Origin of the sequence: Mizugakiibacter sp. (assembly GCF_039680435.1) — a bacterium.
In the GTDB taxonomy this organism is placed as follows: Bacteria; Pseudomonadota; Gammaproteobacteria; order Xanthomonadales; family Rhodanobacteraceae; genus Mizugakiibacter.
This window is the reverse complement of sequence record NZ_JBDKSX010000045.1, coordinates 1-40909: the sequence shown is the minus strand read 5'-3', so window position 1 is coordinate 40909 and position 40909 is coordinate 1. Positions and strand designations below refer to the sequence as shown.

40 protein-coding genes are annotated in these 40909 nt (G+C 72.6%); 15 read left to right on the top strand and 25 right to left on the bottom strand.

Going from position 1 to position 40909, the window contains the following annotated elements; translation table 11 throughout:
* The 4 genes from ABFC67_RS05335 to ABFC67_RS05320 form a co-directional block, all read right to left on the bottom strand.
* A partial coding sequence (locus ABFC67_RS05335; RefSeq protein WP_346737012.1) for a tetratricopeptide repeat protein occupies window positions 1-1060 on the bottom strand: 1060 nt, incomplete at its 3' end.
* A 52-nt stretch (window positions 1061-1112) separates the two neighbouring features.
* Window positions 1113-2105, bottom strand: a complete 993-nt coding sequence (locus tag ABFC67_RS05330; RefSeq protein ID WP_346737011.1) for an alpha/beta fold hydrolase — start codon at window positions 2103-2105, stop codon at window positions 1113-1115.
* Window positions 2106-2109: 4 nt separating this feature from the next.
* On the bottom strand, window positions 2110-2910 hold the full coding sequence (locus ABFC67_RS05325; protein WP_346737010.1) for a lysophospholipid acyltransferase family protein: 801 nt from the start codon (window positions 2908-2910) through the stop codon (window positions 2110-2112).
* A 42-nt stretch (window positions 2911-2952) separates the two neighbouring features.
* Window positions 2953-3438, bottom strand: a complete 486-nt coding sequence (locus ABFC67_RS05320; protein WP_346737009.1) for an Lrp/AsnC family transcriptional regulator — start codon at window positions 3436-3438, stop codon at window positions 2953-2955.
* A gap of 142 nt (window positions 3439-3580) precedes the next feature.
* Between ABFC67_RS05320 and phhA the strand changes: the two genes are divergently transcribed.
* Window positions 3581-4468 carry a phenylalanine 4-monooxygenase gene (gene phhA / locus ABFC67_RS05315; RefSeq protein ID WP_346737008.1) on the top strand — a complete coding sequence of 296 codons (888 nt, stop codon included), beginning with the start codon at window positions 3581-3583 and terminating at the stop codon, window positions 4466-4468.
* A 287-nt stretch (window positions 4469-4755) separates the two neighbouring features.
* A complete protein-coding gene (locus tag ABFC67_RS05310) occupies window positions 4756-5400 on the top strand; it encodes a hypothetical protein (RefSeq protein WP_346737007.1) in 645 nt (214 codons plus the stop codon).
* 70 nt (window positions 5401-5470) lie between these two features.
* Here the strand turns inward: ABFC67_RS05310 and ABFC67_RS05305 are convergent, their stop codons facing one another.
* The 5 genes from ABFC67_RS05305 to ABFC67_RS05285 all read right to left on the bottom strand — a co-directional run bounded on the left by ABFC67_RS05305 (window position 5471) and on the right by ABFC67_RS05285 (window position 12359).
* The gene (locus ABFC67_RS05305; protein ID WP_346737006.1) at window positions 5471-7249 is read right to left on the bottom strand and encodes a DUF885 family protein; all 1779 of its coding nucleotides are present in this window, start codon (window positions 7247-7249) and stop codon (window positions 5471-5473) included.
* 64 nt (window positions 7250-7313) lie between these two features.
* A complete protein-coding gene (locus tag ABFC67_RS05300) occupies window positions 7314-9377 on the bottom strand; it encodes a M13 family metallopeptidase (protein ID WP_346737005.1) in 2064 nt (687 codons plus the stop codon).
* Window positions 9378-9468: 91 nt separating this feature from the next.
* Entirely contained in the window at window positions 9469-10602 is a 1134-nt protein-coding gene (tyrA, locus tag ABFC67_RS05295; protein ID WP_346737004.1) for a bifunctional chorismate mutase/prephenate dehydrogenase, read from the bottom strand.
* A 178-nt stretch (window positions 10603-10780) separates the two neighbouring features.
* Complete coding sequence (locus ABFC67_RS05290) at window positions 10781-11152, bottom strand: HU family DNA-binding protein (RefSeq protein ID WP_346737003.1); 372 nt, start codon at window positions 11150-11152, stop codon at window positions 10781-10783.
* 241 nt (window positions 11153-11393) lie between these two features.
* Window positions 11394-12359: a YafY family protein gene (locus ABFC67_RS05285; protein WP_346737002.1), complete on the bottom strand. Its 966-nt coding sequence runs from the start codon at window positions 12357-12359 to the stop codon at window positions 11394-11396.
* 183 nt (window positions 12360-12542) lie between these two features.
* Here ABFC67_RS05285 and ABFC67_RS05280 point away from each other — a divergent pair, with 183 nt between their 5' ends.
* Window positions 12543-13295 carry an NIPSNAP family protein gene (locus tag ABFC67_RS05280; protein WP_346737001.1) on the top strand — a complete coding sequence of 251 codons (753 nt, stop codon included), beginning with the start codon at window positions 12543-12545 and terminating at the stop codon, window positions 13293-13295.
* A complete protein-coding gene (locus ABFC67_RS05275; RefSeq protein ID WP_346737000.1) occupies window positions 13292-13480 on the top strand; it encodes a hypothetical protein in 189 nt (62 codons plus the stop codon). The genes ABFC67_RS05280 and ABFC67_RS05275 overlap by 4 nt, the downstream gene beginning before the upstream one ends.
* A gap of 12 nt (window positions 13481-13492) precedes the next feature.
* Here the strand turns inward: ABFC67_RS05275 and ABFC67_RS05270 are convergent, their stop codons facing one another.
* From ABFC67_RS05270 to ABFC67_RS05260, 3 genes are read right to left on the bottom strand one after another with little or no spacing between them, the layout of a single operon-like run.
* The gene (locus ABFC67_RS05270; protein WP_346736999.1) at window positions 13493-14185 is read right to left on the bottom strand and encodes a YafY family protein; all 693 of its coding nucleotides are present in this window, start codon (window positions 14183-14185) and stop codon (window positions 13493-13495) included.
* A 43-nt stretch (window positions 14186-14228) separates the two neighbouring features.
* Window positions 14229-14438, bottom strand: a complete 210-nt coding sequence (locus ABFC67_RS05265; RefSeq protein ID WP_346736998.1) for a hypothetical protein — start codon at window positions 14436-14438, stop codon at window positions 14229-14231.
* The gene (locus ABFC67_RS05260; protein ID WP_346736997.1) at window positions 14435-15058 is read right to left on the bottom strand and encodes a DJ-1/PfpI family protein; all 624 of its coding nucleotides are present in this window, start codon (window positions 15056-15058) and stop codon (window positions 14435-14437) included. Before ABFC67_RS05260 ends, ABFC67_RS05265 begins: the two co-directional genes overlap by 4 nt.
* A 161-nt stretch (window positions 15059-15219) precedes the next feature.
* Between ABFC67_RS05260 and ABFC67_RS05255 the strand changes: the two genes are divergently transcribed.
* Entirely contained in the window at window positions 15220-16233 is a 1014-nt protein-coding gene (locus ABFC67_RS05255; protein ID WP_346736996.1) for a class 1 fructose-bisphosphatase, read from the top strand.
* Between the two features lie 7 nt (window positions 16234-16240).
* Here the strand turns inward: ABFC67_RS05255 and ABFC67_RS05250 are convergent, their stop codons facing one another.
* From ABFC67_RS05250 to ABFC67_RS05230, 5 genes are all read right to left on the bottom strand, one after another.
* Entirely contained in the window at window positions 16241-16720 is a 480-nt protein-coding gene (locus ABFC67_RS05250) for an isoprenylcysteine carboxylmethyltransferase family protein (protein WP_346736995.1), read from the bottom strand.
* 32 nt (window positions 16721-16752) lie between these two features.
* Complete coding sequence (locus ABFC67_RS05245; RefSeq protein ID WP_346736994.1) at window positions 16753-17385, bottom strand: ParA family protein; 633 nt, start codon at window positions 17383-17385, stop codon at window positions 16753-16755.
* Between the two features lie 84 nt (window positions 17386-17469).
* Window positions 17470-18492: a hypothetical protein gene (locus ABFC67_RS05240; protein ID WP_346736993.1), complete on the bottom strand. Its 1023-nt coding sequence runs from the start codon at window positions 18490-18492 to the stop codon at window positions 17470-17472.
* Window positions 18493-18508: 16 nt separating this feature from the next.
* Window positions 18509-19516 (bottom strand): hypothetical protein, encoded by a 1008-nt coding sequence (locus tag ABFC67_RS05235; RefSeq protein WP_346736992.1) that lies wholly within the window; start codon window positions 19514-19516, stop codon window positions 18509-18511.
* Window positions 19517-19574: 58 nt separating this feature from the next.
* On the bottom strand, window positions 19575-20489 hold the full coding sequence (locus tag ABFC67_RS05230; RefSeq protein ID WP_346736991.1) for an AEC family transporter: 915 nt from the start codon (window positions 20487-20489) through the stop codon (window positions 19575-19577).
* Between the two features lie 142 nt (window positions 20490-20631).
* Between ABFC67_RS05230 and ABFC67_RS05225 the strand changes: the two genes are divergently transcribed.
* Entirely contained in the window at window positions 20632-20829 is a 198-nt protein-coding gene (locus tag ABFC67_RS05225) for an antitermination protein NusB (RefSeq protein WP_346736990.1), read from the top strand.
* A gap of 14 nt (window positions 20830-20843) precedes the next feature.
* Here ABFC67_RS05225 and speE read toward each other — a convergent pair whose 3' ends face one another.
* Window positions 20844-21695, bottom strand: coding sequence for a polyamine aminopropyltransferase (gene speE / locus ABFC67_RS05220; RefSeq protein WP_346736989.1), 852 nt, complete (start codon window positions 21693-21695; stop codon window positions 20844-20846).
* A 285-nt stretch (window positions 21696-21980) separates the two neighbouring features.
* Here speE and speA point away from each other — a divergent pair, with 285 nt between their 5' ends.
* Window positions 21981-23870: an arginine decarboxylase gene (gene speA / locus ABFC67_RS05215; RefSeq protein WP_346736988.1), complete on the top strand. Its 1890-nt coding sequence runs from the start codon at window positions 21981-21983 to the stop codon at window positions 23868-23870.
* 16 nt (window positions 23871-23886) lie between these two features.
* Window positions 23887-24753, top strand: a complete 867-nt coding sequence (locus ABFC67_RS05210) for an NAD(P)-dependent oxidoreductase (RefSeq protein WP_346736987.1) — start codon at window positions 23887-23889, stop codon at window positions 24751-24753.
* Between the two features lie 140 nt (window positions 24754-24893).
* Here the strand turns inward: ABFC67_RS05210 and ABFC67_RS05205 are convergent, their stop codons facing one another.
* From ABFC67_RS05205 to radC, 3 genes are all read right to left on the bottom strand, one after another.
* Entirely contained in the window at window positions 24894-25502 is a 609-nt protein-coding gene (locus ABFC67_RS05205; protein WP_346736986.1) for an SPOR domain-containing protein, read from the bottom strand.
* Complete coding sequence (gene argS / locus ABFC67_RS05200; RefSeq protein ID WP_346736985.1) at window positions 25502-27187, bottom strand: arginine--tRNA ligase; 1686 nt, start codon at window positions 27185-27187, stop codon at window positions 25502-25504. Before argS ends, ABFC67_RS05205 begins: the two co-directional genes overlap by 1 nt.
* Window positions 27188-27762: 575 nt before the next feature.
* Window positions 27763-28431, bottom strand: coding sequence for a DNA repair protein RadC (gene radC / locus ABFC67_RS05195; protein ID WP_346736984.1), 669 nt, complete (start codon window positions 28429-28431; stop codon window positions 27763-27765).
* 124 nt (window positions 28432-28555) lie between these two features.
* Here radC and coaBC point away from each other — a divergent pair, with 124 nt between their 5' ends.
* From coaBC to ABFC67_RS05180, 3 genes are read left to right on the top strand one after another with little or no spacing between them, the layout of a single operon-like run.
* Complete coding sequence (gene coaBC, locus ABFC67_RS05190; protein WP_346736983.1) at window positions 28556-29779, top strand: bifunctional phosphopantothenoylcysteine decarboxylase/phosphopantothenate--cysteine ligase CoaBC; 1224 nt, start codon at window positions 28556-28558, stop codon at window positions 29777-29779.
* On the top strand, window positions 29776-30231 hold the full coding sequence (dut, locus tag ABFC67_RS05185) for a dUTP diphosphatase (RefSeq protein ID WP_346736982.1): 456 nt from the start codon (window positions 29776-29778) through the stop codon (window positions 30229-30231). The genes coaBC and dut overlap by 4 nt, the downstream gene beginning before the upstream one ends.
* 18 nt (window positions 30232-30249) lie before the next feature.
* Window positions 30250-32610, top strand: coding sequence for a phosphomannomutase/phosphoglucomutase (locus ABFC67_RS05180; protein ID WP_346736981.1), 2361 nt, complete (start codon window positions 30250-30252; stop codon window positions 32608-32610).
* Window positions 32611-32656: 46 nt separating this feature from the next.
* Here the strand turns inward: ABFC67_RS05180 and ABFC67_RS05175 are convergent, their stop codons facing one another.
* Both ABFC67_RS05175 and pyrE read right to left on the bottom strand, forming a co-directional pair.
* Complete coding sequence (locus tag ABFC67_RS05175; RefSeq protein WP_346736980.1) at window positions 32657-33310, bottom strand: DUF4124 domain-containing protein; 654 nt, start codon at window positions 33308-33310, stop codon at window positions 32657-32659.
* A 61-nt stretch (window positions 33311-33371) separates the two neighbouring features.
* Entirely contained in the window at window positions 33372-34025 is a 654-nt protein-coding gene (gene pyrE, locus ABFC67_RS05170) for an orotate phosphoribosyltransferase (protein WP_346736979.1), read from the bottom strand.
* A 141-nt stretch (window positions 34026-34166) separates the two neighbouring features.
* Here pyrE and ABFC67_RS05165 point away from each other — a divergent pair, with 141 nt between their 5' ends.
* From ABFC67_RS05165 to ABFC67_RS05155, 3 genes are all read left to right on the top strand, one after another.
* The gene (locus tag ABFC67_RS05165; RefSeq protein ID WP_346736978.1) at window positions 34167-34937 is read left to right on the top strand and encodes an exodeoxyribonuclease III; all 771 of its coding nucleotides are present in this window, start codon (window positions 34167-34169) and stop codon (window positions 34935-34937) included.
* Window positions 34934-36244 (top strand): MFS transporter, encoded by a 1311-nt coding sequence (locus tag ABFC67_RS05160; protein ID WP_346736977.1) that lies wholly within the window; start codon window positions 34934-34936, stop codon window positions 36242-36244. The genes ABFC67_RS05165 and ABFC67_RS05160 overlap by 4 nt, the downstream gene beginning before the upstream one ends.
* Before the next feature lie 80 nt (window positions 36245-36324).
* On the top strand, window positions 36325-36651 hold the full coding sequence (locus ABFC67_RS05155; protein WP_346736976.1) for a hypothetical protein: 327 nt from the start codon (window positions 36325-36327) through the stop codon (window positions 36649-36651).
* A 6-nt stretch (window positions 36652-36657) separates the two neighbouring features.
* Here ABFC67_RS05155 and ABFC67_RS05150 read toward each other — a convergent pair whose 3' ends face one another.
* Both ABFC67_RS05150 and ABFC67_RS05145 read right to left on the bottom strand, forming a co-directional pair.
* Window positions 36658-37770 carry an anhydro-N-acetylmuramic acid kinase gene (locus tag ABFC67_RS05150; RefSeq protein ID WP_346736975.1) on the bottom strand — a complete coding sequence of 371 codons (1113 nt, stop codon included), beginning with the start codon at window positions 37768-37770 and terminating at the stop codon, window positions 36658-36660.
* A 12-nt stretch (window positions 37771-37782) separates the two neighbouring features.
* Window positions 37783-39234 carry a peptidoglycan DD-metalloendopeptidase family protein gene (locus ABFC67_RS05145; RefSeq protein ID WP_346736974.1) on the bottom strand — a complete coding sequence of 484 codons (1452 nt, stop codon included), beginning with the start codon at window positions 39232-39234 and terminating at the stop codon, window positions 37783-37785.
* Between the two features lie 184 nt (window positions 39235-39418).
* On the opposite strand from ABFC67_RS05145, the gene tyrS reads away from it, so the two are divergent.
* Window positions 39419-40633: a tyrosine--tRNA ligase gene (tyrS, locus tag ABFC67_RS05140; protein ID WP_346736973.1), complete on the top strand. Its 1215-nt coding sequence runs from the start codon at window positions 39419-39421 to the stop codon at window positions 40631-40633.
* Window positions 40634-40909 lie beyond the last annotated feature (276 nt).

The window sequence follows — 40909 nt, the reverse complement described above, 5'->3', positions numbered from 1 at the left end:
CCGTGCCGGCGCGCTCCATCAGCAGCGCCAGCGCGGCGCGCGCGCGTGCGTCGTCGGGGGCCTGCGTGAGCCGCGCGCTCCACAGCGCCTGCGACGCCTCGCGCTTGCCTTCCGCTTCCAGCAGCTCGGCCCAGGTGCGGCGCACGATGTGCGCATCGGGGCGCTGCGCCAGCCAGTCCTGCGCGGCGGCGTAGGCGCGCGCGCGGCCGCTGACGTTGGCCAGGCACCAGACGTACGCCGCGGCGGCGTTGTCGAACGCAGGATCCAGCGCCAGCGCGCGTTCGTAGGCGGGAATCGCCAGGTCGTGGCGACCGCGCGCGCGCGCGACGTCGCCGAGGCCGGCGTGCGCGGCGGCGTGGTCCGGTGCGTGCGCCAGCACGCCGCGATAGGCGGCCTCGGCGTTGTCGAAGCGCTTGCGCCGCAGCTCGACCGCGCCCAGCATCATGCCGGCGGGCGCGTAGTCGGGCTTGAGGCGCAGCGCGTTGGCGAATGCCTGCACGGCGAAGTCGTCGACGCCCTGCGCGCTCAAGGCGCGGCCGAGGTTCATCTGCAGCAGCGCATCCTCGGGACGCCGCTCGGCGGCGCGGGTGAGGAAGCGCACCGCCATCGCGAAGTCGCCGCGCTCGGCGTGCAGGTGGCCGAGGCCGGCCAGCGCCTCGTCGTCGCCGTCGTTGGCGCGGTGTGCGGTCCAGAAGTGCGCCTCGGCCGCGGCGTGGTCGCCCTGCAGCAGGGCGAGCTTGCCCAGCCCGCTGTGCGCGCCGGCCAGGTTGGGGTTCAGTTCGCGCGCGCGCTCGAAGCTCTGCGCGGCGGCGCCCAGCGCGCCGCCGGCGGCGGCGAGGCGGCCCAGGGTGAGGTGGTAGAGCGCGTTGTCCGGCGCCAGCGCCAGCGCGCGCTCGAGCAGCGCGTGCGCCTCGACGGCGTCGCCCTGCTGGCGGCGCACGATCGCCAGCAGGTGCAGCACCTCGGCGTCGTCGGCGTTGGCGGCCAGGCGCTCGCGGCAGCGCGCTTCCGCCTCGTCCAGGCGGCCGGCGTGCAGCGGTTGCAGGATGTCTTCGAACATGACGCGGGCGCTCGCAAAAGCGCGATGATGCCACAGCCGCCGCGCGGCTTCTTCAGGCTTCGGCCGCGCGCGCCAGGCGTGCGGCGACGTAGTCCTCGGCGTAGCTGGTCAGGCGCAGGTCGCGCAGGAAGCCGCAGTGGCCGCCGCGCGGCGCGATGTCCAGCTCGGCCGTGTCCGGCAGCGACAGCCGGCGGAAATCGGCGACCGGGATCACCGGGTCATCCTGCGCGGTCAGGATCGAGACCGGCACGGCCAGCGCGGCGAGGCGGTCGCCGGCGATCGAATAGCCGTCCAGGTAGTGTTCCAGGCTGCCGAACGCGGTGTGCCGCTCGACCAGCGTGCGGGTCAGCCCGCGCATGTCCTGGCCGAGTTCGCGCGGCTCGAAGTAGCGCTGCTGCGGGAACAGCGCCTGCTTGCGCCTCAGCGACTGCCGCCACTTCAGCATGAAGTAGTCGTGGTAGAAGCGCGGCCCGCGCTCCAGCGCGGCCAGCCCGGCGTGCGGGTCGACCACCGGGCACACCGCCACCGCGCAGCGCAGCGGGATGCCGGCGGCGGGCGCGCGCAGCGCCACGCGCAGCGCGAAATTGCCGCCCAGCGAGAAGCCGGCCAGCACCAGCGCCGGCGACGGAAAGCGCCGCGCCAGCTCCGCCACCGCGCCGACCACCTCGTCGATGCGGCAGGAATGGAACAGCTCGCGGTTGAGGTGGTGGGTGTCGCCGTGGTCGCGGAAATTGAGGCGGAACACGTCCCAGCCTTCCGCCAGCAGGCGCGCCCCGGTCTGCAGGATGTAGTTCGAGCGCGCGCTGCCTTCCCAGCCGTGCAGCAGCACGGCCAGCCCGCGCGCCCGCGGCAGCGCGTCCTGCGTGGTGCGGTAGCCGGCCAGGCGCACGCCGGCGCCGGCGTCGAGGATCACCGCCTGCGTGTGCCGCTCCAGTCGCCGCGCGTGGTACAGCTTCAGGCCGAGGCGCAGCGGGCTCGAGGCCAGCACCGACTGCACGTGCGCGTTGCGCAGCAGCGGATGCGGCGCGAAGTCCGCGGCGCGCATGGCTTCACCCCGCCTGCCGCAGCGCGGCGATGATGGCCTCGCGCGCCGCCTCCGCCATGCGCCTGCGGCCGTCGCCGCCGTACGCCACCGGGGCGAGGAAGTGCACTTCGGCGTCCAGCGACGGCTCGCCGAGCAGGCGGAAGAAGTTGGCGAGGAAGCTCTCGCCGGGCTGGAACGTCACGCCCTGCCAGGCGTGGCCGTCGCGGCTATAGCGCAGCGCCACCGGCTGCACCGCCGTTTCGGCGTCCAGCGCGGCCTGCAGGATGCGCGCGTGGAAGGTGCGCACGTGCAGCACCGAGCCGGTGTGGTCGATGCCGCCTTCCGGGAACACCGCCACCGAACGCCGCGCGTGCAGGCGCTCGACCATCGTCTGCATCACCGCCGTCAGCGAATGCGGGCTGCCGCGGTGGTGGTAGATGGTGCCGGCGCGCGCGGCCAGCCAGCCGACCAGCGGCCAGCCGGCGATCTCCGCCTTGGCGACGAAGCACGCCGCGCGCTGGCTGTGCAGCAGGGTGATGTCCAGCCACGAGACGTGGTTGGCGACGAACAGCACCGGATCGGCCAGCGCCTCGCCGCGGCGGCGCGCGCGGAAGCCGAAGATGCGCAGCAGCGCGGTCGACCACCAGCGCACCAGGCGATGGGCGAACGGCTCGCGCACGGCCGTCGCCGGGCGCGACGGCAGCAGCGCGACGGTCAGCGCCAGCGGGATCGCGGCCACGATGTGCAGCGCCAGCAGCGGCACGCGCACGGCATAGCGCAGCGGGCGGCGCCGGTCGCGGGGCTGGGCGGGAGCGGAAACGTCCATGGGGGCACGCACTTTAGCCGGGCGGCGAGGGCGTCGCCAGCCTCATCCGCCGGCCAGTTGCGCCAGCGGCAGCGCGCCGGCGTGCTTGACCGTGCGCAGCACGAAGCTCGAGTTGACGTCGGCGACCCCGGCCGCGTTCAGCAGCTTGTCGAGCAGGAAACGCGAGAAGTGATCGAGGTCGGCCACCACCACGTGCAGCAGGTAGTCCATGTCGCCGGTCAGGGCGTAGCAGTCCACCACCTCGCCCCAGGCGTTCACCTGCTGCACGAACGTCTCGACGGTGGCGCTGTCATGTTTCTGCAACTGCACGCGCACGAACGCCTGCAGGCCGAGGCCGACCGCCTTGGGATCGACCTGCGCGGCGTAGCCGGCGATCACCCCGGCCGCCTCCAGCCGCTGCAGCCGGCGCAGGCACGGCGAGGGCGACAGGTTCACCCGCGCGGCCAGCTCGGCGTTGGTGATGCGGCCCTCGCGCTGCAGCACGTCGAGCATGCGCAGGTCGGTGCGGTCGAGGGGGATATCGGCCATGTCGAGCCCCGGGTGCGCTGGCGTGCGCAATATTCGTGCGCATTTCACGCCGTACCGGGCATGAAAGCAAGCAAGTTGCGCCGTGGCGCGGCTAGACTCTCGTCGAGCACCGACACAGCGCCCGCGAGGGCGGGAGGCTTCCATGGACACGCCGCGCCGCGTGGAACACCAGCAGACCGACCGCGGCTACATCCCGGTCTACGCCACCGGCGTGGTCGAGCAGCCGTGGTCGGACTATTCCGCCACCGACCACGCCGTGTGGGCGCAACTGTTCCGCCGCCAGCGCGCCATCCTGCCCGGTCGCGCCTGCCGCGAGTTCATGGAGAACGTCGAGCGCATCGGCATGAGCGCCGACGCCATCCCGAAGTTCGACGACCTCAACCGCGTGCTGCGCCAGGCGACCGGCTGGGAGCTGGTCGGCGTGGAGGGCCTGCTGCCCGACCACGTGTTCTTCGACCACCTGGCGCATCGCCGCTTCCCGGTGACCTGGTGGATCCGCAAGCCCGAGCAGCTCGACTACATCGCCGAGCCGGACCTGTTCCACGACCTGTTCGGCCACGCGCCGCTGCTGATGAACCCGGTGTTCGCCGACTACATGCAGGCCTACGGTCGCGGCGGCATGAAGGCGCACGGCATCGGCGCCGACGCGCTGATGAACCTGACGCGCCTGTACTGGTACACGGTCGAGTTCGGCCTGATCCGCACCGACGAGGGCCTGCGCATCTACGGCGCCGGCATCGTCAGCTCCAAGGGCGAGTCGATCCACAGCCTCGAATCCGCCGCGCCCAACCGGCTCGGCTTCGACCTCGAGCGCGTGATGCGCACGCGCTACAAGATCGACACCTACCAGCAGACCTACTTCGTGATCGACGGCTTCGAGCAGTTGTTCGAGGCCACCCGGCCGGACTTCGCGCCGCTGTACGCGAAGCTCAAGCCGCTGTCCGCCTATCCCGCCGGCGAAGTGCTGCCGACCGACAAGGTCTACCAGCGCGGCAGCGGTGAAGGCTGGGTGCGCAGCGGCGACGTCTGAGCGACGCCGTCCGCACGCGAAGGTTCGGCTACGCCGCCCCTTCCTTTGCCTGGCGTGCGCACGGCGCACGCTACCGCGCCTGGGCCGCCTCGACGCGGGCAGGGGTGCCGTTCGTCGATCAGTGCGTCGATGCGTGCGCTGCACACACGATGCGGAGCGTACGCGTGTGGCGCGCGCCGGGCGCTGCATCGCAAGCGGGGCGACGGTTGCGCGCGGTTACGATCGGCCGCGTCGTCTCGCCGCGACGCCATTCCGAGTCCGCTCGAACCGCCGCAAGGAGCCCCGCCATGCCCGCCGCCGGCTGCCACCCGCACGCGCCCCACGAGAAGCTGCGCATCCCCGACTGGTACGTCTCCAGCCTGATGCTGGACCGCGCGCTTGACGCGATCCTGCGCCGCGTGAAGAAGCTCGACCGCCGCCACGACGTGCCCTATCTCGCCGGCTACAGCCAGGACGGCAAGACCATCTACATCGACCGCCACTTGCCGACGCACTTCACCTGGCGCGGGCGCAGCGTCGAGGTGGCGCGCTACCTGATCCTGCACGAGGAGGTCGAGAAGACGCTGATCGACCAGCTCGGCCTGCACTACCTGCACGCGCACCAGATCGCCACGCGCGCGGAGGAAGCCGCGGTGCGCGCCGACCGCGTCTCCTGGCGCGCCTACGACCGTTTCATGCAGCGCTACGTCAAGCACATCGGCGACGAGCGCCTGCGGAAGGTGCCGGCCGACCTCGACCTGAAGCCGTACCGCGACTACCACGACTACGACCTGATGCGACGCATGGAAGCCGCGCTCGACGCCGGCCGCTTCGGCACGCGGCCCAGCGCACGCCTGCGCCGCGAGGTGGCCGCCTACAACGCCGCGTTCCGCGCCGAGCGGCGCGTGCAGCGGATGCTGCCCGTCGCGCCGGCCCAACGCGCACCGCGCTGAACCCGCGCATCGGGTGGGAGGTGGCCCGCACGCGGCGGCCGCAGGGGCCGACGGCGTGCGACGCGGTTCGTCAGTGCGCGCAATCGCACGGCCGCGCCGGCGGCTTGCCGCCGTCGGCGATGAAGCGGTCGATGCGCTGCTCCAGCAGCGGCAGCGGAACCGAGCCCATCGACAGCACGGTGTCGTGGAAGGCGCGCAGGTCGAACTTCGGCCCCAGCGCGGCCTCCGCCTTCTTGCGCAGCTCGACGATCTTCAGCTCGCCGAGCTTGTAGCTCAGCGCCTGGCCGGGCCAGCTGATGTAGCGGTCGACCTCGGTCTCGATCTCGTGCTGGCTGAGCGCGGTGTTGTCGCGCAGGAAGGCGATCGCCCGCTCGCGCGTCCAGCCGAGGTGGTGCACGCCGGTGTCGACCACCAGCCGGCAGGCGCGCCACATCGCGTAGGTGAGGTAGCCGAAGCGCTCGTAGGGCGTGGTGTAGATGCCCATCTCGTTGCCGAGATCCTCCGAGTACAGCGCCCAGCCTTCGCCGAACGCGGAGATGTAGCCGTAGCGGCGGAACGCCGGCTGCTCGCGCTGCTCCTCGGCCAGCGCGATCTGCAGCGAATGGCCGGGCGCGGATTCGTGCAGGGTCAGCGCCGGCAGGTTGTACAGCGGCCGCGACTTCAGGTCGTAGGTGTTGACCCAGTAGGTGTCGGGGCCGCCGCGGCCGGAGGTCCAGAACGGCGCGATGTCGGCCGGTACCGGCTCGATGTCGAAGCGCCGCCGCGGCAGCAGGCCGAAGAACTTGCCGAGCTGGCCGTCGACGCGCTTGGCGATCCACGCCGCGCGCATCAGCAGCTCGTCAGGGGTTTTGGCGTAGAACTGCGGGTCGCTGCGCAGGAAGGCGAGGAACTCCGGGAACGTGCCCGTGAAGCCGGCCTCGCGCATCGTCCGCAGCATCTCCGCGTGGATGCGCGCCACCTCGTCGAGGCCGATCCTGTGGATGGCGTCGGGGCTCAGGTCCAGCGTGGTGTACTCGCGGATCTGCTGGCGGTAGTAGGCCTTGCCGTCGGGCAGCGCTTCGGCGGCGAGGGTCTTGCGCGCGTGCGGCACATAGTCCTCGCGGAAGAAGCGCAGCAGTTTCGCGTAGGCCGGGATCACCGCCTCGCGGATCGCCTGCGCGCCCTCCGCGCGCAGCGCGGCCTGCTCGGCGGCGGGGATGCGCGCCGGCATCTTCTTGAACGGCGCGTAGAAGGTGCTGTCTTCCAGCTGCTTCAGCTCGGCGACGTTGGCGATCGAGACGTCGCGCCCGTCCAGCACCGCGCGCGGCACCGTGAAGCCGCGCGCCAGGCCGGCGCGCATGTTGGCGGTCGCCTCGTCGAAGTACTTCGGCACCGCGCGCAGGCGGGCGATGTAGGCGCGGTAGTCGGCGGCATCCTCCAGCTTCTGGTCGCGCGGCATGAAGCCGAGGTCGGACCAGAACGCGCTGTCGCTGTTGAACGGCATCTCGTACTGGCGGAAGCGCTGGTCGGCATCGAGGTTCTCGATCTGCGCGCGGTACACCGCGTAGTTGACCTGCTCGTCGGCGGACAGCGTCTTCGGATCGAGCGCGCGCAGCTGGCGCAGCACGTCGTCCCAGTAGGCGAGGCGCGCCTGCTGGTTCTTCGCGCTCTCGTCGGGCAGGCGGTCGGCGTAGCGGTGGTCGCCGATGCTGTCGGCCAGCGTCGGGAACTGCTGCAGGCGCCAGTCCCATTCCTTCTGGTACAGCGCGTGGAAGCGCGCGTCGGCGTCGGTGCTGCCGGTGTCGGCGGCCGGCGCCGCCGCGGCAAAGACGAGTGCCGCGAGCGCGGCGCAGGCGAGCAGACGTTTCATCGCGATCCTCCCAAGGGATGACGCGCGGGCGGCGGCGCGCATGGCCGCCGCCCGCACACCGGCCTCACCAGATGCGCACGCGGTCCTTCGGCGCGAGATAGAGCTTCTCGCCGGGCTGGACGCCGAAGGCGGCGTACCAGGCGTCGAGGTTGCGCACGGTCTCGGCGCGGAACTGCGGCGGCGCGTGCACGTCGGTGGTGACGCGCTGGCGCAGCGCGGCGTCGCGCATCTTGCTGCGCCAGGCTTGGCCGTAGGCGAGGAAGAAGCGCTGGTCGCCGGTCAGGCCGTCGATCACCGGCGCCGGCTTGCCGCCCAGAGACTTGTGGTAGGCGATGTAGGCGGCGGTCAGGCCGGACACGTCGGCGATGTTCTCGCCCAGCGTCTGCTGGCCGTTGACGTGCAGGCCGGGCAGCGCCTCGTAGGCATCGAACTGCGCGACCAGGCGCTGGCCGGCGGCCTTGAAGTGCGCCAGGTCTTCCGGCGTCCACCAGTTGGCGAGGCGGCCCTGGGCGTCGAACTCGGCGCCGAGGTTGTCGAAGCTGTGGCTGATCTCGTGGCCGATCACCGCGCCGATCGCGCCGTAGTTGGCGGCGGCGTCGGCGTGCGGATCGAAGAACGGCGCCTCGAGGATCGCCGCCGGGAAGTTCAGCGCGTTCTGCAGCGGCAGGTTCACCGCGTTCACCGTCTGCGGCGTCATCCACCACTCGCCGCGGTCGACCGGCTGGTGCAGCTTGGCCAACTGGTGGCGGTACTCGAACAGCTCGGCGCGCTGGCGGTTGCCGAGCGCGTCGTCGGCGCGCACGTCCAGCGCGGCGTAGTCGCGCCAGCTGTCGGGGTAGCCGACGGCGACGCGCAGCGTGGCGATCTTCGCCTTGGCCTTCTGCTTGGTCGCCGGCGTCATCCAGTCCAGCGTGTCGACGCGCTCGTCGAAGGCGGCCAGGATGTTCTTCACCATCGCCTCGACCTCGGCCTTGGAGGAGGCCGGGAAGTAGCGCTGCACGTACAGCTTGCCGACCGCGTCGCCGAGGTCGCTGTTGGTCAGCGCCACCGCGCGCTTCCAGCGCTCGCGCTGCTTCGGCGTGCCCTGCAGGGTGTGGCCGTAGAACTCGAAGCTGAGGTCGGCGAACGCCTTCGGCAGCAGCGAGGCGTCGTGGTTGATGGCGTGGAAGGCGAGGTAGTCCTTCCAGCTCGCCAGCGGCTCGCTGGCGGTGAGCGCGGCCAGCGCGCGCACCGCCGACGGCTGCCAGACCACGACGGTCTTCTGGCCGGCCAGCCCGGCGGCGCGGAAATACGCCGCCCAGTCCAGCCCCGGCGCGTTCTTCGCGAACGCGGCGAGCGGCCACGGGTTGTTCGCCTTGTGGATGTCCTGGGTGTCGACGATGCTGGCGTGCGCCTGGGCGATCTTCATCTCCAGGTCGAAGATCGCCTGCGCCTTGGCCTCGCTGTCGGCGATGCCGGCCTGCTGCAGCAGCGCGGCGATGTAGGCGCGGTACTTGGCGCGGAAGCCGGCCATCTCGGCGTCGGAGGCGAGGTAGTAATCGCGGTCCGGCATGCCGAGGCCGCCCTGCAGCAGGTAGCCGACGTTGTGCGAGGGATCTTCCAGGCCCTGCGCGACGAACAGCCCGAACAGGCGCTCGGTGTGCAGGTTGGTGGCGTTGATCGGATCGACGTCGGCGCGCATGCCGGCGCCGAGCACGCGGGCGAGGTCGCTGCGCGTGCGGATCGCCTCGATGGCCGCGAGCTGCGGCTTGAGCGGGGCGAGGCCGCGCTTCTCGATCGTCGCCTCGTCCATGAAGGCGGCGTAGTAGTCGGCGATCCTGCGCGCATCGCTGCCCGGCGCCGGCTGCTCCTTGCCGGCGTCGCGGATCAGGTCGGCGGTGCGCTGCTCGGCCTTCTTGAACACCTCGTAGAACACGCCGGTGCTGGAGCGGTCGGCGGGAATCTCCGCGTGCTCGCGCCAGATACCGTTGGCGTAGGCGTCGAAGTCGTCGCCCGGCTTGGCCGAGCGGTCGATGCCGATCGTCGCCGCGGCGGCGGGCGCGTGCGCGGCCGGCGTCGCCGGCGCAGCGGCCCAGGCCGATGCGCAGGCCAGGACGGCGGCCGGAAGGATCCAGCGGAAGCGGGTCATGGTGAGGCTCCGACGGGTGGGAAACGGGCGGATTCTCGCCGCCGGCCGTGGCCGCGGCATGCGCCAACGGTCATGCCGGCCGCTGCGGCGCTCAGGAGAAGCGCTCCGACAGGCGCGAGATCAGGTAGCCGCTCTCGCGCCGCGCGCGCTCGGCGAAGTCGGCGAAGAAGGCGCGGATCGCCTCGAACTCGGCGATGAAGGCCGCGCGGTCGGCGCGCTCGACCAGTGCCGATAGCCCGCGGTGGTGCTCGAGCAGGTCGAGCAGCACGTCGCGGCGCTCGCGGTCGGCGAACACGATGTCGGCGTAGAGCTGCGGATCCTGCGCAAACATGCGCGCGGTCATCATCAGCTCCATGCGGTAGATCGGGCTGGAGAACTCGAGGATGTCGTCCGGGTGCAGGTTGCAGCGGCGCAGGAACGAGCCGTGCAGGAACGTGGCGAAATGGCGCAGGCCCTGGATGACGTGCATGGCGCGGTCGTGGCGCGCCGCGTCCAGCGTCTGCCGGCGCATGCCCCACAGCGCGCACTGCACGAGCAGCCAGTGGCCGCGTTCGGCCGCACGCCCGGGGCAGACCAGCATCAGCTGGCGGGACAGGTTGTTGACGTCCGGGCCGTGCATCGGGTGCAGGCCCAGCACCGGGCCGGGGTGTGCGCGCAGCATCGCCGCCATCGGCGCCGCCTTGTTCGAGGTGAAGTCGGCCAGCGTGGCGTCGGCGGCGAGGTGCGGCGCGAGGCGCTCGATCACCTCGACGGTGGCGTCGATCGGCACGGCCACCAGCGCCAGGTCGACGCCGGCGCACAGCTCGGCGACGCGCGGCCAGTCGCCGCGCTCGAGCACGCGCACCGCGTGTCCGCTGCGCTCGAGGTAGCGCGCATACAGCCGGCCCATGCCGCCGGCGCCGCCGACCAGCAGCACGGTCATCGGCTGCGCGGTGGCACGCGGCAGGCCGCCGCGCGATTGCCGCGCGCGCGAGCTGCTCATGATCATGCGCAGGAAATCTTCCGCCCAGTCGGCGTCGACGCCGCTGGCCTCGGCTTCGCGGCGGAAGCGTTCGATCTTGTCGTCCTCGCGCGCCGCGTCGAAGATCGGCAACCCCTGCGCGACCTTGGTGGTGATCACCTCGTTGACGATGCGGTTGCGCTGCGCCAGCAGATCGAGCAGCTGGCGGTCGATGTCGTCGATGCGTTCGCGCGGTCCCGCGAGCGGGCGGGTGGGGGAGTTCATGCGGGCGGATCCGGCAGCGGAACGGTGACGGCGGGCCTGCGCGCGCGGTCCGTCGGGAGGCTTGGAGCGCGGTGGCATCGCCGCTTCGCCGTGCCGGCGGTGCGGAATCCTCGCAGCCGCGCCGCGCCGCTGCGGGAGGGGATGCGGCGGCCGCGGCGCGCCGCATCCCGGGCGGCGATCAGGCCGCGGCGTCCTTGAGCTTCTTCAGCGCGCGGACCTTGATCTTGACCGTGGCAGGCTTGGCGGCGAACCACTGCTCCTGCTTGGTGAAGGGGTTGATGCCCTTGCGCTTGGGCTTGGCCGGCACGTTGATCGCGGTGATCTTCAGCAGGCCCGGCAGGGTGAACGCGCCGGCGCCCTTCTTGCTGACCGAGCCGGCAACGGCGCCTTCCAGCGCGGCCAGCACCGCGCGCACGTCGCGGGCGATCACGCCGCTCGCCTCGGCGAGGTGCGCCACCAGCCCGGACTTGCTCAGGGCTTCCTTGATCGGCTTCGGCGCGGCCGGCTTGGCGGCCATCTTCTTGGGTGCTGCCTTCTTCGTCTTCGCCATAAATGTCCTGGTGTGCTCGGATTGAATGGATGGAGTGCCCGGAAACCCCTAGGCAGGCGCAATCTAGAGCAATCGCGCCGCCGCTCCAAGCGGGACGTGCGATCCGCACCCGTGCGCGATCGTGCCGGAGGCCCGGCGAATAGTCCGGCGCGGCCCGGGCGGCGCGCCGGGAACGGGCCGCGCAGGAGCAGGCCGGCACTGCCTTCCGGCTCGCCGCCCGCGCCGCTTTCGGCGCCGCGTGTCAGCGCCGCGGCGATGCCGCGGCCAGCGCCTGCAGCCGCTGCGCGCGCTTCCGCAACTCCTGGCGCAACCGCGCCGGGCGCTGCACCGCGAAGTCGAACGGCAGCGCGGCGAGCTGGCGCGCGAACCAGGCGAGGTCGTCGGCGCTGCTGCGCAACAGCACGCCGCCCGCTGCCGGTTCCAGCAGGCCGAAGCCGAGCGAGAACGCGTGGCGCGCGCGTTCGAGATCGGTGTGCAGCAGCACCTCGATCGCGTGGGCGCGCGGCGCGCTGGCGATGCTGCGCAGCAACTGGTCCAGCGCATCGAAATCGCCCGGACGGCGGAAATGCCGACCGAGCGCGGCGACGCCCTGTACGCGGTCGAGCCGGAACGAGCGCAGGCCGCGGCGCAGGTGGCACATGCCGAGCGCGTACCAGGCGCCGGCGTGGTAGGCCAGGCCGTAGGGATCGAAGTCGCGCTCGCTGGCCGCGCCCTCGGCGGAGACGTAGCGCAGGTGCACGCGCTGCTGTGCCTGCGCCGCCGCGGTCAGCGCGATCAGCGCCGCGTTGCTGTCCGGTGCGCGCGGCGTGTGCCGCAGGTCGACCTTGACCGTCTCCGCGATTGCGTGCACGCGGCGCTGCAGCCCGCCGGGCATCACGCGCGCGAGCTTGGCCTGCACGCTGGCCACCGCCGGCGCCGCGGCGGCGAGGCCGAGGCCGCGCGCCGCCAGCATGCCCACCGACAGCGCCACCGCCTCGTCGTTGGTGAACATCATCGGCGGCAGCTTGAAGCCGGCGACCAGCAGGTAGGCGCCGTAGCGGCCGCGCTCGGTGGTGATCGGGATGCCGAGCTCCTCCAGCGTCACGATGTAGCGGCGCAGCGTGCGCACGTCGACGCCGACGCGGCGCGCCAGTTCCGGTCCGCTCATGCGTCCGTGACCCTGCAGCAGGTCCAGCACCGCCAGCACGCGCGTCGTCGGCAAGGCCATGCCGCGATGGTAGCGCCGAATCAGGGCGTGGATTGACCTGTTTTAACCGTAGCCTGCGGCGACTACTCCCCCCAAGGGAGCGCCATGAAGCCCCCGCAACGCCTGCTCGCCGGCGGCCTGCTGGTACTCGCGTGCGCACCGACGGCGTGGGCACAGCACCCCCCTTCCGCCGGAGTCACCGCCATGAACAGCGTCCAGCATCTCAAGGATTACCAGGTCGTCGAATTCCGCCGCTACACGGTCAGGCACGGCGAGCGCGCGCGTTTCGTGCAGTACTTCGACAGCTACTTTCCCGAAGCTTTCGAGCAACTCGGCGCGATGGTGTTCGGCCAGTTCACCGAGCGCGGCAACCCGGACCACTTCACCTGGTTGCGCGGTTTCAAGGACATCCAGGCGCGGCCGATCGTCAACGCCGCGTTCTACTACGGGCCGCTGTGGCGGGAGCACCGCGCCAAGGTCAACGCGATCCTGCCGGACAGCGACGACGTGATGCTGCTGCGGCCGCTGCATGCCGAGCACGGCATCAGCGTGCTGCCGGCGGTGGACCCGGTCGACGAGCCCGACGGCGCGCGCGGCATCGTCGTCGCGCAGGTCTTCGCGGTGAAGAAGGGCAGCGAGGACGCGTTCGCGCAGCGCGCCGGGGCGGCGTTCGCCCGCTACCGCGGCACCGGCGTGCGCCCGGCCGGCGTGCTGGTGACGCTGGACGTGCCGAACAACTTCCCGCAGTTGCCGATCCGCGAGGACGGCCCGTGGCTGGTCTGGCTGGGCGTGGTGCGCGACCGGGCGATGCTGCACGGCGGCTTCGCCGCGGCGATGGATACGGTCGAGCAGTCGCTGGCCGCGAGCGGCCTGCTGCGCGGTGCGCCCGAGCGCGTGCTGATGGATCCGACGCCGCGCTCGCGCCTGCGCTGGCTGGACGGCGTCGCCACGCCGTGAGCGACGCGGCCTCGCTGGGGCTGTTCGCCTCGCTGGTGTTCGGCGTGATCGCGCTGCCCGGCCTCGACATGGCGTTGGTACTGTTCCCGCAGTTCCTGCGTCCCGGCAAGGGCGCGCTGGCCGCGCAGGCGGCCAAGGCGCTGACCGGGCTCACGCCCGGCCAGTCCCGCGCGCTGCGGCGTTGACGCCGCGTGCGCTCAGGCGGCGCCGTCGGCGCCGACCGCGCGCAGATAGGCGGCGAGGCTGCGCTCGGGCGTTTCCGGGCAGCGCTCGCCGGTCGCGGTTAGCGCGGCGATGCGGTCGGGACGGAAGTTGCGGAAGTCCCGGCGCAGCCGGCACCAGGCGCCCAGCGTCCAGGCCCCGCCCCAGAACGCGAGGCACAGCGGCTCGACCTCGCGTTCGCTGGCCTGGCCGGCCTCGTCGCGGTAGTCGAGGCGCAGCACGCGGCGCTGCGCGATCGCCTCGTGCAGCTGGTCGATCAGCCCCGAGGTGATCTCGCGCCAGCGCCGGCCCGGCGCGAACACGCGCGAGCGCAGCGCGCTCTCGCGCAGCTGCGGCGGCAGCACCGCCTCGATCTTCAGCAGCGCCGCCTGCGCGTTGCCGGCGAGGCGCGCGCCGGCGAACGCCTTGACGAAGCGCGTGCCGACCACCAGCGCCTCCAGTTCCTCGGCGGTGAACATCAGCGGCGGGATGTCGGCGCCGCGGCGCAGCATGTAGCCGACGCCGGCTTCGCCCTCGATCGGCACGCCGGACAGCTGCAGGTCGGCGATGTCGCGATAGACCGTGCGCAGCGACACGCCGAGCGTCTCGGCGAGCTGGCGCGCCGGCAACGCGGTACGACGGCCGCGCAGGGCGTGGATGATCAGGAACAGGCGGTCGGCGCGGCGCATCCGCGCATGATGCCATCGCCCGGTCTCCGCGCATGCGACGCGCTCAGGCCGCGATGCGGCGCGGCGTCGCGGCGTCGCGCCGGACGGACGGCCGCGGCCGATCCGGCGGCGCGCGCGGGACCGGTACGGCCGCCTCGCGTGCGCCCGCGTCGGCGCGGCCATCGAACAGCGCGCCGCGCGCGGCCAGCGGCGCATAGGCGCGCGCGATCCAGCGCACGAGGCGCCGCAGCCGACGAACCAGGGCCGCGCTCATGCGGCCTCCGTCAGCGCGGCGCCGGCTTCCGCGGCGAACCACGGCGGCAGCACGGCGTGCTTGTACAGGGCGTACCAGTGCGCGGTGTCGACCTCGTCGTACAGCGCCAGTGCGCGGATCACCGCGCGCGCGAACTCGACGCCGCCGGCGCTGCTGGCGGTGATCACGCGGTCGTCCTCGATCGCCAGCAGGCTGGCGTCGTACAGCGCAGCACCCGCATAGGCCGGCACGAGGCCCTCGAGGTAGCCGGGCAGGCTGCCGGTGTGCCAGCGCGTATCGAGCAGGCCGGCGCGCGCCAGCGGCAGGGCGCCGGCGCAGATGCCGGCGACGAAGGCGCCCGCGGCGTGCAGGCGCCGCGCGGCGTCGGTCGCGCCGCCGTCCAGGCCGCGCTCCCAGGCGGTGCCGCCGGGCAGGATCAACAGCGCCGCGCGCGCGGCATCGATCTCCGCCGGCGTCAGGTCCGGCTGCACGCGCAGGCCGCCCATCGACTCCACCGGCCGCATCGACGGCGCGGCGATCCGTACGCGGAACGTGCCGGGGCGGCGGATCTCGCACAGGGCCAGCGCCGCCTCCCAGTCGGCGTAGCCGTCGAAGGCGAGGAAATAGACGGTGTCGCGCATGGCTTCACTCCATCGGCAGGGGACGGGCAGCGTGCCTGCCCCCTGCTGTCAGCGTGCTGGCAGCAGCCATCCGACCGCGCGCTGAACCGCGCCGCGCGCGCGGCTGGCGCGGGCCGCGGCGAGCCGCGACAATGCGCGCTTTGCCCACGCCGGACGGAGCCATGACGTCGATTTCGCTGACCCAGTTCCTGATCGAGGAGAAGCGCGCCGGGCGCATCAACCCCGAGCTGCGCCTGCTGGTCGAGGTGGTCGCGCGCGCCTGCAAGCGCATCTCGATCGCGATCGGCAAGGGCGCGCTGGGCGGCGTGCTGGGCGACGCCGGCACCGGCAACGTGCAGGGCGAGGCGCAGAAGAAGCTGGACGTGCTGTCCAACGAGATCCTGCTGGAAGCGAACGCCTGGGGCGGCCACCTCGCCGCCTGCGCCTCGGAGGAGATGGAGGATCCGCAGCCGATCCCCGACGCCTATCCGAAGGGCAACTACCTGCTGCTGTTCGACCCGCTGGACGGCAGCTCAAACATCGACGTCAACGTGTCGGTCGGCACCATCTTCTCGGTGCTGCGCTGCCCGGACGGCGTGACCCAGCCGGTCGCCGTGCACTTCCTGCAGCCGGGTACCGCGCAGGTCGCCGCCGGCTACTGCGTGTACGGCCCGAGCACGCTGCTGGTGCTGACCGTCGGCCACGGCACGCACGTGTTCACGCTCGACCGCGAGGTCGGCACCTTCATCCTCACCCGCCGCGACGTGCAGATTCCCGAGGAGACCTCGGAGTTCGCCGTCAACGCCTCCAACCAGCGCCACTGGGAAGCGCCGATGCAGCGCTACGTCGGCGACCTGCTGGCCGGCAAGGAGGGCCCGCGCGGGCGCGACTTCAACATGCGCTGGGTGGCGTCGATGGTGGCCGACGTGCACCGCATCATCACCCGCGGCGGCATCTTCACCTATCCGCTGGACGCCAAGTGCAAGGCCAAGGGCGGCCGCCTGCGCCTGATGTACGAGGCCAACCCGATGGCGCTGATCGTCGAGCAGGCCGGCGGCGCCGCCAGCACCGGGCGCGGGCGTCTGCTGGAGGTGCAGCCGACCGGCCTGCACCAGCGCGTGCCGGTGTTCCTCGGCTCGAAGCGGGAGGTCGAGGCCGCGGTGCGCTACCACCGCGAGGCCGACGCCGCGGCGTGAGGCCGCGCTACAGCCAGCGCCGCACGCGCGCGCAGTAGTCGGCGTAGGCCTGGCCGAAGGCGGCCAGCAGGTAGCGCTCCTCGCGCGCGATCGCGTAGCGGTCGATCACGAGCGCGGCGGCGAGCGCGCCCAGCAGCATCCAGCCGGAATGCGCGAGCAGCGCGATGCCGGCGCTGGCCAGGGCGAGGCCGAGGTACATCGGGTTGCGCGTCCAGCGGTACGGCCCCGCCTCGACCAGCGCGGCGCTCGGCCGCACCGGCACCGGCGAGGTGCCGGCGGCGCGGAAGCGCAGGTTCGCCCACAGCGCCAGGCCCAGCCCGGCGGCGATCAGCAGCACGCCGACGGCGCGCAGCACCGGCCCCCACGCGGCCGGGCCCAGCGGCAGCGGCCAGGCGCGCTGCAGCGCCCAGCCGAGCAGCAGCGCCAGCAGGTAGACCAGCGGCGGCGGAAAGCGCACGTTGGCGTGCGCAGGACGCGGATCGTTCATCGCCCACCTCGCTGCGCGCCGCGCGGGCGCGCTCAGCCGTGCTTCTTCAGCCAGCGCAGCAGCCGGCCCCAGTCGTCCTGGTGGCTGCGCACCTGTTCGGAGCCGTAGTCGAAGATGCCCTTGCCGAGTCCGCTCAGCACCACGTAAGCCTGGCTGTCGCGCAGCTCGGCGACCACCGGGAACGGGAAGCCGGCGAGCAGGTCCAGCGCTTCCTGGCTGGCGCGCGTCCATGGCTTCAGGCGGTTGGCGACCAGCGCCACCGGCAGCTTGCCGCGCTTGATGCGGCCGACCGCGGCCAGCGCATGCAGGAACGGCGCGGTCGCTTCGAGGTCGATCGGCGAGGGCAGGACCGGCACCACCACCGCATCGGCCTGTTCGAGCCAGGGTTCGAGATCGGCCGGCGTGCTGCCGGCGGCGGCGTCGATCAGCACGCGCTCGGCATCGGGCGGCACGCGCTCCAGCGCGGCGCGGCGCGTGCCGTCCAGCGCGAGCACGCCGGGCACGGCGTCGGGGCGGCGCGCGCACCAGCGGAAACTGGAGGCCTGGCGATCGGCGTCGACCACCACGGCGGCCTTGCCGTCCTGCGCGTAATGCGCGGCCAGGTTGGTCGTCAGCGTGGTCTTGCCGCACCCGCCCTTGCTGCTTGCCACCAGCACGGTCTGCATGCGCGTTCCTCCCCTGGACCCGGATCCAAGGGTACATGCCCGCGGCGGCGGCGCAAAACTGCGCCGGCGCGGTGCGGCGCGGACTCAGGGCAGCGCGGTCGTGGCGGGCAAGGGCCGGCGCTCGGACGGCGGCCGCCAGGCGGGTGGCGCCTGCAGCGGCACGCCGAACCGGCGCAGCAGCGCGCGGCAGGCGTCGAGCTCGCCGTCGCCGCGCAGCGCGAGCGTCAGCAGCGCGCGCGCGACGTCCGCTTCGCGCAGCGCGCGCACGCCGAGCCGGCTGTACTGCTCGAACTGCCAGGTGAGGTCGCGGATCTCGCGCTGCGCGTCGGCCTGCCGCGCGGGGTCGGTCGCCAGCCGCGCGCGAAGCTGCAGGCCGAAGCGGCGGGCGAGGAAGCCGTCGCTCCCTTCCAGTGCATGGCCCAGCCCCAGGCAGTCGGCGCGCAGCGCGTCGTCGGGCGCGGCCGGCCTGAGGCAGAGGTCGGCGGCGGCGAAGAACGCCGGCCGCGGCAGCGCGGCCACGCTGCCGGCGACGACGAGCCACTGCGCCGGCGCCGTGGCTTCGGCGCTGCCGGTCAGTGCGCGCGCAACCTCGGGATCCATCGGCAGGGCCAGGCTGGCCGCGGCGGCAGCCCGCAGCAGCGGGCCCGAATAGCCGTCGTAGCGGTCGCGCGCGGCGGCCTCGGCGAGCGCGGCGCGCGCCGCCGCGGCGTCTTTCGCGGCGGCGGCCGCATTCAGCGCCAGCAGCCAGACGGCCGCGTTGCCGGGTGCCTGCTGCCGCAGCTTCGCCAGCGCCTGCGGCTGCGGGCAGGTGGCGTCGGCGCAGTCGCCGAGCTGCGCCCAGGCCACCGCCGGGCCGGCGTCCGCGGCGGCGGCGGCGCGCGCCAGCAGGTCGTGAAAGGTCAGCGGTTGCGGCTGCGCCTGCAGCGTGCGCGCCAGCAGCGCCGCGCCCAGCAGGTGCTCGGCATCGGCGCGCGGCGCGAGCGCGCCGACCAGGTCCTTGCGGAACTGCGCCAGCGCGTCCGCGCGCGCAGCCTCGGCGGTTGGCGCGGCGTGCACGGCGCCGCAGGCGAGCGCGGCGATCAGGCCGAGGAAACGCAGCGGACGCATCGGTGCGGCGGCGCGGCTACGGATCGCGCTGCGCGGCGACGGCGGGCTGCCAGCCGGCCGGCGGCTCGACCGGGATGCCGCGCGCGGCGAGCAGCGCGGCGACGGCGTCGTCCTCGCGCGCGTGGCCGCGCATCGCCACGGTCCACGCCTGCGCCAGCGCGGGATCGCGGGCCAGTTCGCGCATCAGCCCGGCCATCTTCTGCATGCGCCAGGCGCGCACGCGCTGGCGTGCGGCGAGCTCGGCCAGCGGCTGCGGCGCGCGCAGCAGGCGCCGCGCCAGGCCCTCGCCGACCATCTGCGCCATCAGCGAGGTGCCCTGCTGCATGCGTTCGGCCACGCGCAGGCACAGCGCCTGGCGCGCGGCGTCCTGCGCCGCGCCGCAGGCCGCGCCGAGCGGCGCCAGCGGCGGGATCGCGGCGACGCTGGTCAACGCCATCGCCTCGCCGGCGCGCAGCGCGCCGGCGTCGGCGCCTTCCTGCATGCCGGCCGGCGGCGGCACCAGGCCCAGCGCGTCGAGCACGCGCGGCAGCAGGTGCATCTGATGGTCGTCGTAGCGCTTCGCCGCGGCCATGCCCTGCAGCGCCTGCACGATGCGCGCGGCGTCGTCGGCCTGCGCGGCGGCATACAGGTCGGGCAGCCATACCGCCGCGTTGTCGGCTTCGAGCGTGTGCAGGTTCTCGCGCGCATGCGCGCAGGAGGCGACGTCCGCGCAGCGCCACACGGCGATCCAGGCGATGTCGGGATCCCGGGGCGCCAGCTCGACCGCACGTTGCAGGGCGCGCGTCGCGGTGGCGGCGTCGCGGGCGCCTGCCGCCAGCATCGAGGCGGCGACCAGCGCGCCGGCGTCGTCGCGTGCGGCCAGCGCCTTGGCGGCATCGGCGCGCCAGGCCTGCAGCGCGGCCGCATCCGGCGCGGCGCCCGTGCGCTCGGTCGCGTCGCCGATGTGGGCGAGCGGTTGCGGCGCGTCCTGCGCATGCGCGGCGGCGGCGAAGATGAGGCAGAGCAGCAGCGCGGTCTTCGGCATGCGGGCGCGTTCCGGGCAGGGAATGGAAGGGCGCGAGTGTGCCACGGCGCGGCGCGGCTCAGCGTAAAAACGCCAGCCACAGCGGCAGCGTCGCCGCCATCAGCACGATGCCGTAGCCGACCATCGCCGCGGCCAGTTCGGGCACCAGCCCGGCCATCGAGGCCAGCGCGGCGGCGGTGATCATCGAGGCCATCGCCGATTCCAGCACCGCGGCGGCGCGCAGCTCCCCGTGCAGGCCGAACAGCGCGCACAGGCCCAGCGCCAGCGCCGGCAGGGCGAGCAGCTTCAGCGCGAGGCCGACGCCCAGCGGCGCCAGGTGCGCGCGCTCCGGCTTCAGCTTGAGCTGCAGGCCGATCGCCAGCGCGACCATCGGCATCAGCATGTCGGCGAGGCGCTTCAGCATCGTCGCCAGCGGCGCGGGCAGCTCCGCCGGCACCACGGTCAGCGCCAGCACCAGCGCGATGAATGCGGGGAAGGCGAGGATGCGGCGCGCGATCTCGCCGACGCGCGGCCGCGCGCCGCGGCCGTGCAGCGCCAGCACGGTGAGGCCGTAGGTGGACAGGATCACGAACGAGCCGAACTGGTCGTAGACCACCGCGTAGGGCAGCGCCGCCGGGCCCAGCAGCGCCTCGGTCAGCGGGTAGCCGAGGTAGGAGGTGTTGCCGAGCGGCACCGTCAGCAGCAGCACCGCGGTGACCTCGCGCGGCCAGCGCGCCAGCCGCGCCAGCGCCAGCACCGCCAGCGCGCTGGCGGCCAGCAGCAGCCACGGCACCGCGACCAGGCCGAGCAGTTGCGGCGACCAGGTCAGCTTCGAGGCATACAGCAGCACCGCCGCCGGCAGGTTGACGTACAGCACGATCAGGTTGAGCGTGTCGGCGGCGCGTTCCGGCAGCACGCGGCGGCGGCCGAGCAGGTGGCCGAGCGCGATCAGCGCGATGATGAAGGCGAACGCGGGAACGATGCGGGCGGCCATGTCGCGCGCGGTTCGGGCGGCTGGCCTAGAATCGGCCGCTCGGCCAGCGCACGCAGCCCGCGTGCGCCACGGAGCGGCGGCAAGGCGCGGCGGGAAGGAACGGGCGGATGCGCATGCCTGGCGATACCTCCGGAGGAAGGCGATGGAACATCTCGCGCTGTTCGCGTCCGAGCGCGCCCCGTACTTCGTCGGCTGGGGCACGCTTGCCCTGATCAACGCCGGCCTCGCGCAGGGCAAGGGCCGCGGCGGCCTGCTCTGGTTCCTGCTGTCGCTGCCGCTCGGCCCGTTCGCGACGCTGGCGCTGGTGCTGCTGCCGAAGCCGCGCGCGCGGCTGTTCTGAACGCGGCGCGGCGCTCAGTCGACCAGCGCCTCGCGCATGAACTCCGGCTGCGCCAGCGCGGCCTTGTGCGTGTCGGCGTTGTAGTAACGCGTGGCGAACTGCTTGCTGGCGGCGCCGCGCTCGCGGAAGCCGGCGAGGTCGGCGCCCTTGCGCGCCATCGTGCAGCTCCACCAGCCGGTCGGGTAGCACGGCTGCGGGAACGGCAGCGTGCGCAGCGCCTGGAAGCCGGCCGTGCGCATCGCCGCGCGCATCGACTTGATCAGCTCGAGGTGCGCCAGCGGCGACTCCGACTGCTGCACGAGGATGCCGCCCTGGCGCAGCGCCTTGTGGCAGGACGCGTAGAACGCGGCGTTGAACAGCCCTTCCGCCGGGCCGACCGGATCGGTCGAATCGACGATGATCAGGTCCAGCGAGTCCGGCTCGCATTCGGCCATGTACTTGATGCCGTCGATGAACAGCAGCTCGGCGCGCGGATCGGCGTTGGACGCGCACAGCTCGGGGAAATACTGCTCGGCGAGGCGGGTGACGCGCTCGTCGATCTCGACCTGCGCGGCATGCTCGACTTCCTCGTGCTTCAGCACCTCGCGCAGCGTGCCGCAGTCGCCGCCGCCGATGATCACCACGCGCTTGGCGCGCGCGTGGGTGAACAGCGCCGGGTGCGTCATCATCTCGTGGTAGAGGAAGTTGTCGCGGCTGGTCAGCATGATGCAGCCGTCGATCACCATCAGGTTGCCCCAGTCGGTGGTCTGGTAGATCTCGATGGTCTGGAACGGCGTCTTCTCGGCGTGCAGCAGGCGTTCGACGCGGTAGCCGATGGACGAGCCCGAGCCGGGGTGGGCCTCGGTGAACCAGTTGGGCTGCGACATGGGGCGGAATTCCGGTGAAGGGGCGGTGCGCAGCGCGCGATTGTAGCGGGTCCGGGCGGGCGCACACACATCAGCGCGCGCGGCCGCTACACTACGCAGCCCTGGCGGCCCCGCGGCGTACGAGGCTCCCGGCCGCCAGCGCTCCCGCAGGATATGCGGGCGCGATCCCGTCAAGGCCCGCCGCTGCGACGTCCACTCGACCCGGACCCGCACGCCGCCGCCGCGCCCATCGCGCGGCGACGCGACGGACGGGCTCCGCGGAACCAAGTACGGGAGACTCCCACGATGGCGACCCCCTGGACGATCGACGAGGCGCGCCGCACCTACGCCGTGCCGCACTGGAGTGACGGCTATTTCGACATCGACGCGCAGGGCCGCGCGACCGCGCGACCGCGCGGGCCGGACGGCCCCGCGCTGGCGCTGGCCGACGCCGTCGAGCAGGCGCGCGCCGCCGGCCTGCGCCTGCCGCTGCTGCTGCGCTTCCCGGACATCCTCGGCGACCGCCTGGCGCGCCTGCAGCAGGCGTTCGCGCGGGCGATGGACGCGCACGGCTACGCCGGCGGCTACACCGCGGTGTATCCGATCAAGGTCAACCAGCAGCGCGCGGTGGCCGGCGCGCTGGCCGCCGCCGGCGACGCCGGCTTCGGCCTCGAGGCCGGCTCCAAGCCGGAGCTGATGGCCGTGCTCGGCCTGGCCAGGCCGGGCAGCGTGGTCGTCTGCAACGGCTACAAGGACCGCGAGTACGTGCGCCTCGCGCTGATCGGGCGCAAGCTCGGCCTCGACGTGTTCATCGTCATCGAGAAACTGTCCGAACTCGAGCACGTGATCGAGGAGGCGCATGCGCTCGGCGTCGCGCCGCTGCTCGGCGTGCGCGTGCGCCTCGCCACCATCGGCGCCGGCAAGTGGCAGAACACCGGCGGCGACAAGGCCAAGTTCGGTCTCAATCCGAACCAGGTGCTGGAGCTGGTCGGGCGCCTGCAGGCGGCCGGCCTCGCGCCGGCGCTGAAGCTGCTGCACTTCCACATGGGCTCGCAGCTCTCCAACGTGCGCGACGTCGCCGCCGGCATGCGCGAGGCGGTGCGTCATTTCGTCGAGTTGACCCGGCTCGGCATCGGCCTGCGCTACGTCGACGTCGGCGGCGGCCTCGGCGTCGACTACGAGGGCACGCGCTCGCGCGGCTTCTGCTCGGTCAACTACGGGCTCGAGCAGTACGCCTCCACCATCGTGCAGCCGCTGGCCGAGGCCTGCGCCGCCGAAGGGCTGGCGCCGCCGCGCGTGATCACCGAGGCCGGTCGTGCGATGACCGCGCACCACGCCGTGCTGGTGGTCAACGTCAGCGAAGTCGAGCCTGCGCCCGAAGGCGCGATCGCGCCGGCGCGCCCCGGCGAGCCGGCCGTGCTGCGCCACCTGCGCGGCATCCACGCCGCGCTGGACGTGCGTCCGCCGCTGGAGCTGTACCAGGAAGCGCAGCACCACCTCGCCGAAGGCCAGGCGCTGTACGCGCTGGGCCAGCTCGACCTGGCCGCGCGGGCGCGCCTGGACGATCTGTATTTCGCCATCGCGCATGGCGTGCGCGCGCGGCTGTCGCCGGCCGAGCGCGCGCACCGCGAGGCGCTGGACGAGCTGGACGCCAAGCTGGTCGACAAGTACTTCGTCAACTTCTCGGTGTTCGAGTCGGTGCCGGACGTGTGGGCGATCGACCAGGTGTTTCCGATCGTGCCGCTGGCGCGTCTCGACGAGCGCCCGGAACGCCGCGGCGTGCTGGCCGACCTCACCTGCGATTCCGATGGCCGCATCGACCAGTACGTCGATGCCGCCGGCGTCGACGTCAGCCTGCCGCTGCACGCGCCGCGCGTCGGCGAACCGTACCGCCTCGGCATCTTCATGGTCGGCGCCTACCAGGAAACGCTGGGCGACATTCACAACCTGTTCGGCGACACCGACGCGGTGAACGTGCGGCTCGACGGCGACGGCCGCTTCGTGCTCGGCGACTTCCGCCGCGGCGACCGCGTCGACATGCTGCTCGACTACGTCGGCTACGGCATCGACGCGCTGCGCGCCGCCTATCGCGACAAGCTCGCCGCCGCCGGCCTTGGCGCGGACGAGGCGGCCAAATTGCAGGCTGCATTGGAGGCCGGCCTGACCGGCTATACCTACCTTGAAGAACGTTACTGATTCGGGAATACGAGAGATGACGCTGAAGGCGGGATTCGTGGGTCTCGGAGCCATGGGCGACCCCATGGCGCGCCTCCTGCACGCGCGCGGCCTGCTGGCCGCGGTGGGCAACCGCACGCAGGCCAGGGCGGAGGCGCTGGCGCGCGAGCTCGGCGTCGCCGCGCCGGCGACGACGGCGGCGCTGGCGGCGCAGTGCGACGTGATCGCGCTGTGCGTCACCGCCGACGCCGACGTGCTGGCGACGGTCGCCGCGCTGGCGCCGCAGGCAAAGCCGGGCACGGTCGTGATCGACCACTCCACGGTCGCGCCGGACACCGCGAAACAGGCGGCGGCGATGCTGGCCGCGGCCGGCGCGCATTTTCTCGACGCGCCGGTCTCCGGCGGCGTCGAGGGCGCGAGGAACGGCCGGCTGTCGGTGATGGTGGGCGGCGAGGCCGCGGCGCTGGAGCGCGCGCGACCGGTGCTGGAAACCTACGCGCTGCGCATCACGCACATGGGCCCGAGCGGCGCCGGCCAGGCGACCAAGGCGATCAACCAGGTGCTGGTCGCCGGCATCGCGCAGGCGGTCTGCGAAGGGCTGGCGCTGGGCGAGGCGCTGGGGCTCGAACCCGAGCGCCTGCTGCCGACGCTGGGCGCCGGCGCGGCCGGCAACTGGTTCCTGGAGAAGCGCGGCGCGACGATGCTGCGCGACGAGTTCGCGGTCGGCTTCAAACTCGGCCTGCTGCACAAGGATCTCTCGATCGTGCGCGGCATCGCCGAAGGCGCCGGCATCGACCGCAGCGTGATCGAGAAGTCGCTGGCCGATTACGCCGAGCTGATGGCGCGCGGCCACGGCGACGAGGACATCTCGGCGCTGATCCGCCTCAAGCGCAAGCGCGCCTGACGCGCGCCGCGCGCCGGCCGCCATCCATTGTGGCGCGGGCTGCAGGGTGGGCTTTCAGCCCACCTTCGTCCCATTGCGATGGACGCGATGGTGGGCCGAAGCCCACCCTGCACGCTACGCTCTTCCCGAGTCCCGGCCCCTCAGTCGCTTTCCTTCAGCGCGATCGCGTGGATGCCGGCACCGGCGAGCTTCTGCTTGGTCGATTCCAGCTCGCCGGCCGAACGGAACGGGCCCAGGCGCACGCGGTGCCAGGTCTGGCCGTTGATGGTGACCGGCTGCACGCTGGCGACGAAACCCTGCAGCGCCAGCTTGGCCTTCATGCCGTCGGCGTCGGTGGCGTTGGGGAAGGAGCCGACCTGCAGCAGGTAGCCGCTGCCCGCGGCCGGCGGCGCCGCCGCGCCCGCCTGCTGCTGGCGCGCCTGCGCTTCGGCGCGCGCCTTGGCGGAGATTTCGGCATCCGGGATCACCACTTCCTTCTCCGGCAGCACCGAGTAGAAGTCGTAGGTCGGACGCTTCTTCGCCGCATCGGCCTGCGCCTGGTCGGCGACGCCGGGCTCGCTGGCCTTGGGCGCGCTGGCCTCGGGGTTGGGCGCGGGGCCATCGTGGCGGCGCAGCGCCGGCGCCCAGTCCTTGACCAGCACCACCGCCGAGAGCACCAGGCCGAGCAGCACGCCGAGGCACAGCCAGACCCAGGCCGGCCAGCCGCCGTTGCCGCTGCGCACCGCCTGCTTGCCGCGTTTTGCCGCCATCACATGCTCTCCGGGGCGCCGACGCCCAGCAGGTTCAGTCCGTTCGCCAGCACCTGTTTCGCCGCCAGCGCCAGCGTCAGGCGCGCGTCGCGCAGGTCGGCGTCGTCGACGATGAACTGGTGCGCGTTGTAGTAGGTGTGGAAGGCGTAGGCGAGTTCGCGCAGGTACTGCGCGACCAGGTGCGGCTCGAGGTTGGCCGCCGCCGCCTCCACGATCTCGGGATAGCGCGACAGTTCGACCATCAGCGCGTTCTCGTGTTCCGTGGCCAGCAGGCCGAGTTTCGCCAGGCCGTTGCCGCGGTTCCAGGCCAGGCCCTTCTCGCCGAGCTGGCGCTGCACGCTGCACACGCGTGCGTGCGCGTACTGGATGTAGTAGACCGGGTTGTCGTTGGTCTGCGCGCGCGCCAGGTCGATGTCGAAGGTGAGCTGCGAGTCCGACTTGCGCGCGATCAGGAAGTAGCGCGTGGCGTCGCGGCCGGCCTCGTCGATCAGGTCGCGCAGGGTGACGTAGCTGCCGGCGCGCTTGGAGAGCTTCACCTCCTCGCCGCCGCGCATCACCGTGACCATCTGGTGCAGCACGTACTCGGGCCAGCCTTTGGGGATGCCCGCGTCCAGTGCCTGCAGGCCGGCGCGCACGCGCGCCAGCGAGCCGTGGTGGTCGGCGCCGAGTTCGGTGATCGCGCGCTCGTAGCCGCGCTGCCATTTGCTCAGGTGGTAGGCGACGTCGGGCAGGAAGTAGGTGTAGCTGCCGTCCGACTTGCGCATGACGCGATCCTTGTCGTCGCCGAAGTCGGTGGTCTTCAGCCACAGCGCGCCGCCTTCCTCGTAGGTGTGGCCCATCGCCACCAGGCGACGCACGGTTTCCTCGACCTTGCCCTCGCCGTACAGCGAGGACTCGAGGTAGTAGACGTCGAAGCGCACGCCGAACGCCTTCAGGTCGAGATCCTGCTCGCGGCGCAGGTAGGCGACGGCGAAGCGGCGGATCGCCTCGAGATCGTCGGGGTCGCCCTTGCCGGCCACGTCCTGGCCGTCGGCGTGCACCGACTCGCGGTCGAGGTAGGCGCGCGCGACGTCCCGGATGTACTCGCCGCGGTAGCCGTCCTCGGGCCAGCCCGCGTCGTCCGGCGCGACGCCCTTGCAGCGCGCCTGCACCGACAGCGCGAGATTGTGGATCTGCGCGCCGGCGTCGTTGTAGTAGAACTCGCGCGTCACCGCCCAGCCGGTCGCCTCGAGCAGGCGCGCCAGGCTGTCGCCGATCGCCGCCGCGCGGCCGTGGCCGACGTGCAGCGGGCCGGTCGGGTTCGCCGAGACGAACTCCACGCCGACGCGGTGGCCGTGGCCGGTCGCGCCGCGCCCGTAGGCGGCGCCGCGCGCGAGGATCGCGCGCACCTCGTCGTGGTAGGCCTCGGCGCCGAGGAAGAAGTTGATGAAGCCGGGGCCGGCGATCTCGACCTTGGCGAGGCCGGGCGTCGCCCGCAGCGCCGCGCGGATCGCCTCCGCCACGTCGCGCGGCTTGCGGCCGGCCGGCTTGGCCAGCAGCAGGGCGAGGTTGGTGGCGAAGTCGCCGTGCTCCTTGCTGCGCGCGCGCTCGATCACGAAGGCGGGCGGTTCGATGGCGGGCAGGGTGCCGTTCTGCTGCAGTGCGGCGAGCGCCTGCAGCACGAGATCACGCAGCTGGTCTTTCACGGGTCGGGCATGCGGGGGTTGGACCGCGCATGCTAGCGCAGCCGCCTTGCGCGCAGAAGCCGCGACGGGCCGCGGGAAGGCTGGCGTCCGCCGCAGGCCGCGCGGCGCCGAGCGCGGCGCCGATATGCCGTTTCGTCAAGGGGTGGATGGAGGGCGAAAGCTGTGGATAAGTTTGTGGATGAAGCTGGCCGTTCCGCGCCGCGAAACGGTTTCGGCGGCCTTCGGCGTGACTGCCTTCAATCAAAATATCTAAAAATCAATATGTTGCAGTTGAATGGCGATAAACGACTACAACCGTGCGATCCAAACGCATGAGCGGGCGGATTGTGCATAAGTCGCCGTGAACCCGGGCGGTCACCGCGCTGTCACAGCATTTGCCCAGGATGGGCGGGCTCGACGGCACCCCTCCGTCAGGGCAGGGGGCTCCCCGCCCCGACTCCAACGCAGTGGTAGATGGCGACGGCGCGGCGGTGACACCCGCGCCGTCTTTTTTTTTTGGCCGTACTCGCCGGCGGCGGGAGCGGCTGCGGCCCCGGCACCGCGCCCTGCTTCGGGGAAGAACTTTTTCGCGGCATCTAGAGCAGGCCCAGCGAGGCCATCGACACCGGCGTGCCGGCGCCGACCACCAGGTGATCGAGCACGCGCACGCCGACCAGGCCGAGCGCATCGCGCAGCTCGCGGGTGATCGCGCGGTCGGCGGCGCTGGGTTCGGCGACGCCGGACGGATGGTTGTGGGCGAAGATCACCGCCGCGGCGTTGCGCTTCAGGCAGGCGCGCACCACTTCGCGCGGATGCACGGCGGCACCGTCGATCGTGCCGCGGAACAGCTCGTCGCAGGCGAGTACGCGGTGGCGGTTGTCGAGGAACAGGCACACGAACACCTCGTACGGCAGGTGCGCGAGGCGCGCCTTCAGGTAGGCGGCGCTGTCGCCGGGGCTGGTCAGCGGCGGCCCGCGCTGCAGCTCGTCGGCGAGGCAGCGGCGCGCCAGCTCCAGCGCCGAGGCCAGCCGCGCGCGTTTGGCCGGGCCGAGCCCGCGCGCGTTGCCGACGCCGTCCGCAGCCAGCAGCGCGCCCAGGCCGCCGGCTTCGGCGAGCAGTTCGCGGCCCAGCGCCACCGCGCTCTTGCCGCGGATGCCGCTGCCCAGCAGCACCGCCAGCAGCTCGGCGTCGGCCAGCGTCGCGGGGCCGTGCGCCAGCAGCCTCTCGCGCGGACGTTCGTCGGCGGGCCAGTCGCGGATGCTCATCGGTGCGGCGCCTCGCGTGCGGGTGGAGGCGTGCAGTCTCGGCGCGCGGCGCGGTGCGCGACAGCGGGCGTTGGGGTCGAATCCGGTAAGCTAGCGCGGTTCCCTCGCGTCGGAACCGTCCTACATGAGCGTGCCCGTCCTCGCCAAGCGCCGCATCCTGCTCGGGGTGTCCGGCGGCATCGCCGCCTACAAGGCCTGCGAGCTGGTGCGCCGCCTGCGCGACGCCGGCGCCGAGGTGCGCGTGGTGCTGACCGCGAACGCGGAGCGCTTCGTCACCGCGCAGACCTTCCAGGCGCTGTCCGGACAGCCGGTGCGCAGCGGCCTGTGGGACGCGCAGGCGGAGGCGGCGATGGGCCACCTCGAGCTGGCGCGCTGGGCCGAGCGCATCGTGATCGCGCCCGCCTCGGCCGACGTGATCGCGCGCCTCGCCCACGGCCTCGCCGACGACCTGTTGACCACGCTGTGCCTGGCCAGCACCGCGCCGCTGGCGCTGGCGCCGGCGATGAACCACCGCATGTGGCTGCACGCGGCCACGCAGGCCAACATGGCGACGCTGCGCGCGCGCGGTGCGACGGTGTTCGGCCCCGCCGAGGGTCCGCTGGCGGAAGGCGAGTCCGGGCCTGGCCGGCTGCTGGAGCCGGACGCGATCGTCGCCGCGCTGGCGCGCCTCGACGGCGGCGGCGCGCTGGCCGGCCTGTCCGTGCTGGTCAGCGCCGGCCCGACCTACGAGGACATCGACCCGGTGCGTTTCATCGGCAATCGCAGCTCCGGGCGCATGGGCTTCGCCGTCGCCGAGGCGGCGGCGGCGCAGGGCGCCGCGGTCACGCTGGTCGCCGGCCCGGTGCACCTGCCGACGCCGCCGGGCGTGGCCGAGCGCATCGACGTGCGCAGCGCGCGCGAGATGCGCGATGCGGTGCAGGCGGCGGCCGCGCGCAGCGACATCTTCGTGTCGGCCGCGGCGGTCGGCGACTACCGCCCCGCCGAGGTCAGCGCGCACAAGCTGAAGAAGGCCGGCGCCGCCGGGCTGGCGCTGGATCTGGTGCAGAACCCGGACATCCTCGCCGAGATCGCGGCGCTGCCGCGGCGGCCGTTCCTGGTCGGCTTCGCCGCCGAGACCCGCGACGTCGAGGCCTACGCGCGCGCCAAGCTGGCCGGCAAGGGCCTCGACATGATCGCCGCCAACCGCGTCGGCGCCGGCGCGGGCTTCGAGAGCGAGCGCAACGCGCTGCACCTCTACTGGCCGGGCGGCGACGCGGCCCTGGCCGAGGCGCCCAAGCGCGTGCTGGCGGACGCGCTGCTCGCCCGCATCGTCGAACGCTATCGCAGCACGCGCACGGAGCGCCCATGATCGACGTCGAGCTGAAGGTGCTGGACCCGCGCCTCGGTACGGAGATTCCCCTGCCGGCTTACGCCACCGACGGCGCCGCCGCGATGGACCTGCGCGCCGCGCCGCCGGCGCCGCTGACGCTCGCGCCCGGCGCCAGCGCGCTGATCCCGACCGGCATCGCCGTCCACCTCGGCGACCCGCGCTGGTGCGCGCTGATCCTGCCGCGCTCCGGGCTCGGGCATAAGCACGGCATCGTGCTCGGCAACCTGGTCGGCCTGATCGACGCCGACTACCAGGGTCCGCTGATGATTTCCTGCTGGAACCGCGGCGACGCGGCTTTTACCATCGCGCCGGGGGATCGCATCGCGCAGCTGATGTTCGTGCCGGTCGGGCGCGCGCAGTTGCGGAGGGTGGACGAGTTCGCGCCGAGCGCACGCGGCGAAGGCGGATTCGGTTCCACCGGCGTCGGCTGAACCACGCGGAGGCAACGCATGAACGCACCGGTCAAGGCGCCGCGCCCTCGCTCCCCACGCGTGTGCCCCGCGCAGCTCGTGCAGGCGCTCCGGCGCCTGCTGCCGCTGGCCGGCGCCACCCTGCTGCTGGCGCTGGCGGCGTTCGCCGCCTGGCAGGCCTGGCTGATCCAGCGCGACGCCGCCGCGCGCGCGGGGCTGGAGCGGGTGCGGCAGACGGCGGTGCAGGCGCTGACCTCGGCGGTTTCCGACGAGCGCGCGCGCGTCACCCGCGTGCTGGCCGATCCGGAGCTGCTCGCGGCGCTGCGCCTGGGCGACGCCGACGGCCGTGCCGTCGCGGCGCAGCGCGCGCAGGCGTTGCTGCCCGGCGCCGCGGTGCAGTTCTTCAGCGCCGACCTCGGCGAGGTCCTGCACGTCGATTTCGGTCGCTTCGGCTACGCCAAGGCCGCGCAGTTGACCGCCGCGCTGAGCAGCGGCGCGCCCGCGCCGATGCAGACGCGCGGCGTCGGCGGGGAGCGCCGGTTGACCTGGGCGCTGCCGGTGGTGGTCGATGCGCAGCGCGTCGCCTACGCCTGGGTGGAGCTGCCGTTTGCGCCGCTGCAGAACCGTTTCCGCTCGCTGCCGGCCGACGACGGACGCCTGGAGCTGCGCCAGGGCGACGGTCGCGGCGACATGCTGCTGCTGACGCGCGGCGGCGACCGCGCCGATCTGGCCGAGGATGCCGGCGTGCCGGTGCCCGGCAGCGCGCTGCGCGTGGCGGTCGCCGCGCCGGCGCTGTTCATCGTGCTGCCGCATTCGCTGGCGCTCGCGCTGGTACTGGCCGCGCTGTGCCTGCTGGTCGGCGTGACGCTGTTGTGGATGCGCGGCGCGGCGATCCTGCGCGCGCGCGTCAAGGGAATCGTCTCGATGGAGGAACCGACGTTGGCCGATGTGATCCGTGAAACCCCCAAGCCGGCCGCGCGTTCCGCGGCGCCCGCCGCTGCCGCCGCGCCCGCGGCGCCGGTCGCGGTGGACCGCAGCATCTTCCGCGCCTACGACATCCGCGGCGTGGTCGGGCAGTCGCTGAGCGCGGACGTGGCGCGCCTGATCGGCCAGGCGATCGGCAGCGAGGCGCGCGATCGCGGCCTCGAGGAAATCGTGGTCGGCCGCGACGGCCGCCTGTCCGGCCCGGACATGGCCGGCGCGCTGATCGAGGGCCTGCGCGCGGCCGGCATGCACGTGATCGACGTCGGCGCGGTGCCGACGCCGGTGGTGTACTTCGCCGCCTACGCGCTGAACGTCGGCTCCGGCGTCGCCGTCACCGGCAGCCACAACCCGCCCGACTACAACGGCTTCAAGATCGTGCTCGGCGGCGAGACGCTGGCCGAGGACGCCATCCAGGGGCTGTACGCGCGCATCGCCGAGCACCGCCTGCGCGACGGCCAGGGCAGCGCGCGCTCGCTCAACGTCACCCACGACTACATCGACCGCATCGCCTCCGACATCCAGACCGAGCGCCGCCTGAAGGTGGTGGTCGACTGCGGCAACGGCATCCCCGGCGCGATCGCGCCGCAGGTGCTGCAGGGCATCGGCTGCGAGGTGATCCCGCTGTACTGCGAGGTCGACGGCACCTTCCCCAACCACCATCCGGACCCGTCCGATCCGCACAACCTGGCCGACCTGATCATGGCCGTGCAGCGCATGGGCGCCGATCTCGGCCTCGCCTTCGACGGCGACGGCGACCGCCTCGGCGTGGTCACCAGGGACGGCGAGATCATTTACCCGGACCGCCTGCTGATGCTGTTCGCGATCGACGTGCTGACGCGCAACCCGGGCGCGACGATCATCTACGACGTGAAGTGCACCGGCCACCTGCAGTCGGTGGTGCTCAAGCACGGCGGCAGCCCGGTGATGTGGCGCACCGGCCATTCGCTGATCAAGGCGAAGATGAAGGAGACCGAGGCGGCGCTGGCCGGCGAGATGAGCGGGCACTTCTTCTTCCGCGAGCGCTGGTACGGCTTCGACGACGGCATCTACGCCGCGGCGCGGCTGATGGAGATCGTCGCCGGCGACCTCGACGGGCGCAGCCCGGCGGAGATCTTCGCCACCCTGCCGAAGGGCGTGTCCACGCCGGAGCTGAAGATCGCCATGCAGGAGGGCGAGCACTACCGCTTCATGGAACGCTTCCGCGCGCAGGCGAAGTTCGACGGCGCACGCATCACCACCATCGACGGCGTGCGCGCCGACTGGCCGGACGGCTGGGGCTTGGTGCGCCCGTCCAACACCACGCCGGTGCTGGTGCTGCGTTTCGATGCGGACAGCGCGGATGCGCTCACGCGCATCCAGCAGGTGTTCCGCACGCAGCTGCTGGCGGTCGATGCGTCGCTGAAGCTGCCGTTCTGAGCGGGGCCGGACCGCGCACGGGCGCCGTCGGCGCGGCGGCGCCCGTCTAGCTGCCGCCGTACTCGGCTTCGCGCTGGGCGCGCAGGGCGCGGTAGTGCGCCAGTTCCTGGTCGAGGCGCATGGCCGTCTCGGCGCGCTCGGCGCGGTGCTGGTCGAGCGTGTTGCGCTGGTCGGCGACCGCCTGGCGCTGCTCGGCGATCTTGTCGGCGATGAACTTCGGCACCGGCTTGCCGCCGTGCTCGATGTCGGCGGCGTGCGCGAGCAGGTCGGACAGCGCGCGCTCTTGGTTCTTCAGGTTCAGCTCGTCGGTGTGGATGTTCTGGTCGAGCGACGCGAGCTGTTCGCGGTGCGCGATCTGCAGTTCGTCCTCGCTCGGATAAGCGGCCAGCAGCTGACGGTCGCGGCGCGCCTGCTCGTTGGCGGCGCGCTTGGCGCTGGCGGCCTGTTCGGCAGCCTCCTGCGCCGCCTTGAGCTGCTCCGGCGTGCGCGTGCCTTCGACGCGGCGGATCAGCAGGCCGCGGTCGTCGACCACGTCGTAGCCGCTCTTCAGCGCGTCCGCCGGCAGCAGGTCGGCGTAGTGCAGCTCGCCTTGCGCGTCGCGCCAGCGGAAGTGCTGGGTCGGATGCTGCGTGGATTGCTCGGCTACGGCGGCAAAGCTGACGACGAGCGCGAGCGCGGCGGCGAGCGGGAACTTCGGCATGGGGACACCTCGGGTCGGGGCGAGTATAGGCCAGCCGATTCCTAGCAAGATGCGCGCCGGATCACGCCTCGTCGGCGACGCCGTAGCGCTCGCGGTAGCTGACGAGGCGCGGCCGCTGCGCGGTCAGTTCCGGACGCAGCGCGGCATACGCCAGGATGTCGGCGAGGCGCGCGATCGCCAGCACCGGGATGCCGTAGTCCGCCGCCACCTCCTGCGCCGCCGAGCGCTCGCCCTGACCGCGCTCCTGGCGGTCCAGCGCGATCAGCACGCCGGCCGGTTCGGCGCCCGCGGCGCGGATCAGCGCCAGCGACTCGCGCACCGCGGTGCCGGCGGTGATCACGTCGTCGACGATCAGCACGCGGCCCGCGAGCGGCGCGCCGACCAGCAGGCCGCCTTCGCCGTGGTCCTTGGCCTCCTTGCGGTTGTAGGCCCAGGGCAGGTCGCGGCCGTGCTGCTCGGCCAGCGCGATGGCGGTGGCGGCGGCCAGCGGGATGCCCTTGTAGGCGGGCCCGAACAGCATGTCGAAGGCGAGTCCCGACTGCACCAGGGTCGCCGCGTAGGCGCGGCCGAGCCGCGCCAGCGCCGCGCCCGAGGCGATGCGGCCGAGGTTGAAGAAGTACGGGCTCTGCCGGCCCGACTTCAGGGTGAACTCGCCGAAGCGCAGCACGCCGCGTTCGAGGGCGAGGTCGAGGAAGTCGCGTTGGTGGTCTTGCATCGGGACTCGGGACTCGGACTCGGGACTCGGTAGGCCTCCTCGGCATACCCGACGCTCGGGCGCGGCAGAAGTATTCCGCTCATGAGCGTCACCCGCTTCCGGCTATTATCCCCGAGTCCCCCTTCCCGAGTCCCGAGTCCCGTGAGAGTCGTCACCTTCAACGCCAACGGCATCCGCTCGGCCGCCACGAAAGGCTTCTACGACTGGCTGCGCACGCAGCACGCCGACGTGGTCTGCCTGCAGGAGACCAAGGCGCAGGAGCACCAGCTCGGCGATGGCGTGTTCCGCCCGAAGGGCTATCACTGCTTCTTCCACGACGCGCGCAGCAAGAAGGGCTACAGCGGCGTCGCCATCTACGCCAGGCGCGAGCCGGACGCGGTGCTGAACACGCTCGGCTGGGAGCCGTTCGACAGTGAGGGGCGCTATCTCGAGGCGCAGTTCGGCAACTTGAGCGTGGTCTCGCTGTACGTGCCGTCCGGTTCTTCCGGCGACGAGCGTCAGCGGTTCAAGTTCAAGGTGATGGACTGGCTGATGCCGATCTTCGAGCGCTGGCGCGCCAGCGGCCGCGACTACGTGCTGTGCGGCGACTGGAACATCGTGCGCAGCCGCCTCGACATCAAGAACTGGACCTCCAACCAGAAGAACTCCGGCTGCCTGCCGGAGGAACGCGCCTGGTTGAACGCGCTGATCGACGAGCGCGGCTGGGTGGACACCTTCCGCGCGCTGAAGCCGGAGGCGGTCGAGTACACCTGGTGGTCGAACCGCGGCAACGCGCGCGCCAACGACGTCGGTTGGCGCATCGATTACCAGATCGCCACGCCGGGCCTGCGCGGCCGGCTCGAGGCGTGCTCGATCTACCGCGAGCAGCGCTACTCCGACCACGCGCCGTACACGGTCGACTACCGCGAATGAGTGCCCGTGCTGCGGACTGGCGCGGCACCTGGCGGACGCTGGCGCAGCCTTCCGCGCTGACCATGCTGTTCCTCGGCTTCGGCTCCGGCCTGCCGTTCCTGCTGGTGTCCGGCACGCTGGCGTTCTGGCTGAAGGAGAGCGGCTACCGGCTGGACCAGATCACCCTGCTGGCGGGCGCGGGGCTGAGCTACGCGCTGAAGTTCCTGTGGGCGCCGCTGGTCGACCGCTGGCGACTGCCGCTGTTCGGTCGCGTCGGCCTGCGCCGCGGATGGCTGCTGGCGGCGCAGCTCGCGGTCGCGCTGGGCCTGCTCGGCATGGCCGCGGTCGCGCCGGGGGCGCTCGCGCCGTTCGTCGCGCTGACCCTGTTCACCGCGTTCGCCGGCGCCACCCAGGACATCGTGGTCGACGCCTACCGCGTGGAGATCGCGCCGCCGGAGGCGCAGGGCGCGCTGGCCGCCACCTACACGCTGGGCTATCGCCTGGCGCTGATCCTCAGCTATGCCGCCGCGCTGATCATGGCCGATCACATGGCATGGCCGACGGTCTACGCGATCATGGCCGCATCCATGCTGGTGCCGGCCGCGGCGACGCTGCTCGCTGCCGAGCCGGCGCAGGCGCGGCCCGCGACGAGCGGCTGGCGCGCGTCGATGCGCGAGGGCGTGGTCGCGCCGTTCGCCGACTTCTTCCGCCGCTATCGCGGCCGCATCGGCATCGGCCTGCTCGCGTTCGTGCTGCTGTTCAAGATCTCCGACCAGGCGCTGAGCGGCGGCCTGGTCGGCCCGTTCTACCTCGCCGCCGGCTTCAGCAAGACCGAGATCGGCCTGGTCACCAAGCTGTACGGCGTGTGGATCGGCATCGCCGGCGCGTTTGTCGGCGGCGTGGCGGTGGCGCGCTGGGGCATCGTGCGCTGCCTGTGGCTGGCGATGATCCTGGGCGCGGCCAGCAACTTGCTGTACGTGCTGCTGGCGCAAACGCACGGCAGCACGGAGATCTTCGTGCTGGCGATCTCCGGCGAGAACCTCGCCGGGGGCTTCCTCGGCACGGTGGCGGTGGCGTACCTGTCGGCGCTGGTCAACCAGCGCTATACCGCGACCCAGTACGCGCTGTTCAGCTCGCTGGTGAACCTGCCCGGCAAGCTGCTGGGGCTGGCCTCGGGCAGCCTGGTGTTGTGGCTGTCCGCCGCGCCGCAGGCGACGATGCCGGGCTACGAACGCTACTTCGTGTTCACCACCGTGGCGATCCTGCCCGCCCTGCTGTTGTTCCTGTGGCTGGCGCGGCGCGTGCCGGTGGACCGGCCGGGGCGTTGAGCGCCGCCGCGCGCCGTGTCGCGCGGCCGAAAAACTGACACAATCCCCGCCACAGGGGGCACTGCGGGGGGAAGACGCGGGTGCCGGACATTCTGGTGCGCGACATCGATGGGGCGCTGGCCGAGCGCATCATGGCGCTGGCGCGTGAGCGCCGGTGGTCGATCAACGACGTGATTCTGCACGCGTTGCGCCACGGCCTCGGCCTCGGCGGCGACGACCTCAGCCTGCGCGAGGTCAACGACATCGCGCGTCTCGCCGGCACCTGGGATCACGATGAGGCGGCCGCCTTCCGCGAGGCGATGCAGGCGCTGGAGCAGATTCCGGAAAGCACGCTGGCGCTGCTGCAGGCGCAGGGCGGCGCCAAGCCGCCGGGCAAGCCGAAACCGCCGGGCGGCAGCAAGACGTGACCCGCGTCAGCGCGGGGCGTAGATCCCGCCGAGCACGCGCGCGCCGCGCGCGCCGGTGACGGCCGGCAGGTTGCCGGTACGGCCCTCCAGGCGCGCGTGCGCCAGCCAGGCGAACGCCATCGCCTCGACGTAGTCGGGATCGAGGCCGAGCAGCGCGACGCTGCCGATCGAGCGCGGCGCCAGCACGCGCCGCAGCGCCGCCATCAGCACCGGGTTGTGCACGCCGCCGCCGCACGCCAGCACCTCGCCGGCGCCGTCGGCATGCGCGTCGATCGCCTGCGCGACGCTGCGCGCGGTCAGTTCGACCAGCGTGGCCTGCACGTCCTCGGGGCGCAGCGCCGCGTCCTGCAGACGCTGCTCCAGCCAGCCGAGCTGGAAGTGTTCGCGGCCGGTGCTCTTCGGCGGCGGCAGCGCGAAGTAGGGATCGTCCAGCAACCGCGCCAGCAGCGCCGTGTCGCAGCGGCCGCGCGCGGCGAAGGCGCCGTTGCGGTCGAACGGCGCGGCGAGGTGCTGCAGGCACCACGCGTCCAGCAGGCCGTTGGCGGGGCCGGTATCGAAGCCGATCACGCTGCCGTCGGCGCCGAGCACGGTGATGTTGGCGATGCCGCCGAGGTTCAGCACCACGCGCGTCGCGCCCGGCCGGGCCAGCAGCGCGGCATGGAAGATCGGCAGCAGCGGCGCGCCCTGGCCGCCGGCGGCAACGTCGGCGCGGCGGAAGTCGGCGACGGTGGCGATGCCGGTGCGCTCGGCGATCACGTTGGGGTCGCCGAGCTGCAGGGTGAACGGCGTGGGCGCCTGCGGGCGATGGCGCAGCGTCTGCCCGTGCGAGCCGATCGCGCGCACCGCCGACCCCGGCACGCGCGCCCGCGCCAGCAGCGCCTCGACGGCCGCCGCGAACACGCCGCCGATCTCGGCGTCGAGCGCGCCCAGCTCGTCCAGCGTGGTGGCACCATCGCCCTGCGCCAGCGCGAGCATGCGCGCGCGCAGCGCTTCGGGCCACGGGTGGGTGATGGCGGCGAGCAGCCGCGGCGACGGCTCGAACGCGGCCAGCGCGGCGTCGATGCCGTCGGCGCTGGTGCCGGAGATCAGGCCGACGTAGAGCGCGGTGGCGGACGGCACCGCAGGCGGCGCTCAGTCGCTGCCGCCGACGGCGCCGGCGCCGTTGCCGGCGCGTGCCAGCCGCACGCCGCCGTCGATCGCTTTCATGCGCGCCAGCAACGGCGCGTTCTGGCGCCTGAACTGCGCGAGCTGCGCGACCGGCAGCGGCTCGGGCTTCGGCAGGGTCACGGTCAGCGGGTCGCGCTGCGCGCCGTTGACGCGGAACTCGTAATGCAGGTGCGGGCCGGTGGCCAGGCCGGTCATGCCGACGTAGCCGATGATCTGCCCCTGGTGCACGCGCCCGCCGATGCGCTCGCCGCCGGCGAAGCGCGACATGTGGCCGTAGGCGGTGCTGATCGTGCTGTTGTGCTGGATCACCACGAAATTGCCGTAGCCGTTCTCCCAGCCGCGGTATCTGATCACGCCGTCGCCGGCGGCGTAGATCGGCGTGCCGGTCGGCGCGGCGTAGTCGACGCCCTTGTGCGCGCGCATGCGGCCGAGGATCGGGTGCATGCGCGCGGCGGTGAAGCGCGAGGAGATGCGGGTGAAGTCGACCGGCGTGCGCAGGAACGACTTGCGCAGCGGGCGGCCGTCCTCGCTGTAGTAGCCGACGTCGCCGCCAGCGGTCTGGAAGCGGTACGCGGTGTAGCGGCGGCCCTGGTTGACGAATTCGGCGGCGACGATATCGCCCTCGTGGAGATATTCGCCGTCGCGGTAGACGTCGTTGTAGATCACCGTGAAGCTGTCGCCGGGGCGCAGGTCCTGGGCGAAGTCGATGTCGTAGCCGAACACCTTGGCCAGTTGCAGGATCATCGCGTCGCTCATGCCGGCCTGGCTGCCGGCGTCGAACAGCGAGCTGTCGATGCTGCCGTGGGCGAGGTGCTCGCGGCGCTCGACGGCGCGCGCCTGCACGGATTCGCTGATGCGGTTGGCGTCGAGGCGCAGGGTCACGCGGGTGGCCTCGTCGCGGTCGAAGCGCAGGCCTTTCAGCGCGCCGCTGCCGTCCTGCAGGAATGCGAATTCGTCGCCCGGATGGATGCGGCGCAGCGCCTGGCCGTCCTGACCGGCGTCGAGCACGCGCTGCAGATCGCCGGGGCCGAGGCCGAGGCCGTGGAAGATGTCGGCCAGCGTCTGTCCGGGCTGCACGCGCACCGTGCGCCAGTCTTCGGGCACCGCCGCGGCCTGGCGCGCCGCCGCCGGCAGCGGCGGCAGCTTGAGCGCGAGCAGGGTGTGTTCGGGCGCGGGCGCATCGTGGCGCATGGCGCTGGCCCACGCGGGGATCACCACCAGCGTCAGCAGCACCAGCAGCAGCGCGGTGCCGCCCAGCACCCAGCGTTCGCGGTGCCAGCTGATCGGCGCGATGCCCGTGCGGCACACCGACCAGTGCGCGCAGCGCGAGTAGAAGTGCACGTGCCGCTGCTGCGCCTTGCGCCGGATCGCCCGGCGGCGTGCGCTGTGTGCGGCGTGGCTTAGCCCCTCACCCATTCTCGTTGTCGTCAAAGCCCGCAAACGGCGCGTACCATACTCACGTCGCGGAAAGCGCGTCAACGCCATGATTGACAAGGCTTTGCGCTGGTTCACGCGGTTAACGCACAATTAACGTCCAGGTCCCCCCGTCGCTGCCGCCCGGCGCGGCGGCATGCGGGCCGGTCATCGCCACGAGGAACGTATGACGGAGCATCAAGATGCGCTCGCGCTGATCCAGCGCGGCGCAGACGAGATCATCAAGCCGGAGGACCTCGCCGCGCGCCTGAAGCTCGGCCGGCCGCTGCGCGTCAAGGCGGGCTTCGATCCGACCGCGCCCGACCTGCACCTCGGCCATACCGTGCTGCTGAACAAGATGCGCCAGTTCCAGGACCTGGGCCACCAGGTGGTCTTCCTGATCGGTGATTTCACCGGCATGATCGGCGATCCCACCGGCAAGAACGTCACGCGCAAGCCGCTCACGCGCGAAGACGTGCTCGCCAACGCCGAGACCTACGCCGAGCAGGTCTACAAGGTGCTCGACCGCGCGCGCACCGAGGTGCGCTTCAACTCGGAATGGTTCGGCCCGATGCCGGCCGCGGACCTGATCCGCCTGGCCGCGCAGCACACCGTCGCGCGCATGCTCGAGCGCGACGATTTCGCCAAACGCTACAAGGCCGAGCAGCCGATCGCGATCCACGAGTTCCTGTATCCGCTGGTGCAGGGCTACGACTCGGTCGCGCTGAAGGCCGACGTCGAACTCGGCGGCACCGACCAGAAATTCAACCTGCTGGTCGGCCGCCAGCTGCAGGAGCACTACGGCCAACCGCCGCAGATCGTGCTGACCATGCCGTTGCTGGAAGGCACCGACGGCGTGCACAAGATGTCGAAGTCGCTGGGCAACTACATCGGCATCAACGAGCCGCCGAATGAAATCTTCGGCAAGGTGATGCGCATTTCCGACGTGCTGATGTGGCGCTACTACGAGCTGCTCTCGTTCGAGGCCACGCTGGCGGAGATCGCCCGCATGCGCGCCGACGTCGAGGCCGGTCGCGCCAATCCGCGCGACTGCAAGATGCGCCTGGCGCGCGAGCTGGCCGCGCGCTTTCACGGCGCGCAGGCGGCGGACGCCGCGATCCGCTACTGGCACGAAGTGGTGCAGGGCGGCGGCGTGCCGCAGGACATCGCGGTGCAGGATATCGCGGTGCCTGCGGAAGGGCTGCGCATCGGCGCCCTGCTGAAGGCAGCCGGGCTCGCGCCGAGTACGTCGGAGGCGATGCGCAAGCTGGCCGAGCGCGCGGTGCGCGTGGACGGCGAGGTGGTGACCGATCGCGAGCTGACGCTGCGCGCCGGCGCCGAATGCCTGCTGCAGCTCGGCAAACGCGGCTACGCGCGCGTGCGCCTCACCGCGGCGCCCTGACCTCTTCCCGGCATCGCGCCGCTTCCGCTATCATGCGCGGCCCGCCCGCCGTCGCGACGGCGGGCGTCGTCGATGCCCGAACGGTTTTTCGGGTGTTGACGGAAGAGAAAAGGGATGTAGAATGTGCGGCTCCCTCGGGCGAAACGCCATGAGGTGCGGTGCGAAGTTGGCGCTGCAAGCGATTGATCTTTGACAGTGTGCGCAGGTGACTTGTGTGGGCGCCTTGCGGTGGATGGAAGTCCACGATAGCAAGCGTCCAACCCTTGAACCTAAGTG

What these genes read in the sequence shown, in the direction of transcription:
- ABFC67_RS05330 (WP_346737011.1), bottom strand. Translation starts at nt 2,105, where the DNA reads ATGCGCGCCGCGGACTTCGCGCCGCATCCGCTGCTGCGCAACGCGCAC.
- ABFC67_RS05325 (WP_346737010.1), bottom strand. Translation starts at nt 2,910, where the DNA reads ATGGACGTTTCCGCTCCCGCCCAGCCCCGCGACCGGCGCCGCCCGCTG.
- ABFC67_RS05320 (WP_346737009.1), bottom strand. Translation starts at nt 3,438, where the DNA reads ATGGCCGATATCCCCCTCGACCGCACCGACCTGCGCATGCTCGACGTG.
- phhA (WP_346737008.1), top strand. Translation starts at nt 3,581, where the DNA reads ATGGACACGCCGCGCCGCGTGGAACACCAGCAGACCGACCGCGGCTAC.
- ABFC67_RS05310 (WP_346737007.1), top strand. Translation starts at nt 4,756, where the DNA reads ATGCCCGCCGCCGGCTGCCACCCGCACGCGCCCCACGAGAAGCTGCGC.
- ABFC67_RS05305 (WP_346737006.1), bottom strand. Translation starts at nt 7,249, where the DNA reads ATGAAACGTCTGCTCGCCTGCGCCGCGCTCGCGGCACTCGTCTTTGCC.
- ABFC67_RS05300 (WP_346737005.1), bottom strand. Translation starts at nt 9,377, where the DNA reads ATGACCCGCTTCCGCTGGATCCTTCCGGCCGCCGTCCTGGCCTGCGCA.
- tyrA (WP_346737004.1), bottom strand. Translation starts at nt 10,602, where the DNA reads ATGAACTCCCCCACCCGCCCGCTCGCGGGACCGCGCGAACGCATCGAC.
- ABFC67_RS05290 (WP_346737003.1), bottom strand. Translation starts at nt 11,152, where the DNA reads ATGGCGAAGACGAAGAAGGCAGCACCCAAGAAGATGGCCGCCAAGCCG.
- ABFC67_RS05285 (WP_346737002.1), bottom strand. Translation starts at nt 12,359, where the DNA reads ATGGCCTTGCCGACGACGCGCGTGCTGGCGGTGCTGGACCTGCTGCAG.
- ABFC67_RS05280 (WP_346737001.1), top strand. Translation starts at nt 12,543, where the DNA reads ATGAACAGCGTCCAGCATCTCAAGGATTACCAGGTCGTCGAATTCCGC.
- ABFC67_RS05270 (WP_346736999.1), bottom strand. Translation starts at nt 14,185, where the DNA reads ATGCGCCGCGCCGACCGCCTGTTCCTGATCATCCACGCCCTGCGCGGC.
- ABFC67_RS05265 (WP_346736998.1), bottom strand. Translation starts at nt 14,438, where the DNA reads ATGAGCGCGGCCCTGGTTCGTCGGCTGCGGCGCCTCGTGCGCTGGATC.
- ABFC67_RS05260 (WP_346736997.1), bottom strand. Translation starts at nt 15,058, where the DNA reads ATGCGCGACACCGTCTATTTCCTCGCCTTCGACGGCTACGCCGACTGG.
- ABFC67_RS05255 (WP_346736996.1), top strand. Translation starts at nt 15,220, where the DNA reads ATGACGTCGATTTCGCTGACCCAGTTCCTGATCGAGGAGAAGCGCGCC.
- ABFC67_RS05250 (WP_346736995.1), bottom strand. Translation starts at nt 16,720, where the DNA reads ATGAACGATCCGCGTCCTGCGCACGCCAACGTGCGCTTTCCGCCGCCG.
- ABFC67_RS05245 (WP_346736994.1), bottom strand. Translation starts at nt 17,385, where the DNA reads ATGCAGACCGTGCTGGTGGCAAGCAGCAAGGGCGGGTGCGGCAAGACC.
- ABFC67_RS05240 (WP_346736993.1), bottom strand. Translation starts at nt 18,492, where the DNA reads ATGCGTCCGCTGCGTTTCCTCGGCCTGATCGCCGCGCTCGCCTGCGGC.
- ABFC67_RS05235 (WP_346736992.1), bottom strand. Translation starts at nt 19,516, where the DNA reads ATGCCGAAGACCGCGCTGCTGCTCTGCCTCATCTTCGCCGCCGCCGCG.
- ABFC67_RS05230 (WP_346736991.1), bottom strand. Translation starts at nt 20,489, where the DNA reads ATGGCCGCCCGCATCGTTCCCGCGTTCGCCTTCATCATCGCGCTGATC.
- ABFC67_RS05225 (WP_346736990.1), top strand. Translation starts at nt 20,632, where the DNA reads ATGGAACATCTCGCGCTGTTCGCGTCCGAGCGCGCCCCGTACTTCGTC.
- speE (WP_346736989.1), bottom strand. Translation starts at nt 21,695, where the DNA reads ATGTCGCAGCCCAACTGGTTCACCGAGGCCCACCCCGGCTCGGGCTCG.
- speA (WP_346736988.1), top strand. Translation starts at nt 21,981, where the DNA reads ATGGCGACCCCCTGGACGATCGACGAGGCGCGCCGCACCTACGCCGTG.
- ABFC67_RS05210 (WP_346736987.1), top strand. Translation starts at nt 23,887, where the DNA reads ATGACGCTGAAGGCGGGATTCGTGGGTCTCGGAGCCATGGGCGACCCC.
- ABFC67_RS05205 (WP_346736986.1), bottom strand. Translation starts at nt 25,502, where the DNA reads ATGGCGGCAAAACGCGGCAAGCAGGCGGTGCGCAGCGGCAACGGCGGC.
- radC (WP_346736984.1), bottom strand. Translation starts at nt 28,431, where the DNA reads ATGAGCATCCGCGACTGGCCCGCCGACGAACGTCCGCGCGAGAGGCTG.
- coaBC (WP_346736983.1), top strand. Translation starts at nt 28,556, where the DNA reads ATGAGCGTGCCCGTCCTCGCCAAGCGCCGCATCCTGCTCGGGGTGTCC.
- dut (WP_346736982.1), top strand. Translation starts at nt 29,776, where the DNA reads ATGATCGACGTCGAGCTGAAGGTGCTGGACCCGCGCCTCGGTACGGAG.
- ABFC67_RS05180 (WP_346736981.1), top strand. Translation starts at nt 30,250, where the DNA reads ATGAACGCACCGGTCAAGGCGCCGCGCCCTCGCTCCCCACGCGTGTGC.
- ABFC67_RS05175 (WP_346736980.1), bottom strand. Translation starts at nt 33,310, where the DNA reads ATGCCGAAGTTCCCGCTCGCCGCCGCGCTCGCGCTCGTCGTCAGCTTT.
- pyrE (WP_346736979.1), bottom strand. Translation starts at nt 34,025, where the DNA reads ATGCAAGACCACCAACGCGACTTCCTCGACCTCGCCCTCGAACGCGGC.
- ABFC67_RS05160 (WP_346736977.1), top strand. Translation starts at nt 34,934, where the DNA reads ATGAGTGCCCGTGCTGCGGACTGGCGCGGCACCTGGCGGACGCTGGCG.
- ABFC67_RS05145 (WP_346736974.1), bottom strand. Translation starts at nt 39,234, where the DNA reads ATGGGTGAGGGGCTAAGCCACGCCGCACACAGCGCACGCCGCCGGGCG.
- tyrS (WP_346736973.1), top strand. Translation starts at nt 39,419, where the DNA reads ATGACGGAGCATCAAGATGCGCTCGCGCTGATCCAGCGCGGCGCAGAC.